Raw genomic sequence first — 57,671 nt, forward strand, 5'->3', positions numbered from 1 at the left:
ACTCTTTCGTGTCCGATTTCCTCGGTGCCTTTCCGGTTCCCGCTCCGGCCTTTCGGCTTTCGCGTTTCCCTTTCCGGCGGTTCCGACTTTATCAGGTCTCATTCGACTCTCTGACCACGGTCACCGCGAACATGCGGAACCGAACCCAGGGATAGGATCTGATGTGAAGGATGCCGCCGGGGCCGGACGCTTGCGTCCCACGGCCTCAGGCAGGAGTACGACTGTACATCGGGCATCGTGCCGGGCGCAAATCGTTTGAGCGCTGCCTCTACGTCCGTCAACCGGGACCACTCATGCGGAACCGGGACTTCCTATGACTTACCCTTCTGAACAGCGCGTCGTCCCGGACAGGTAGTGACGACGGCTATGAATCTCCACCCCCTGGGAGGCTTGCCATGACCAGCGTTTCGTCCCCGCTTGCAGGACGCGCCATTGGGCTCTCTGCTGTACCGGATCCCGTGTTCTCAGGCGCGATGGTCGGGCCTGGCACGGCCATCGATCCCGTGCGTGAGCCTTCGGAGGCCGTCTCTCCCGTGGACGGCATCGTCGTCTCTCTCCACCCCCACGCGTTTGTAGTGGTGGACGACCAGGGTCACGGTGTGCTCACGCACCTGGGCATCGACACGGTCCAGCTCAACGGTGAGGGCTTCGATCTGCTCGTCAACAAGGGCGACACCGTGCAGCGCGGTCAGGCCGTGGTCCGCTGGGACCCGTCCGCCGTCGAGGCGGCCGGCAAGTCCCCGGTGTGCCCCATCGTGGCGCTCGAGGCCACGGCCGAGTCCCTCGGCGACCTCGTCGAGGCCGGCGACGTGAAGGCCGGCGACGCGCTCTTCAGCTGGAAGTGACGTCATCGCCGTCGCTGACGGCAAGCAGGACAACCACCGCGACGGCTGGGCCCGTCGCACTACCGGAGACGGGTGAAATGGAGACAACGCTGCGAGGCGTCGGTGTCAGCCACGGAGTGGCGATCGGCGAGGTTCGGCACATGGGTACCGCTGTGCTCGAGCCGCCGGCCAAGCAGATTCCCGCGGAGGAGGCGGAGCGCGAACAGGGGCGCGCTCGCCAGGCCGTGGAAGCTGTGGCGGCCGACCTGAATGCGCGCGGCAACCTGGCGGGCGGCGAGGCCCAGGCGGTGCTCGAGGCGCAGGCCATGATCGCCCAGGACCCGGAGCTCATGTCCGACGTCGACCGACGCATCACCGTCGGCAGCACGGCCGAGCGCGCTGTCTACGACGCGTTCTCCCACTACCGCGAACTGCTGGCCGGTGCCGGTGAGTACATGGCCGGTCGCGTGGCGGACCTCGACGACGTGCGGAATCGTATCGTCGCGCGTCTGCTGGGCGTCCCGATGCCCGGCGTGCCGGACAGCGACCAGCCGTACGTATTGATCGCGCGAGACCTGGCGCCCGCGGACACCGCGCTCCTCGACCCCGCTCTGGTGCTCGGCTTCGTCACCGAAGAGGGCGGTCCCACGAGCCACAGCGCGATCCTCGCGCGGGCGCTCGGAGTGCCGGCCGTCGTCGCGCTGCCCGGCGCCGGTGAACTCGCCGAGGGCACCGTCGTCGCCGTGGACGGCAGCACCGGTGAGATCTTCGTGGACCCGAGCGAGGAGAAGCGGGCGCAGCTGTCGGCCGCCGCCGCCGAGCGCAAGGCCGCGCTGGCCGCGTCGACCGGCCCGGGTGCGACGTCCGACGGGCACAAGGTGCCGCTCCTCGCCAATGTCGGCGGTCCCGCCGACGTGCCGGCCGCGGTCGAGGCGGGGGCCGAGGGTGTCGGTCTGTTCCGCACCGAGTTCCTGTTCCTGGACGACAGCACGAAGGCGCCGTCCGAGGAGAAGCAGGTCGAGGCGTACCGCAAGGTGCTCGAGGCCTTCCCCGAGGGCCGGGTCGTCGTGCGTGTGCTGGACGCCGGCGCGGACAAGCCGCTCGACTTCCTGACGCCGGGCGATGAGCCGAACCCTGCGCTGGGTGTGCGCGGGCTGCGGACACTGCTCGACCACCCCGAGGTGCTGCGGACGCAGCTGACGGCGCTGGCCAAGGCCGCCGCGGGGCTGCCCGTCTACCTCGAGGTCATGGCCCCGATGGTGGCGGACCGCACCGACGCCAAGGCCTTCGCGGACGCGTGCCGTGAGGCGGGGCTGCAGGCGAAGTTCGGCGCGATGGTCGAGATCCCGTCGGCCGCGCTGCGGGCGCGCTCGATCCTGCAGGAGGTCGAGTTCCTGTCGCTGGGCACCAACGACCTCGCTCAGTACGCCTTCGCCGCCGACCGGCAGGTGGGCGCGGTGTCCCGGCTCCAGGACCCGTGGCAGCCCGCGCTGCTCGACCTGGTGGCGATGTCCGCCGAGGCGGCGAGTGCCGAGGGCAAGAGCTGTGGCGTGTGCGGCGAGGCGGCTTCGGACCCGCTGCTCGCGTGTGTGCTGACCGGTCTGGGTGTCACCTCTCTGTCGATGGGTGCGGCGTCCATTCCGTACGTGCGCGCGACGCTCGCCAAGTACACGCTGGCGCAGTGCGAGCGTGCCGCTTCGGCGGCGCGTGCCGCGGACAGTGCCGAAGAGGCTCGCAAGGCCGCGCAGGCGGTGCTGTCGGGCGAGTGACCCGCTTGCGGGCAGTTCGATCGCGACCCCGAGGGGCGCTCCACCGGTCGGTGGGGCGCCCCTCGGGCGTTCAGTGCGTGTGTCCCCCTTCGGGAGCGTCGGGTTCGAGGTCGGGTGCGGCGCAGTAGTCGACGCCGGACTCCGGGGAGACGAGTTCCCCGGAGATGGCGTCGGTGCAGTAGGCGTCGAAGACCTCGGCCGCGTTGAGAGGCTGGAGGCGGCCGCCGTGCATGCGCCAGCCCTGGACGCGGTCGCGGGTGCCTTCGGCGCTGGAGCGCAGCACCATGCCGACGGCGCGGTGGGTGGCGATGCCGACGGCCAGGACGGTGGCGAACTCCAGGGCCTCTTGGTCGTCGAGCAGGGCGCGGCCGTCGGCTTCGACCTCGATGTGCAGTGCGGCGAGGAGGGTTTCGGGGTGGGCGGGGACGCTGCACACGAGGTGCCGGGTGCCCGGGCGGGAGGTGTCGAGGGCCCGCGTGATCAGTTCGGAGGCTCGGGCGAAGGCGGCGCGTCCGATGTCCTCGCCGCAGGTGGCGCAGGTGCCGGCGCGGGCGAGCTGCACTGTCGCGTACTCCCAGGTGGCCCGGCGGACCGCTTCGTCGACGAGGTCGGGGACGAGGTCGGCGAGGGGCTGGCCCTCGTACGGAACGGTGGGGCCGCCTGAGGCCAGTTCGGCGGTGAAGCGGGTGCGGCTGTCCGGGGTGTCCGGGTCGCGGCCGGTCTCCGCGCAGTACTCCTCGTACTCCTGGGGGTCGAAGAGCGCGATGGTGGTGTGGCTGCCCTGGGCCGCGAGGGTTTTGAGGAGGTCCTCGACCTGCTGGAGGTAGGTCTCGTGGTCGTCGAAGGTGAAGGTGCGGTAGCGGCGCATGGCCGCGAAGTCCTCCTCGTCGGCCAGCAGGCCGATGGTTCCGGCTACTTCGCGGCGCAGTGCGCGTCGCATCGTGTCGTGTCGGGTGTGCGCCATGATGTTCCCCCTGCGAACGGTCGATCAATGCTCACTCACAGTAACGAGGGGCACTGACAACGGCCGCTGAGCTGCGGGAAGGCGCTGGGGTCAGGTGCGCTTGCGGGCCAGGTCGGCGTAGAAGTCGAGGAGTTCGATGCGGTCGACGGAGCCGGGATTGACCGCCTTGTCCAGAGGTGTCCCTTGGAGGAGGCGTTTGACCGGGACCTCGATCCGCTTGCCGGTGAGGGTGTGCGGGACGCCGGGGACCTCGATGACCTCGTCCGGGACGTGGCGCGGTGAGAGCTGCTCGCGGATGGTCCGCTTGATGCGGTCGCGCAGGGTGTCGTCGAGGGTGGCGCCTTCGGCGAGGTGCACGAAGAGGGGCATCCAGTAGCCGCCGTCGGGCTGTTCGACGCCGATGACGAGGGATTCGCGGATTTCCGGGAGCCGTTCGACGGCTTCGTAGATGTCGGCGGACCCCATGCGGACGCCCTGGCGGTTGAGTGTGGAGTCGGAGCGGCCGTGGATGACGACCGAGCCGCGTGAGGTGAGGGTGATCCAGTCGCCGTGGCGCCAGACGCCGGGGTAGGTGTCGAAGTAGCTGTCGTGGTAGCGGGTGCCGTCCGGGTCGTTCCAGAAGTGGATGGGCATGGACGGCATGGGGTTGGTGACGACGAGCTCGCCGACCTCGTCGGTGAGTGGTTTGCCCTGGGGGTCCCAGGACTGCAGGTCCGTGCCGAGGCAGGGCGCCTGGAGCTCCCCGATGTGGACGGGGAGGGTGGGGACTGCGCCGGCGAAACAGGAGCAGACGTCCGTGCCGCCGCTGACCGATGCCGTCCACAGGCCGCCCGGGGTGTTCGCGAACTCGTCGTGCAGCCAGCGGAAGCCGTCGGGCGGGAGCGGGGAGCCGGTCGTGGCGACGCAGGTGACGCGGGAGAGGTCGAAGTCCCTGGCGGGGTGGACGTCGGCCTTGCGGCAGGCCATGACGTACGCGGCGGAGGTGCCGAAGAGGGTGGCTCCGGTGCGCTCGGCGATGCGCCACTGGGCGCCGGTGTCGGGGTGGCCGGGGCTGCCGTCGTACAGGACGATCGTGGTGCCCGTGAGGAGGCCGGAGACGAGGAAGTTCCACATCATCCAGCCGGTCGACGTGTACCAGAAGAAGCGGTCGTCGGGGCCGAGGTCGCAGTGGAGGCCGAGCTGTTTGAGGTGTTCGACGAGGATGCCGCCCTGGGACTGGACGATCGCCTTGGGGAGGCCGGTGGTTCCGGAGGAGTAGAGCACCCACAGGGGGTGGTCGAAGGGCACCGGTTCGAAGGTGGGTGCCGTGTCCCCCGAGGTGAGGGCCGACCATTCCAGGGTGCCTTCGGGGGCTTCGGTGTCGAGCAGCGGGATGTGGACGACGGCGCGGAGGCTCGGCAGTTCGGCGCGGAGCTCGGCGACGGTGTCGCGGCGGTCGTGCTCCTTGCCGCCGTAGCGGTAGCCGTCGACGGTGAAGAGGACGACCGGTTCGACCTGCTGGAAGCGGTCGAGGACGCTGCGGGCGCCGAAGTCGGGGGCGCAGGAGGTCCAGACGGCGCCGACGGCGGCGGTGGCCAGGAGGGCGACGACGGCCTGCGGGATGTTGGGCAGGTAGCCGCTGACGCGGTCTCCGGGGCGTACACCCAGATCGCGCAGTTCCGCGGTGAGGGAGCCGACTTGGCGGCGGAGTTCGGCCCAGGTGACGGGCTGCGGGTGGTGGCTCTCGTCGACGTGGAGGAGGGCGGGGGTGTCCGCGCGCGTGGGGTCCTCGGCGGCGCGGAGTGCGTGCTCGGCGTAGTTGAGGGTCGCTCCGGGGAACCACTCGGCGCCGGGCATGGCGCGGTTGCCCAGCACGCGCGCGTAGGGGGTGGTGAAGCGGACGTCGAACCAGTCGGTGACGGCTTTCCAGAACGTCTCGAGCTCGGTGACCGACCAGTGGTGCAGCGCTTCGTACCCGCCGTCGGCCGGGGCTCCGTAGTGCTCGGCCGCCCAGGCCTGGAACTGGGTGACCTGCGCTTCGGCGATCCTCTCGGGGCTCGGCTGCCAGAGCGGCACAGGGTTCGCTGAGGACGTCATGGGGCGGCTCCCGGACTGTACGCGTCGTATGCGTGTGGGGTGCGCACGTGCTGGGTGTGCGCGTGAACACGGCTGCAAGGGACGATGCCACGTGATCGACTTCCGCACCAGGGTCTGCCGCACACGGGCACCCCGTCGGACATGTGGCGTAGCCCCAGGTGAACGGCAGTTGAACGCGGCCCGCACGCGGCTTCTTCGGTGGCAGGGTGAGCAGCATGAACGGTCGTGACCTGGTGCGTTCGGTGAAGGCGGTCGGCATGGTCGGCACGGCGCAGGGGTTGCGCACGGTGCGCTCCTCGTGGCGCAGGTGGCGGGCGGACGCGACGGGGCTGGCCCCCCGGGGCGCGGAGCGTGCGCGGGTGCCGGGCGTGGTGACGGGAATGGAGCCGGAGCCCGGTGGTGGTGTGGTGCGGTTCGCCCGCTCCGAGCTGCGGGTGCGGGTGACGGTCGGCGGAGCGGTCTTCCTGGGCTGGGACGGGGCGGAGCCGGAGCCGTCGTACGCGTTGGCGTGCCGGAGCCCCGAGCCGGACCCGCGGGCCGTCCTTGAGCCCGACAAGGAGGGCGGCTGGCGGGTCGTGTCGGAGCGGGCGACGGTCGTCGTCTCGCGGCACGGTGCGGTGGAGCTGCGCACGCCGGGTGGTGTGATGCTGCGGCGTGATCTGCCGCCGCGCTGGTGGGAGCCGGCCGAGGGGGGTGCGGCGCGCTGGGTGCAGCGGTCGGAGGTGGCGGCGGACGCGCGGTTCTTCGGTCTGGGCGGGCGGTCCCGCGGGCCACGGCTGCGGAACGGGACGTACCGGCTGTGGAACACCGATCCCGGTGGCTCCTTCGGGCCGGATGACGATCCGCTGTACATCACCATGCCGGTGCAGATGGTGGTGGCGGATGCCGCCACGCATCTGGTCTTCCACGACAACACGTGGGAGGGCGATGTGTCGGTGCGCGAGGGGGTGGAGGGTGACGGGTCCGGTCATGACCGGGCCGGTTCGTGCGAGGTGCGGATGAGTGGCGGGCCGCTGCGGTGCTGGGTGATGGTCGGTACTCCCGCGCGCGTGATGCACGCGTGGGCGTCGCTCACCGGCCCGCCCGCGCTGCCGCCCTCGTGGGCGCTCGGGCATCATCACGCGCGGTGGGGTTTCGGCAGTGAGCAGGAGGTGCGGCGGATCGTCGCCGGCTACCAGGAGCGCGGGCTGCCGTTGGACGCCGTCCATCTGGACATCGACCACTACGAAGACCACCAGGTCTTCACCGTCGACAAGGAGCGCTTCCCCAAACTGCCGCAGCTCGCCGATGAGTTGCGCAGGGGCGGGGTCCGGCTCGTCTCGATCATCGATCCCGCGGTGAAGTCCGAGCGGGGTGTCGAGGTGTACGACAGCGGGGTGGCGGCCGATGCGTTCGTGCGGGATGTCGCGGGGCGGCCGGTGCGCGGTGTCGTGTGGCCCGGAGAGGCGGTGTATCCGGATTTCACCGACCCGCGCGCGCGTGAGTGGTGGGGCACGCTCTACGAAGAGCGCCTGGAGCAGGGGTTCGCGGGCTTCTGGCACGACATGAACGAGCCGGTGTCGTTCGCGGCGTTCGGTGAGACGACCCTCCCCCGGTCGGCGCGGCACTCCCTGGAGGGACGTGGCGGTGACCACAGGGAGGCCCACAACGTGTACGGCCTGGGGATGGCCCGCGCCGGGTACGAGGCGCTGTGTGCGCTGCATCCCGAGGAGCGGCCCTTCTTGTTCTCGCGTTCCGGGTGGGTGGGAATGCAGCGCTACGGAGGGACATGGTCCGGAGATGTGTCCTCGGACTGGCCTGGGCTGCGGGCTTCGTTGGCGCTGGTGCTGGGGCTCGGGTTGTGCGGTGTGCCGTACTCGGGGCCCGATGTGGGTGGTTTTGGTGGCAGTCCGTCGCCGGAGCTGTATCTGCGGTGGTTCCAGTTGGGGGCGTATCTGCCGCTGTTCCGTACGCACGCGGCGATCGGGGCCGGGCGGCGTGAGCCGTGGGAGTTCGGTGCGGAAGTGCTGGGGCACGCGCGCGAGGTGCTCGTCGAGCGCAGGCGGCTGTTGCCGTACTTCGTGACGCTCGCCCATCTCGCGCGGCGTACGGGCGCTCCCTATGTGCGGCCCTTGTGGTGGGGGAACCCCGAGGACAGGGCGTTGCGGGACTGTGAGGACGCGTTCCTGCTCGGGGATTCCCTGCTGGTGGCACCTGTTCTGGAGTGTGGTGCCGTGCGGCGGTCGGTGCCGTTGCCGGCGGGGCGTTGGTACGACACGGCGACCGGCAGGGCCTACGAGGGGCCTGGGAAGGTGCTGGTGGACGCTCCGTTGGCGCGCGTGCCGGTGTTCGCGCGCGCGGGGACGGTGTTGCCCGTGCGGGGGGCCGACGGTGGCCTGGAGCTGGAGGCCTGGGCGCCTGCCGAGGGGCGTACCGGTGGTGGTGTCGTGGTCGTCGACGCGGGTGACGGCTGGGCGGAGCCGGAGCTGGAGCGGTTCACGACGCGGTGGAGCGCGGGGCGGGTGGTCGTGGAGCGGGACGGGGGCGAGGACGGGCCCGCACCGTGGCGTCCGGTGCGGGTACGGGGGCTCGACGGCTGAGGGGCAGCAGGTGACGGGGGTCGGCGGCGGCTGTGGACCGGGAGCCCCGGGTCAGTAGCGGCCCTCGAACCACGCGCGTGCCGCCAGCGTGTGCAGCGGGAAGGCGAGCTCTTCGGGGCGACGCAGCAGGTCCCAGCCCGCCGTCTCGTCGGTCGGCGCGGGGGCCGGCAGGTCGGCGGCGGGCCGTGCGGGGAGCAGGCCGAAGAGCAGGAGGTATCCGTCGGGGGCGCTCATGACGTCGGCCAGGCGGACGTCGCGGCTCTCCGCGCCGATGCCGGTCTCTTCCTTCAGCTCGCGCACGACCGCGTCGCGCCAGTCCTCCCTGTCGTCGATGAAGCCGCCGGGCAGGGCGAGGCCACCGAGCGCGGGGGCGATGGTGCGGGTGACGACGACCAGGCCGGTGCCCTGTGTGTCGTACGCGGGCTGGACGGCGACTGCCACGGGCAGCGGGTTGCGGTAGGCCACTGTGCCGCAGGCGGCGCAGGTGCGGGGCCAGCCGGAGGGCTGGTCTTCGTAGGACGCTCCACAGCTCGAACAGTGGGAGCCCGGAACGGAGTTGGTGGTGTGTGGGGATGCGGACACGCCGCGGACTGTATCCGATCCCCGATGCGTCGGTCTTTCGCGGGTGGCGGAGACCCTGATAGACGCAGGGGCATGACAGGAATTGTCCCCGCTCTGCGGAATCTCGCCGTCGGCGCCGCCGCTCTGCTGGCCGTGGCCGCCGCTCCCTCACCCGCGCAGGCCAAGCCTGAACCGAAGGCTCCGGAGGAGTTCGTCGCGCTGCGCGACGTCGACCCGACGATCATCCAGGAGATGCGTTACTTCACCCCGCACAACTTCGTCGGGGAGCCCATCGACGGCTATCGGAAGCCGATGTGCATCCTCACCGAGCCCGCGGCGGAGGCACTCCACAAGGCGCAGCGCGCGCTCCTTCGCAAGGGCTACTCCCTGAAGGTGTACGACTGTTACCGCCCGCAGCGGGCCGTCGACCACTTCGTGCGCTGGGCCGAGGATCTCACCGACGAGCGCATGAAGGCGGAGTTCTACCCGCATGTCGACAAGTCGCGGCTGTTCGCGGACGGTTACATCGCGGAGAAGTCCGGGCACAGCCGTGGTTCCACGGTGGATCTGACGGTGGTGCGGCTGCCTGCCCTGCCGACCCGTCCGTACGTCCCCGGGGAGCCCCTGACGCCCTGCTTCGGTCCGCGGAGCGAGCGCTTCCCCGACAACTCGGTGGACATGGGGACGGGGTTCGACTGCTTCGACACGCTGTCGCACACGGACGATCCGCGGATCAAGGGGAAGCAGCGGGCCAACCGCGATCTGCTGCGCAACACCCTGGGCAAGCAGGGCTTCGTCAATCTCCCTGAAGAGTGGTGGCACTTCACTTACAAGCCCGAGGCGTTCCCCGACACCTACTTCGACTTCCCCGTCTCGCGGCGGTCGCTGCAAGGGACGTAGCGTCGGCGGGTACCCCGTGGCACACTTCTGACGTTCCGTCAGATCCAGTGCCTGGAGGAGCCTTGTCGCGTACGCGCACACCCGTAGTGCCCAACTGGTTCGCCGGGGAGGGTGAGGACTTTCGCCTTCTGGGCACGCGTTGCTCCGCCTGCGCCTGTGTCTTCTTCCCTCGCGAGGACGGGTTCTGCCGCAATCCCGGCTGCGGGGGCGGGGAGCTGGCCGAGGTGCCGCTGGCGCGCCGGGGGCGCGTCTGGTCGTACACCGACGGCCGCTACCGGCCGCCCGCGCCCTATGTCTCCGACCCGGAACTTCCCTGGGAGCCCTACACGTTGATCGCTGTGGAGCTGGCGGCCGAGCGCATGGTGGTGCTCGGGCAGTCGGCTCCTGGAGTCTCCGTCGCCGACCTGGAGGTCGGCATGGAGGTCGAGGTCGTCCCCGGGGTGCTGCACGAGGACGGCGGGACGACGTGGACGACCTGGCACTGGCGGCCCGTGGGGGTGGGCGCATGACCGGAGAGGTGGCGGTGCTCGGCGCGGGCATGCATCCCTGGGGCAAATGGGGGCGCGGGTTCGTCGAGTACGGAGTGGCGGCGGCGCGTGCGGCGCTCGCGGACGCCGGGGTCGACTGGCGGGACGTGGGTTCCGTCGTCGGGGCGGACACGGTCCGCGGCGGCTATCCCGGTTACGTGGCGGGGGCCACGTTCGCCAAGGCGCTCGGCTGGCAGGGCGCGCGCGTGGCGAGTGTGTACGCGGCGTGCGCGTCCGGCGCCCAGGCCATCAACGCGGCGCGTACTCAGATCCTGGCGGGCATGGCCGACGTGGTTCTGGTGGTCGGCGCCGACGCGGCTCCCAAGGGTTTCTTCCGGCCCGCCGGCGGGGACCGGCCGGACGACCCCGACTGGCTGCGGTTCCGGGTCCTCGGGGCGACGAACCCCGCCTACTTCGGCCTCTACGCACGCCGCAGGATGGCCGTGCACGGCGACACGCTGGAGGACTTCGCGCAGGTCAAGGTGAAGAACGCGGCGGCGGGCGCCCTCAATGCGAACGCGCGCTACCGCAAGGCCGTCACCGCCGAGGAAGTCGCCGCCTCCGCCGTCGTGGCCGACCCGCTGCGGCTGCTCGACATCTGTGCCACATCGGACGGCGCCGCGGCCCTGGTGCTGTCCAGCATGCAGTTCGCGCGGCGGCACGGGGCGGCGGATCCGGTGCGCATCCGCGCGGTGTCCACGGTCACGCCGACGTATCCGACGACGGTGCTCGATCTGCCGGACATCGCCACGGACTCGGCGGCGGTCGTGCGCCCCGCCGACGGGACGTTCCGCGCGTCCATCGCCCGGACCGCGTACGAAGAAGCGGGCATAGGCCCCGAGGACATATCGCTGGCGGAGGTCTACGACCTGTCCACCGCCCTGGAGCTGCAGTGGTACGAGGACCTGGGGCTGTGCGGCGAGGGCGAGGGCGCCAAGCTGTTGCGCGACGGGGTGACGGCGCCGGGCGGGCGCGTGCCCGTGAACACCAGCGGAGGGCTCGCCTCCTTCGGGGAGGCGGTGCCCGCGCAGGCCATCGCCCAGGTCTGTGAGGTGACCTGGCAGTTGCGAGGGGCCGCGGGGGCGCGGCAGGTCGAGGGGGCGCGTGTGGGGGTGACCGCGAACCAGGGGCTGTTCGGGCACGGGTCCTCGGTGGTGGCGGTGCGCTGATCCACGGGTGCCGTGGAGGAAGCGCACACGCCGGTTAACCGTTGCCGTCCGCGACCTTGACGCTCCATCACCATCGGTGAACACTTCCGGGTGTCAGTCGGCGTCGCCGCACTTCGGCTCCACGCGCTCAGAGCGTCTGCGCGCGCGAAGGGCCAGCACAAAGGGCCTGTTCACCGGGTCATCCCCCATGGGCGATTCGACTGCGACGGCACGCTCGCCATGGGCGCCGGGCGGGGTTCGGGAGGCCTCTGCCGCCGGCTGCGTCAGCCGGGCGTATCCAGGCAGCGGTCGTGAGTACGCACCCTGCACGGAGGACCGGGGCGCACCGCCCCGGACCAGGGCCTAGGAGCCGCCATGTACTCGAACGGGGACATCTTCGTCGGTGAGGTCATCGGCACCGCGATTCTGATTCTTCTCGGCGCCGGCGTGTGCGCCGCCGTCACGCTCAGCCATTCGAAGGCGAAGGCCTCCGGGTGGGTCGTCATCGCCTTCGGATGGGGCTTCGGCGTGCTCGCCGGGGCGTACACCGCGGGGCCGCTCTCCGGCGGTCACCTCAATCCGGCCGTCACGCTCGGCATCGCGATCGACACCGGCAAGTGGGACAAGGCCTGGATCTACGTCCTCGGGCAGATGGTGGGCGCGATGGTCGGCGCCGTCCTCGCCTATCTCGTGTACCTCGCGCAGTTCAACGCCAACGTCACGCGAAGCGTCAAGGACAAGGTGTCCAGCGCGCACGAACCGACGCCGACGCTCGGCATCTTCTCCACCATCCCGGAGATCCGGAACCCCGTCGCGAACATCATCACCGAGGTCATCGCGACCGTCGCCCTGGTGCTGCCCATCCTGGCCTTCGGGCTCACCGAGGGGCTCGGCGAATCCGGCACGCAGACGCTGATCGTGGCCTTCCTGGTCGTCGGCATCGGCCTCTCCCTCGGTGGCCCCACGGGCTACGCCATCAACCCGGCGCGCGACCTCGGCCCGCGCATCGTGCACACCTTCCTGCCGATCCCGAACAAGGGAACGTCCGACTGGAGTTACGCCTGGGTTCCCGTGGCCGGACCGCTGATCGGCGGCGCCCTCGCGGGCCTCATCTACAACGCAGCCTTCTGAGTCGTCTCACCAAGGGTCATCAAGGGGTAGCCATGCCGGACAGCTCCGAGAAATTCGTCGCCGCCATCGACCAGGGCACCACTTCGAGCCGCTGCATCATCTTCGACCAGGACGGCGCGATCGTCGCCGTGGACCAGCGGGAACACCGCCAGATCTTCCCCAAGCCCGGCTGGGTGGAGCACGACGCCACGGAGATCTGGTCCAAGGTGCAGGCGGTGGTCGCGGGAGCCATCGCCAAGGCCGGGCTCCGCGCCGACCAGCTGAGCGCGCTCGGCATCACCAACCAGCGCGAGACGACGGTCCTGTGGGACCGCGCCACCGGCAAGCCCGTGCACAACGCGATCGTGTGGCAGGACACCCGCACTTCCGCGCTCTGCAACGACCTGGGCGGCGCGGACGGCCAGGACCGCTTCCGCGAGCAGACGGGGCTGCCCCTGGCGAGCTACTTCTCCGGGCCCAAGGCCGCCTGGCTACTCGACAACGTGCCGGGGCTCAGGGCCCGCGCCGAGCGGGGCGAGATCGCCTTCGGCACCATCGACTCCTGGCTGATCTGGAACCTCACGGGCGGCACCGACGGCGGCCGGCACGTCACCGACGTCACCAACGCGGGCCGCACCATGCTGATGAACCTCCAGACGCTCCAGTGGGACAGCTCGATCCTGTCCGCGATGAACATCCCCGAAGCGGTCCTGCCGGAGATCAGGTCGTCCGCCGAGGTCTACGGCACGGCCGTGGGCCAGCTCTCCGGAGTGCCCGTCGCCTCCGCCCTCGGCGACCAGCAGGCGGCCGTGTTCGGGCAGGCCTGCTACGACACGGGGACGGCCAAGAACACCTACGGGACGGGCAGCTTCCTGCTGCTCAACACCGGTGACAGGCCCGTCCCCTCGAAGAACGGGCTGCTCACCACGATGGGCTACAAGATCGGCTCCGAAGCGCCGGTGTACTGCCTGGAGGGGTCCATCGCGATCACCGGTGCGCTGGTGCAGTGGTTCCGCGACCAGCTCGGCATCATCCGCAGCGCCGACGAGATCGAACCGCTCGCGGCGAGCGTGGACGACAACGGCGGGGCGTACATCGTGCCCGCGTTCTCCGGCCTGTACGCGCCCTACTGGCGCTCCGACGCGCGCGGTGTCGTCACCGGGCTCACCCGGTACGTCACCAAGGCGCATCTGGCGCGTGCGGTCCTGGAGGCGACCAGCTGGCAGACCCGCGAGGTCGTCGACGCCATGTACCAGGATTCCGGAGTGCGGATCACCACCCTCAAGGTGGACGGCGGCATGACCAAGAACAACCTGCTGATGCAGCACCAGGCGGACGTCCTGGGCGTGCCCGTGATCCGCCCCAAGGTCTCCGAGACCACCTGTCTGGGGGCGGCGTACGCGGCCGGGCTCGCGACCGGTGTGTGGAACGACCTCGACGAGCTCAAGGCGCACTGGCAGCAGGACGTGGAGTGGACGCCGCGGATGGACGCCGCATCGCGGGACCGCGAGTTCCACAACTGGCACAAGGCGGTGGAGCGGAGCTTCGGCTGGCTGGAGGACGGCGAGGGCTGAGCCGGGCAGAGCCGCGGCCCGTACCCCGGTCGGCGGGGGTACGGGCCGCTGAGTGCGGTCGTCGGCGGCTAGGTGGTCGCGTGTTCGCGGGAGGCCGCGGCCGCCGCCATCGCGTGTTCGACGACGTCGATGAGGACCTCCTTGACGGACTCGCGGTCGCGCGCGTCGCAGAGCACGACGGGCACTTCGGGGTCGAGGTCGAGCGCCTGGCGCACGGTGTCCGTGGGGTAGCGCGAGGCGCCTTCGAAGCAGTTGACGCCGACGACGAAGGGTATGGAGCGCCGTTCGAAGTAGTCGATGGCGGCGAAGCAGTCCTCCAGGCGGCGGGTGTCGGCGAGGACCACAGCGCCCAGCGCCCCGGTGGCCAGCTCGTCCCAGAGGAACCAGAAGCGGTCCTGCCCAGGGGTGCCGAAGAGGTACAGGACGAGGTCCTCGCGCAGGGTGATGCGGCCGAAGTCCATGGCCACGGTGGTGGTGTGCTTGCCCGCGACGCCGCGAGTGTCGTCGACGGGGCGCCCTGCCTCGCTGAGGGTCTCCTCGGTGCGCAGCGGCCTGATCTCGCTGACCGCGCCGACCAGGGTCGTCTTGCCGACGCCGAAGCCGCCCGCCACCAGGATCTTCAGCGTGACCGGCTCGACGGGGGCCTTGCCGCGCTCACTGCGCCTGAAGATCATCGCTCACTTCTCCTGCATCGGTGGTGTCGCGCGGGGCCGGTCCGTATCCGCCGCCGCCGGGGGTTTCGATCACGAGTACGTCGCCGGGGCCCAGGTCGGCCGAGTCGCTGCCCGCGAGCTCCACGACGGTGCCGTCCGCGCGTTCCACGCGGTTGGCGCCGAGTGCGCCGGTGTCACCGCCCGCCATGCCGTACGGCGCGATCCTGCGGTGCTGCGACAGGGTGGAGACCGTCATCGGCTCACGGAAGCGGATGCGGCGTACGGCTCCGTCCCCGCCGCGCCATCTCCCGTCGCCCCCGCTCCCCCGTCGTACGGCGAACTCCTCGAGGAGGACGGGCAGCCGCCACTCCAGTACCTCGGGGTCGGTGAGCCGGGAGTTGGTCATGTGGGTCTGCACGACGGGCGCCCCGTCGAAGCCGTCGCCCGCTCCGGAGCCGGAGGCCACCGTCTCGTAGTACTGGTGGTGGTCATTGCCGAACGTGACGTTGTTCATCGTGCCGGAACCCTCGGCCTGCACGCCCAGGGCGGCGTAGAGCGCCCCCGTGATGGCCTGGGAGGTCTCCACGTTCCCCGCGACGACGGCCGCGGGCGGCTCGGGGGCGAGCAGTGAGCCCGGGGGCACGATGACGCGCAGGGGGCGCAGGCAGCCGTCGTTGAGCGGGATGTCGTCGGCGACGAGGGTGCGGAAGACGTACAGGACGGCGGCGTTGACCACCGCGAAGGGGGCGTTGAAGTTGGTGGCGAGCTGCGGCGACGTACCACTGAAGTCGATGGTCGCGGAGCGTTCCGCGCGGTCCACGGTGACGCGGACGTGGATCGTGGCGCCGGAGTCGGTTTGATAGGCGAACTCGCCCTCTTCCAGGACGTCGATCACGCGGCGTACCGATTCCTCGGCGTTGTCCTGGACGTGCTTCATGTACGCCTGGACCACGTCGAGGCCGAAGTCGTCGATCATCCGGAGGACTTCGTCGACGCCCTTCTGGTTGGCGGCGATCTGGGCACGCAGGTCGGCGAGGTTCGTGTCCGGGTTGCGTGAGGGATAGGGGGCGTCGGTGAGCAGGCGGCGGGTCTCGGCCTCACGGAAACGGCCGTCTTCTACAAGAAGCCAGTTGTCGAAGAGGATGCCCTCCTCGTCGATGGTGCGGCTGTCGGCCGGCATGGATCCGGGGGCGATGCCGCCGATCTCGGCGTGGTGCCCGCGCGAGGCGACGTAGAAGAGGATCCGCTCCTCGGTCCGGTCCCTGGTCCGCTCTCTGGTCCGCTCCTCGGAAGAGCCGTCCGTCTCCGAAGTGCCGTGCTCCCCCGGCCTGTCGAACACCGGCGTGATCACCGTGACGTCGGGGAGGTGCGTGCCGCCGTGGTACGGGTCGTTGACGGCGTAGGTGTCCCCGGGGCGCATGCCGGTGCCGCGGCGCGCGATCACCTCCTTCACGCTGGTACCCATCGAACCCAGGTGGACGGGGATGTGCGGCGCGTTGGCGACGAGGTTGCCGTCCGGGTCGAACAGCGCGCAGGAGAAGTCGAGACGCTCCTTGATGTTCACCGACTGGGCGGTGGACTCCAGGCGGGCGCCCATCTGTTCGGCGATGGACATGAAGAGGTTGTTGAACACTTCAAGGAGCACGGGGTCGGCCGCGGTGCTCGCGGTGGAACTCTCCGGCGCGGTGACGCGTTCCATGAGCAGGTGGCCCGCTTCCGTGGTCGACGCCCGCCAGCCGTCGTCCACGACGGTGGTGGCACCGGCCTCCGTGATGATCGCCGGCCCTGTGACGGTCCGGCCCGGCGGCAGCTCCTCGCGGCGGTGCAGGGGTACGTCGCGTCGGCTGCCGCCGGTGTGGAGGCTGACCCGCTGCGGGGTGCCCGGCCCGACGGCGGCGGCCGCGAGGGTGGAGAGGTCGGGTGGTTCGGTGTCTCCGGTGGCCTCCACAGAGAGGGCCTCCACGACGACGGGCCGGTCCAGGGTGAAGGAGTAGGTGGCGCGGTGGCGGTCCTCGAAGTCCCGGGTCATGGTGTCCGGGTCCGTGAGTTCCACGGTCAGGGCGGTGTCCGTGCCGTCGTAGCGGAGTTGGGCGCGGCGCGTGACGCGGACGCGGTCGGCCGGCACGTCCTCGGCGAGGAGTTCGTCGCGGGCCGCGCTCTCCAGGTCGTCCGCCGTCTTGCGGACGTGCGGCATCGAAGACGCCTCCAGGGGCAGCTCCACGGACTGCTCCCGCATCGCCGTGGTGTCGGCGAGGCCGATGCCCAGGGCGGAGAGCACACCGGCCATGGGGGGTACGAGGACGGTGCGGATGCCCAGTGAGTCGGCGACCATGCACGCGTGCTGGCCGCCCGCGCCGCCGAATGTGGTCAGGGCGTAGCGCGTGACGTCGTGGCCCTTCTGGACGGAGATGCGCTTGACGGCGCCGGCGATGTTGGCCACCGCGATCCGCAGGTAGCCCTCGGCGACCTGCTCGGGTGTGCGGTCGTCGCCCGTCGCAGCGCGGATCTCCTCGGCCAGGGCGGTGAAGCGGTCGCGCACGAGGTCGCCGTCGAGGGGCTGGTCCCCGTCCGGCCCGAACACCGCCGGGAAGTGGGCGGGTTGGATGCGGCCGAGGGCGACGTTGGCGTCGGTGACGGTGAGCGGCCCGCCGCCGCGGTAGCTCGCCGGGCCGGGATCGGCGCCCGCCGAGTCGGGGCCGACGCGGTAGCGGCTGCCGTCGAAGTGGAGCACCGAACCGCCGCCCGCGGCGACGGTGTGGATGTCGAGCATGGGGGTGCGCAGCCGGACCCCGGCGATCCGCGTGGTGAAGACCCGCTCGTACTCGCCGGCGTAGTGCGACACGTCCGTCGACGTGCCGCCCATGTCGAAGCCGATGACGCGGTCGAAGCCCGCGAGGCGCGACATGCGCGCCATGCCGACGATGCCGCCCGCGGGACCGGACAGGATCGCGTCCTTGCCGCGGAACCGGCCCGCTTCCGTGAGGCCGCCGTTCGACTGCATGAACATCAGCCGCACGTCGTGGAGTTCGTCGGCGACGTGCTGGACGTAGCGGCGCAGAACCGGCGACAGATACGCATCGACGACCGCGGTGTCGCCCCGCGGTACGAGCTTCATGAGGGGGCTGACCTCGCTGGAGAGCGAGACCTGCGGGAAGCCGGTGCGGACGGCGAGCTCGCCGACGGCCTGCTCGTGGGAGGGGTACAGGTGGCTGTGCATGCAGACGACCGCCACGGAGCGGATCCCGTCGTCGTACGCGGCGCGCAGGGGGCCCGTCAGGCCCTCCAGGTCGGGTGGGCGCAGCACGTCGCCGTCGGCGGTGACGCGTTCGTCGACCTCGATGACGCGGTCGTACAGGAGTTCAGGGAGGACGATCTCGCGGGCGAAGATCCGTGGGCGGTTCTGGTAGGCGATGCGGAGGGCGTCGCGGAAACCCCGGGTGATGACGAGGGCGGTGGGCTCTCCCTTGCGCTCCAGGAGGGCGTTGGTGGCGACGGTGGTGCCCATGCGGACGGCGTCGACGGGCGCGGCGTCGTCGCCGTCGCCCGTCTTCGCGTCGGCGAGCAGTTCCCGGATGCCCGCGACCGCCGCGTCCCGGTAGCGCGCCGGGTTGTCGGAGAGGAGTTTGTGCGTGCGGAGGCTGCCGTCCGGGCGCCTCGCGACGATGTCGGTGAAGGTGCCGCCCCTGTCGACCCAGAACTGCCAGCCAGTCACGTTCTCACTCCCGCTTCCGCGCTGTTCAGAGCGCCCGGAGGCCGCTGATCACGTCGCGCAGAATACTCTCGTCCGGAAGCTCGGCAGGGGGCACGGGACGGGTCACGTGCACCAGTTCGTCCTCGACGAGATCGCCGATGAGGACACGGACCACGCCGACGGGCAGGTCGAGTTCGGCCGCCAGTTCGGCGACCGACTGGGGCGTGTCACGGCAGAGCTCGACGATGTCCACATGCTCCGGAGACAGCGTCTGGTCGGCCTCGTGGACGCCGGACGCCCGATCCTCGGTGATGACGACCGCGATCAGGTCGAGCCGGTGCTGCCCGGGGCTCGTGGTGCGGCCGCGTGTCATGGCGTACGGACGCACTACGGGACCGGCGTCGTCGTCGAACCAGCGGGGCGCCTCCTGCGCCTTCGGTAACTTCCGCGTGGCCTCTGTTGTTCTCTGCGTCCCTCGACCGTCTTCGCTCATGACCTCCCACTACCCCCCGGCGGGCAGATCCGTGCGCGGCGCCGTACCCAGATGCACACCGACCCGCTTGACCAGCAGCGTCATCTCGTACGCCACCAGGCCGACGTCGGAGTCCGCGTCCGCGAGGACGGCGAGGCAGCTGCCGTCGCCCGCGGCCGTGACGAAGAGGAAGGCGTCGTCGAGCTCGACGACGGTCTGCCTGACCCTGCCCGCCTCGAAGTGCCTGCCGACCCCCTTGGCGAGGCTGTGGAACCCGGAGGCGACGGCGGCGAGGTGCTCGCTGTCCTCCCGGGTCAGGTTCTTCGACACACCGGTCGGCAGGCCGTCTCCGGAGAGCACGAGCGCCTTGCGGATGCTGGCGACGCGCTGCACCAGGTCGTCGAGGAGCCAGTTCAGCTCCCCCCTCCCGCCGGTCGTGGTGGTGCGTGCGTCGGCATTCGGTGCGGTCATCGACCGTCCCCCTCGGATGTCGTTCCTGGTGCTGTGCCGTTCGGGGCGTCGTCGCCCGCGGCGTTCTCGTCGCGGCCGCGCTGCCAGCCCCGCTGGAGCGAGGCCATGCGGCTGCGTACCTCGTCCGCGTCGCGCTCCTCGGGCCGGGTCTCGGCGCGTCGGGGGCGGCGGTCGGGTCCGTCCTTCAACTGCGGGGCGAGGCTGGCCTGCCGGACGCGGCGGGGCAGTCCGCCCGGAGCGGTCGTGTCGGGGTCGGGCGCCGCCGCGGGCCGGAGCCCGGTGCCGTCCCAGGGGGCGCGGTCCGGGGTGGCGCGGTCCTGCGGGGCGGTGTCCGGGGTGGCGGTGCGGCGGCCGCGCCGGGGAAGATCCGTCGACACGTCGTCGACGGCCGTGACGTCGTGGTGCGGCGGCGACAGGTCGGGCCAGGCGGGCTGCGACCGCGGGCGCCGTGGGGCCTCGTCCTCGGCGGCCGGGGCCAGGGGCCTGCTCTCCGGCTGCCTGCCTTCCGGGAAACGGCGGCTGTCCTGCGGCCTGGTGTCCGGGAATCGGCCGGCCTGCGGTTCGCCGTCGGGGAACCGGCCGTCCTGCGGCCTGCCGTCCGGGAAGCGGCTGTCCTGCGGACCGGTGTCCGGGTACCGGCTGTCCTGCGGCCTGGCGTGCGTCACCGGGCGGCCGTTCGAGCGGACCAGTTTCGGGGTCCTGCGGCGCGGCAGCGGGACGGGCCCTCCGGAGTGGGCGTCCTCGCCGGCGTCGTCCTGGGAGGCTCCGGCGGGAGCGGCGCCCCTGCGGGTCGGTTCCCCGCGGCTCGCCTCGCGGTCGTCGCGAGCCTGCTGGTGCTGTTCGCCGGGCGTGCCCGCCACCCGGCGGCGCGGCCGGAAGAGGCCGCCGCGCTCGCTCTCCTCGTCGCCGAGGGCGCCGGGGAAGGCGTCGAGGTCGGCCAGGCCGACGGGCGCCTCCAGCTCGACGGGGCCGTCCAGAACGGAGGCGGGCAGACCCGGCAGCTGCACGGGCACCTGGGCGAGCGCCGCCGCGCGGTCGGCCCTCTTGTCGGGGCCCGCCATGGCCTCCCTGGTCTGCGCCCGGTCGAACCGGAAGCCCGCGCCACTCGTGTCGGGCACGTCGTCGGTGAGCAGCGACTCGGGGATGAAGACGACAGCGGTCGTGCCGCCGTACGGAGAGGGCTGCAACGACACGCGGACGCGCTGGCGCTGTGCGAGCCGGCTGACCACGAACAGGCCGAGCCGGTCGGTGTCGGACAGCTCGAACTCGGGGGTCTCCGCGAGCCGCAGATTGGCGTCCAGGAGCGCGTCGGCCGTCATGCCGAGGCCCCGGTCGTGGATCTCCAGGGTGAAGCCGTTGGCGACGTGCTCGCCGAGCACCTGCACCGCGGTGTGCGGCGGCGAGAACACCGTGGCGTTCTCGAGGAGTTCGGCCATGAGGTGCGTGAGGTCGGCGACCGCGGGCCCGGTGACCGCGATGCGGGGCAGGCGGCGCACCTCGATGCGTTCGTAGTCCTCGACCTCGGCGACGGCGGCGCGGACGACGTCCATGAGCTGGACCGGCTTGCGCCACTGACGCGACGGGGCGGCGCCGGAGAGGATCACGAGACCCTCGGCGTGCCGCCGCATGCGGGTGGTCAGGTGGTCGAGGCGGAACAGGTCGGCGAGCTCGTCGGTGTCCTCGGTCCTGCGCTCCATGGTGTCGAGCAGGGTGAGCTGCTTGTGCAGCAGGACCTGGCTGCGGCGGGCGAGGTTGACGAAGACCTCGGAGACGCCGCGGCGCAGGTCGGCCTGTTTGACGGTGGCCTCGACGGCGGCGCGCTGCAGCGTGTTGAGGGCCTGCCCGACCTGGCCGATCTCGTCCTTGCCGTACTCGAGGCGGGGCGCCTCGGTCTCCACGTCGACCTGCTCGCCCGCCGCCAGGCGACGCAGTACGCCGGGCAGCCGGACGCCGGACGCCTCGTGGGCCTCCAGCCGCAGCCGGCGCAGGTCGCGGATGAGGCTGCGGCCGATGCGTACGGACAGGAAGAGCGAGACCAGCAGCGCCAGCAGGCCGAGTACGCCGGCCGCGATGACCCGGACGATCACGCCGACGGCGGCCGGCTCGACGCGGTCCTGGAAGCGGTCGGTCGCTTCGTTGTTGCTCTCGGAGAGCTGCTTGAGGACGCGGCCCGCGGCCTGGTCCCAGTGGCTGGACGTGACCGCGCGCTGCTTGTCGGGCCCGGACTCGATGATGTCCTGCTCGGCCTTGCGCAGTTGAGTGGTCTCGGTGCCGTTCCAGTAGCGCTCGTAGCGGGCGCGGTCGTCCTCGGGGAGTTGCGCGAAGTTCACCTCGAAGAGGAGGGAGCGCTGGGCGCGGAGCTCGGTTGCCTGCCGGATCTCGGCCTTGGTGATCCGCCCGGCGACGAGCGCCGAACCGATCAACGCATCCTCACGGGAGAGCAGTTCACGCGCGCGGGTGGCGCCGACGAGCGCCCGGCCCTGCTGGTCGTACTTCATGTCGTCGAGACCGGAGAAGCCGTTGAGCGTGCTGAGCAGGTCGAAGTAGGGGTCGATCAGCTTCGTGTACATCTTCAGGGCGCCGGCCCTGGTGATCGTGCCCTCTTCGACGCTCCTGCGCAGCGGCTCGATGCCGTCGAAGGCTTCGACGAGCTCGTCGAGCCGTTGCCGCGAGTCTCCGCTGACGCCGTCACGGACGTCCGGGTCCTGGGCGTTGGCCCGGATCTTGTCGACCATGTCGTCGGTCGCGGTGCGGCTGCGGCGGAGCGCGGCGAGCGCGTCCGAGGCCCTGGGGTCGGCGAGGTAGACGAGGGTCTGTCGGCGCTCCAGCTGGATCACGCGCGCCGTGTCCTCGACCGGGTAGGCGAGCTTGTCGACGACGTTCACCGTGTCGATGAGGCTCAGCGCCTGGCGACCGGTGACGACGGTGGCGAAGCCCCAGATCGCGGTGAGGGAGAGCAGCGGCACGAGCAGCAGCGCCACGATCTTCCGGCGGATGGACTTCCCGCGAAAGCGCATGGCCTCCCCCAGATCGGCCCCCTGAGGCCGTTGCACGGGCCAGGGGCACACATGTGCGTCAACAAACGGCGCGAGCCTACTACTGACTCACGGGCAACTCGAAGGTGCATCCGAACGCTTTTCAGCCGTGACGCGAAAGGGACGTCCCTAGTTGTCCCTCCATTACGGGAGATTGCGCCCCAGCATGTGGCACCTGCCCGGAGGCTTCATCCGCCTTTGCTTGCACGCCAGTTGGCCGGATCTCTTCGCTCCGCGGAACCCGAGCGGGAATCTTTCGGATCTCTCGTTCGTCCATGAGGGAGAGAGCCGCGGATCGAGGAGAGGTCACCGGCGCGCCACCGGTACGCCACGGGGGCAGGCGACATGAAGCGCGGCAAAACGGGCAGCCAGTGGTGAGTCGGTGTCCCGTGAACGACCGCGAGCAGCGGGGGGAGTGACGAGATGATGGGCACGGCAGAGCGCCAGAGGAAGTCCGGGGGCGGTGCGGACGGGGCCGGTCCGCAGGAGGACGGGGCCGCTCAGCGGGAGGACGGGGCCGCTCAGCGGGAGTGGGAGCGTCCGGCCGAGCGGCCGCCGTTGTGGGTCGAGGAGCCTGCCCGCAGAAGGCGGCTGCCCGATCCGGTGCGGACGGCCGCGGTGCGAGCCGTGATCATAGTGGCGGTCACCCTCGTGCAGGCGATGGTCGCCGTCCTCGCCGCCCTGGCGGGCTCCTGGCTCTCCTTCCCCATGGTGCTGAGCAGCGTGGCCAGCACGGTCGTGGCCACCTGGGGCGTGCTCGACGTGTGGGTGACCCGCCAGGTGTGGAACCAACGGCACGGCGTCGTGTCGATGCCGAGCAGTACGGCACGGCGGCTGCGGCGCGAGCGGCGCCGGGCCCGCCGCCAGGCACGGGCCGCGGCGCGCGGGAAGGAACGCATACAGGGGTACGACCGCGTGCAGGGGTACGAGCGAATACACGGGCGTGACCGCGTACAAGGACGCGGTGGGTCGGGGCAGTTGTCGCATTCCTGAGCGTGGGCTTCTGAGTGCGAGTTCCTGAGTGCGGGTTCCTGAGCGTGAGCTCCTGAGGGTGAGCTCGTGAGTGTGAGCGGTCGCCCGTAGCGCCCTGAGGGCGCCGCCTCAGACCGCCGCGAGCCGCGCCGCCCGCTCGGCCGCCCACTCCGCCGCCAAGGCCCTGCGCGCCTTCATGAAGGAACGGGCGCGGTCCACCGCGAGGACCGCCGTGGTCCTGCCCCTGCGCTCGTACACGGCGAGGAACCCGATTCCGTCGCCCTCCCCCAGCCCCTCCGGTGAGCCCTCGACGATGCGCACGGTGTCGCCCTCGCCCCGGCGCCCGGCGAACTGCACGCGGGAGCCGTACTGATCCGACCAGAAGTACGGCAGGGAGCACACCGACTCCACGGTGTGCCCGGCGAGCAAGTTGCGCACCGCGACGCGGGGTTGCTCCGTCGCGCTCGTCCAGTGCTCGGCGCGGAGGCCGCCCACCCTGGCGACATCCCCGACCGCGACGACCTGCGGCAGCGCGGTGACGCAGCCGTCGTCGCACAGGACGCCGTCGTCGACGGCGAGAGGTGAGCCCGCGAGCCAGCCGGTGTTGGGGGTCGCCCCGATGCCGACGACGACCACGTCGGCGGGCAGCAGCCTGCCGTCGGACAACTCCACAGCGGCGACAGCGTCCCCAGCGGCCTCCGCCCTCCCCGCACCCGCGCTCCCCACACCCTCACTCCCCACACCCGGCGGCACACCCCTCGACGAGCCCCGCAGCGCCGCCACCCCGACCCCCGTCAGCAGGCCGGCCCCACCGCGCGCGTGCAGCCCCGCGCACACCGATGCCATCTCCGGTCCGAGCTGGGCCAGCAGCGGCAGCAGCGCGGCTTCGACGACGGTGACGTCATGGCCGAGCGCCACGCACGAGGACGCGGTCTCGGCGCCGATGAAACCGCCGCCGATCACCACCACCCGACGCGGCCCACGGTTCAGCTCCGCCCTCAACTCGCGGGCGTCGTCGAGGGTTCGAAGGGTGTGGACGCCCGTGAGCGGGGGCCCAGGGAGGCGCCGCGCCGATGCCCCGGTGGCGATGACGACGCCGTCGCCGGCCAGGGTGCGGCCGTCGTCGAGGACGACCGTGCGGCCGCGCACGTCGAGGGCCCGTGCGCGTGTGCCGAGGATCCACTCGGCTGCGAGTTCCGCCGTCTCCTCCTCGTCAGCGAGGGCGAGTTGGTGCCGGTCCGTGTCTCCGGTGAGGAAGCCCTTGGACAAGGGCGGCCGGTCGTACGGCGGGTGCGGTTCGTCCCCGACGAGGACCAGCCGGCCGTCGAACCCCTGGGCACGCAACTCCCGCGCGGCGTACAGGCCGGCGAGCGAGGCGCCCACCACGATGACGGTCCTCATGCCGCGGAGCCCTGATCAGCGGCTCCCGCGTCGGCGGCTTCCGCGTCGGTGGCCGCGAGGCGCACGTGGACGACGCCGTCCTCGACGTACACCTGATGCGTGCGCACGGGGCGGCGCGCAGGCAGGCAGACGGGCCGGCCGGTGCGAAGATCGAAGGACGCGGCGTGCAGCGGGCATTCGACGAGACAGCCCTCCAGCCAGCCCTCCGACAGGGACGCGTCCTGATGGCTGCACGTGTCGTCGATGGCGAAGAGCTCGCCGTCGGCGTTGAACACCGCGACGGGCGGCGTGGTGTCGAGGCGGACGGATTCGCCCGCGGGGAGGTCTTCAAGGCGGCATACGGGGATCATGGGGCCCCCTCCGGGTCGTTCCCGCTGTCATTTCCGATGTCATGCGGCGCGGTCCTCGGCCCTTGGGGAGCCAAGACCCTTCGGTAACATGCTGTTTCGTATGGCGCACGAGAAAGCGCCATGCGCAACAGAATCCGGGTGGGGCGCCCATCGCGTCAAGGGCTTCCCGAAGACGCGGCTTCAACAGGCCGCAAGGTGGTGAGGGTTCAGGTATGACGGGCGACCGGAAACAGGCTGATCAGGGCAGGGAACCGCGCGGTGAGCCGCGGGAGAGGCAGACGAAGGGCGCGGCCGGATCCGTCCAGTCCGTGGACCGCGCGGTGAGCGTTCTGGAGATCCTCGCGCGGCACGGGGAGGCCGGAGTCACCGAGATCGCCGACGAGTTGGGCGTCCACAAGTCGACGGCCTTCCGGCTCCTCGGCGTGCTGGAGAACCGCGGCCTGGTCGGCCAGGCCAAGGACCGCGGGAAGTACTTCCTGGGCGCCGGCGTACTCCGCCTCGCGGGGGCGGCGGCAGTGCGCATGGACATCTCGCAGGAGGGCGGCCCGGTCTGCCGCGAGCTCGCGGACGAGCTGGGCGAGACGGTGAACATCGCGGTCCTCGACGACGACGCCGCGGTCAACATCATGCAGGCCAGGGGCCCGGCCTCGGTGACCGCGCAGAACTGGCTCGGCCGGCGCACCCCGCTGCACGCCACGTCCAGCGGGAAGGTGCTCCTCGCCCATCTGCCGACGACGCTGCGCGAGGGTCTACTGGCCCGCACCTTGCCCCGGCTGACCGAGCACACGGTGACCGGGACGGTGGCGTTGCGCCGGGAGTTGGAGGCCGTTACCGGGCAGGGGTTCGCCGTCGCCGTGGAGGAGTTGGAGGTGGGCCTCGCCGCGGTCGCGGCGCCGGTGCGCGCGCACGACGGCAAGGTGATCGGGGCGCTCAGCGCGTCCGGGCCGGTCTACCGGCTGACCGAGGAGCGGCTGACCGAGCTCGCCAAGCGCACCGTCGCCGCCGCCGTCGAGCTCTCCCGCCGCATGGGGTACGGCTTCTGACGGTCGGCGCGAGGGCGGGGCCGGAAAGTTCCGGCCCCGCCCTCGCGCTGTCCGCGCCCCGGGCTCCCCGCCGTTTCGTGAAGGCTTGACTCCACCCTCTTGACGGCCTCTTGATGGCGTTCCCAGTATGTCTCTCATAGCGCAACCGAACGTGCAGTACGCAACAACACCGCCACGCCGTGCGCAACAGCAGAGGAGTCTGGCCGTGCCCCACGAGGTCCGTGCCGTCGTCGCCCCGAAGAAGGGCGCACCCGTCGAGGTGCAGACGATCGTCGTGCCAGATCCCGGTCCCGGAGAGGTCCTCGTCTCCGTGCAGGCCTGCGGGGTCTGCCACACGGATCTGCACTACCGGGAAGGCGCGATCAACGACGACTTCCCGTTCCTGCTCGGCCACGAGGCGGCCGGCACCGTGGAGGCGGTCGGCGCGGACGTCGCCGATCTCGTCCCCGGCGACTGCGTCGTGCTCGCCTGGCGCGCGCCCTGCGGGGCCTGCCGCTCCTGCCGCCGCGGCCGCCCCTGGTACTGCTTCGACTCGCGCAACGCCGCGCAGCCCATGACCCTCCTGGACGGCACCCCGCTGAGCGCAGCCCTCGGCATCGGCGCCTTCGCAGAGAAGACCCTGGTCGCCGCGGGCCAAGCCGTGAAGGTCGACCCGGCGGCCCGCCCCGAGGCCGTGGCCCTGATCGGCTGCGGAGTGATGGCGGGGTACGGGGCCGCGGTGCACACCGGCGGTGTGGGCCGCGGGGACACCGTCGCCGTCATCGGCTGCGGCGGCGTCGGGAACGCCGCGATCGCCGGGGCGTCGCTGGCCGGGGCGCGCCGCGTCATCGCCGTCGACATCGACGAGGGCAAGCTGGACGGTGCGACGCGGTTCGGCGCCACGCACACCGTCAACTCACGCGGCACGGACGCGGTCGAGGCGGTGCGCGAGCTGACCGGCGGCCATGGCGTCGACGTCGCGATCGACGCGGTCGGCACCCCGTCGACGTACAAACAGGCCTTCTACATGCGTGACCACGCGGGCGTGCTCGTCCAGGTCGGCGTGCCCGAGCCGGAGACGACCGTCGAGCTGCCGCTGATCGACGTCTTCTCGCGCGGTGGCGCCCTCAAGTCGTCCTGGTACGGCGACTGCCTGCCCACCCGGGACTTCCCGATCCTCGTCGACCAGTACCTCAGCCGCCGTCTCGACCTGCGCGGATTCGTCTCCGAGACCATCCGGCTCGACGAGGTGGAAGAGGCGTTCACGCGGATGCGCCGGGGCGAGGTGCTGCGATCGGTGGTGATCCTGTGAGCGCCGCCCGGCCCCGCGGACCCCGCGTGGTCGTCATCGGCGCCGGCATCGTCGGCTGCTCGCTGGCCGACGAGCTGACCGCCCGCGGCTGGACCGACGTCACCGTCCTCGACCAGGGGCCGCTGCCCGCGCCCGGCGGCTCCACCTCGCACGCGCCGGGCCTGGTCTTCCGGACGGGCCCCTCCAAGACGATGACCGCGTTCGCCACGTACACCGTGGAGAAGTTCACCGCCCTGGAGGTGGACGGCCTGCCCTGCTTCAACCCCGTGGGCGGCCTGGAGCTCGCCACCACGCCCGAGCGCTGGACCGACCTGCACCGCAAGGCCGGATGGGCCGCATCCTGGGGCGTGCGTGCCGAGCTCGTCGGCGCCGCCCGCTGCAAGGAGCTGTGGCCGCTCGTCGACGAGACGCAGGTGTACGGCGGCCTGTACACGCCCGACGACGGTCTGGCCCGCGCCGTGCCCGCCTGCCGTGCGCAGCTGGAACGGGCACGCGCGCGTGGAGCACGTTTTCTCGACCGGCACACCGTGACGGGCATCGAGCGGGACGGCGGCCGCGTCACCGGCGTCACCACCGACCGCGGCACCTTCCCCGCCGACCACGTCGTCTCGGCGGCCGGGTTCTGGGGGCCGGTCATCGGGCGCATGGCCGGCGTCGACGTGCCCCTGCTGCCGCTCGCCCACCAGTACGTGAAGACCACGCCCCTGCCCGAGCTCGCGGGGCTCAACGATCCGCGCACCGAGGCGTCGCGGCCGATCCTGCGCCACCAGCACCGGGACCTGTACTTCCGTGAGCACACCGACCGCGTCGGCATCGGGTCGTACGCCCATCGGCCGCTGCCCGTCGACCCGTTCGCGGTCCCGGCCTACGACGACGCGGAGGACATGCCCTCCTCGTACCCCTTCACCGAGGAGGATTTCGCGCCCAGTTGGGAGGACTGCCGCCAGCTGCTCCCGGCCCTGAAGAGGGCGGAGATCGCGGAGGGCTTCAACGGCGTCTTCTCCTTCACGCCCGACGGCATGCCGGTGCTCGGTGAGTCCCGTGAGCTGCGGGGCTTCTGGCTGGCCGAGGCCGTCTGGGTCACGCACTCGGCGGGTGTCGCCAGGGCGGTCGCCGAGTGGATGGTCGACGGACGGCCCTCGCTCGACCTGCACGACTGCGAGCTGACGCGCTTCGAGGACGCGCAGCGCTCCCCCGCGTACGTGGCCGAGCGCGGGGCACAGCAGTTCGTCGAGGTCTACGACGTCATCCACCCGCTCCAGCCGCCGGACCGGCCGCGGCCCCTACGGGTCAGCCCCTTCCACGTCCGGCAGCAGGAGCTGGGCGCGGTCTCCCTGGAGGGCGGCGGCTGGGAACGTCCGCACTGGTACGAGGCCAACGCTTCGTTGACGGAAGGCATCGAGGTGCCCGGGCGGGACGCGTGGGCGGCCCGTCACTGGTCCCCCGTCGCGGCGGCCGAGGCGCGCGCCACCCGTGAGCGGGTCGCCCTCTACGACATGACGCCGCTGCGCCGCCTCGAGGTCACCGGCAGCGGTGCCCTCGCCTTCCTCCAGCGCATGACGTCCAACAACCTGGCCAAGAGGCCCGGTTCGGTCACGTACACCCTCCTGCTCGACGAGGCCGGGGGCATCCGCTCCGATCTGACGGTGGCGCGGCTCGCCCCCGACCGGTTCCAGGTGGGCGGCAACTCCCCCGCCGACCTCGACTGGCTGCTCCGCCACGCGCCCGACGACGTGCATCTCAGGGACATCACCTCGGGGACGTGCTGCGTCGGTGTCTGGGGGCCGCTGGCCCGCGCGCTCGTCCAGCCGCTCACGCGGGACGACTTCTCGCACGAGGCGTTCGGCTATTTCAAGGCCAAGGAGACGTACATCGGACACGTGCCGGTCACCGCCATGCGCTTGTCGTACGTCGGTGAGCTGGGCTGGGAGCTGTACACCAGCGCGGATCTCGGGCTCCGCCTCTGGGACACGCTGTGGGAGGCGGGCCGCGCGCACGGCGTGATCGCGGCGGGGCGGTCCGCCTTCAACAGCCTGCGCCTGGAGAAGGGGTACCGCGCGTGGGGCCAGGACATGACCACCGAACACAACCCCTACGAGGCGGGCGTCGGCTTCGCGGTCCGGATGAACAAGGGCGACTTCGTGGGGCGTTCGGCGCTCGAAGGGCTCGGGCCGCCCACGCGCAAACTCACCGCCCTCCTCCTCGACGACCCCACAGCGGTCGTCCTCGGCAAAGAGCCCGTCTACGTAGAGGGCGTTCCGGCCGGATACGTCACCAGTGCCTCCTACGGGTACACCCTGGGCCGCTGCGTCGCCTACGCCTGGCTGCCGCCCCTGGAGACCGGTTCCGGCGTCGACATCGAGTACTTCGGAGAGAAGGTTCCCGCGACGCTCGCCGAGGAGCCCCTGTTCGACCCGGAGATGACCCGCATCCGCCGCTGACCCATCAGCCGCCGACCGCCAGGAGGCACCGGTGTCCCCCACCCATGACGTGATCGTGATCGGCCTCGGCGGCATGGGCAGCGCCGCCGCCCACCATCTCTCCGCGCGCGGCGCCCGCGTCCTCGGCCTGGAGAAGTTCGGCCCGGTGCATCGACGCGGCTCCAGCCACGGCGGTTCGCGCATCACCCGCCAGTCGTACTTCGAGGACCCCGCGTACGTACCGCTGCTGCTGCGCGCCTACGAGCTCTACGACCGCCTCGAACGCGACACCGGGCGCGACATCGCCACCCTGTGCGGCGGCGTGATGCTCGGGCGGGCCGACAGCCGCACGGTGACCGGCTCGCTGCGCTCCGCCGAGCAGTGGGGCCTGCCCCACGAGATGCTCGACGCGAAGGAGATCCGCCGCCGCTTCCCGACGCTCGCCCCGGGCGACGACGAGGTGGCCCTGTACGAGGCGCGGGCCGGTCTCGTCCGGCCCGAGAACACGGTGGCCGCACATCTCCAGCTGGCCACACGGCACGGCGCCGACCTGCACTTCGAGGAGCCGATGACGCGGTGGGAGCCGTACAAGGACGGAGTGCGCGTCCACACCGCGGAGGACACCTACACGGCAGGACACCTGGTGGTGTGCCCGGGCGCGTGGGCGCCTCAACTGCTGACCGACCTGGGTGTGCCGTTCACCATCGAACGGCAGGTCATGTACTGGTTCCAGCCCTCCGGAGGAGTCGGCCCCTTCCTCCCTGAGAACCATCCGATCTACATCTGGGAGGACGGGGAAGGCGTCCAGGTCTACGGTTTCCCCGCCATCGACGGACCCGCCCTGGGAGCCAAGGTGGCCTTCTTCCGCAAGGGCACGCCCTGTACTCCGGAGACCATCGACCGGTCGGTCCACGACGACGAGATCGTCGCCATGGCCGAGCAGGTGGGGCGGCTGATCCCGAGCCTCCCCGGCGGCTTCGTCAAGGCTGCCACCTGCATGTACTCCAACACCCCCGACGAGCACTTCGTGATCGCCCGCCATCCGGCGCACCCGGAGTCGGTCACCGTCGCGGCCGGCTTCTCCGGACACGGCTTCAAGTTCGTGCCGGTGGTCGGCGAGATCCTCGCCGACCTGGCCATCGAGGGCACCACCGGGCACCCCATCGAGCTCTTCGACCCCAGCCGCCTCGCCGCCACGCCTGCCTGAGAAGCACCGTTGAGGAGTACGAGAACCGTGACGACGACCCCGTTGCCGCCGAGCCTCACCGCGACCCTCCCCGGCCGCTACTACACCGACCCGGAGATCTTCCGGCAGGAGCAGGAACGCGTCTTCGAAGCGCTCTGGTTCTGCGCGGTACGCTCCGCCGACCTCGACAGGCCCGGCGCCTTCCGCACCGTCCAAGTGGGGCGTGAGAGCGTCCTTGTCACCCGCACGCGCACCGGCGAACTGCGGGCCTTCCTCAACGTCTGCCGCCACCGCGGTGCCCGGTTGTGCACCGAGGAGTCCGGCCAGGTGCGCCGCGCCCTCCAATGCCCGTACCACGCCTGGACGTACGACCTGGACGGCAGGCTGATCGCCGCGCCCGGCCTGACGAAGATGCCGGACGTGGACCGCGCCGCGTACGGCTTGGTGACGGTCGCCCTGCGGGAGTGGCTCGGCTACGCGTGGGTGTGCCTGGCCGACGAGCCGCCCTCCTTCGAGGAGACCGTCATGGGCGCCGCGGTCGAACGCCTCGGTGACAAGGCCTCCATCGAGCGCTACGGCACCGAGCGGCTCGCGCTCGGCAAACGTGTCACGTACGACGTGCGCGCCAACTGGAAGCTGATCGTCGAGAACTTCATGGAGTGCTACCACTGCGCGACGATCCACCCGGAACTCACCGACGTGCTGCCGGAGTTCACGGAGGGCTTCGCCGCGCAGTACTACGTGGGGCACGGTGCCGCGTTCGGCGAGGAGGTCGGCGGCTTCACCGTCGACGGCAGCGCCGGCTTCGGCCGTCTCCCCGAGGTGCCGGAGGACCAGGACCGGCGCTACTACGCGATCACCGTGAAGCCGACCGTCTTCGTCAACCTCGTCCCCGACCACGTCATCCTGCACCGCATGTTCCCGCTGGCCGAGGACCGCACGGTCGTCGAGTGCGACTGGCTGTACGCACCCGACGTCGTCGCGTCCGGTGCCGACCTGAGGCACTCCGTGGAGCTCTTCCACCGGGTCAACACGCAGGACTTCGCGGCCTGCGAGCGCACCCAGCCCGCGATGGCGTCACGCGCCTACCGCGAGGGCGGGGTGCTGGTGCCGACCGAGCACCACATCGGGCTCTTCCACGAGTGGCTGACGAAACAGCTCGCTACGGAGTGAGTTCACTACGGAGTGACGGGGTCCGGCTGTGCGGCGGGCCGCTTGTACATCCGCGTCGCCGTGATCTCCCCGTGCACCGTCTCGCCGTCGGGGTCCTGCTGCGGCAGCCCCGGACGCAGGTGCTCCTCGACGCTGATGTACTTCAGGCCCGCCCGCAGGTCCGCGTCGTTCCGCAACCGGATGACCAGCGGGAACTCCGCGAGCGCCGTCGTGTCGAACAGTCCGGTCGTGTAGAGCAGCTGCACGCCGAGCGCGTCGGAGACGGCCCGCTGGAGCTCCAGGAGGTACGTCGCGTTGGCGCGGCCGATGGGGTTGTCCAGGAACAGCGTGCCGGCGTGCCGATGCTTGTCGCGGCCCCGGTCGTTGCTGCGCAGGGCGGCCATCGTGCAGTACAGGGCGATGGCCGCGGTCAGCAGCTGGCCGCCGGAGAACACGTCGCCCATCTGCCCGACGGGGACGCGCTCGGCGCGCAGCACGGCGTCCGGCTTGAGGATCTCGACGGCGACACCGCGCGGCTCCAGCGCGGCCTGGACACCGCGCAGCAGCAGGGACATGCCGTCGCGGCGCAGGTCCGAGTTCTTCTTCACGGCGGCGCGGGTGGCCTCGTCGATGACCTCGCCGAGCCGCTCCACGAGCGTGGCCTGGTCGGGCTCGTCGAAGCGGACCCGCAGGAACTCCTGCCCGGACCACTCCCCCAGGCCCTCGGGCAGCCGGGAGAGGCGCTGGGCGGAGCGCAGGGTGGCGAGCGCGGACTCGACGAGGCCGCGCAGGCGGTCGACGATGCTGTCGCGGTTGCGCTCCAGCTGCTCCAGCTCGTCGGTGAGGACGCGGAGCCTGGGCGCGAAGGCGTCGGCCCACTTCTTCGCGTGCTCGGGCAGCGCGGACGCGGGCAGCTCGCGGATCTGCTGGCGGGCGGGGGTGCGCACCTGCTCGTACCGCGTCGAGTTCGCATGCCGTACGAGGATGTCGCTCGCCTCGCGGACCGCGGACTCGGCCGTCGACAGGTCGGCGGCGCAGCCGCGCAGGGAGCGGCGGGCCTCCGCGGCGGCCTGGCGGGCTTCTTCCAGAGAGCCGGGGTAGGCCTCGGGGGCTTCCTCGGTCTCTTCTTCGTGGTGCTCGCGGAGGAGGTCTCGGAGCAGGGCTGCGGTCTCGTCGAAGCCGCCGGCCGCGTCCTCGGTGGCGCGGTGGGTGTGGAGCAGGGCGGCGTGCGCCTCCTTGGCGCGGCTCAGCGCCTCGGTGTGCGCGGCCAGCTCGCCGGTGGCGGTGCGCAGGAGGGTCTGGGCCTGCTCGGCGTCGCCGGGCACGAGCTCTTCGGGGAGCTCGGTGTGGGCTTCGCCGTCCTCGGGGGCGTGCCGCTCGGCCTCGCCGCGCAGCCGGCCGAGCTGCTCGCTCGCGGTGGACGCGCGGGCCTCGATGAGCTGGACCTGGGCCTCGGCGCGCGCGGCGGCGGCCTGCCGGGACGGGCCGTCGGAGCCGTCGGTGCCTTCGAGGAGCAGGGCTGCGCGGGTGCGGACCTTGTTGCTGAGCCGGTCGAGCTCGGCGAGCGCGGCGCTCTCGTCGCTCTCGGCGCGGGCCTGCTCGGCCCGCAGATCGGCGCCGACGCCCACCTTCTCGTAGAGCTGGGACGCCGCGCGGTAGGCCTCGCGCAGGGCGGGCAGGGACGCCTTCGGGGCTTCGCTCTCCGCCGGTACGTCCTCGGGGGCGCCGGCGATCTCGGCGCGCTCGGCGCGCAGCGCGCGGGCGGTGCGGCGGGCGTCGTCGGCGGCGCGCTGAGCGGCGCGGCGGTCCTCGTCGGCGGCGCGGGCGCGGTCCAGACAGGTCTGGGCACGGGCTTCGTACTCGACGGCGTCGTCGGCCAGTTCGCGCAGCTTGGCCTGCCAGCCGGCCCGCTCGCGGAGCCGGAAGGCGAGGCCCGCGAGGGCGTCGGCGGAGCGCCGGGCGCGCTGGGCGGCCTCTTGGCGCTCGTCACGCACGCGTGCCGCCTCGCTCGCGGCCTCTTCGGCCTCGGCGCGCGCGGTGCGGGCCTCGGTCAGCTCGGCCTCCGCCTCCTCGGCGAAGGTGCGCGCCTCGGCGGCCGCGGTGGCGAGCTCGGCGAGCCGGCCGCTGGGGCAGCCGGCGCGCCAGGAGGCGAGGCGGGCGGCGAGCTCACGGTCCTTGCCGAGCCGGCCGGCGAGCGTCCGGATCTCGTCGTCCCGCTGTGCGGCCCGCGCGCGGAGCGCCTGCCGCTCCTCGTCGGCCGCGTGCTCGTCGTGCATGGCCGGGTTCGGCGGTACGAGGAAGACGCTGCCGGCGGTGCTGTCCGCCGCCTGGTCGCTCGGCGTGGGGGCGAGGAGGGCGGCGGCGGTGCCGACGGCGACGGCGGAGCGGGGCAGCAGCGCGGCGTCGGCGAGGGCTTCGCGGGCGCGGGCGTGGGTGTCGGGGTCGGTGATGACCACGCCGTCGACCAGCTCGGGCCGGGCGGCGAGCACGCGCGCGTGGTCGGCGGGGTCGACGGCCTGGGCGAGATAGCGCCAGCCGGGCAGTGCGGGGATGCCGTGCTCGCCGAGGAACTCGACGGTGGCGAGGACGTCGGGGCCGGGCGGCAGCAGGCCGCCGTCGCCGAGGGCGCCGAGGATGCGGGAGTCGTCGGCGGCCGCGGTGCGCAGCTCGAACAGCTGTCGCTCGGCGGAGGCGACGCCTTCTTCGAGGAGGGCCTTCAGGTCGTCCGCGGAACGGTCGAGCTCCTCTACGGAGAGGGCGCCGTCGGTGTGGGTTTCCGTGTCGGTGGCGGCCTGATCGGCTCCGCGGCGGGGCTGCGGCACCGCGGTGGCCCCGGTCGGCAGGCTCAGCAGCTCGGCGAGCCGGGGGTCCCGAGCGATGGACTCGGCGGCGCGGCGCTCCGCGTCGTGGGCGGCCTCGGCGGCGGCCGCGGCGTCCGAGGCGCGGGCGGCGGTCAGCTCGGCCCGGGCCTCCGCGGCGGCGGTCTCCTTGGCGTGGTCGGCGGCGCGGCGAGCGGCCTCTCGGGCGGTGTCCCAGGCGGCGACGGTGGTCTTCTCGGCGTCGCTCGCGGCGAGGGCGGCGCGGGCCGGGTCGGCGTCGGGGGCGGTGTCGTCGAGCCAGCCCGCGCGGACGGCCTCGGCGGTCTCCTGCTCGACCTCGGCGAGGCGCTGCTTCAGGTGGCCCGCCTCGCTGCGGGCGCGCTGGGCCTCGGTTGCGGCGGCGGTGGCGTCGCGGTGCGCGGTCTCGCCGGTCTCCTGGAGGCCGGCGGAGCGCTCCTCTTCTTCGTTCGCGACGTTCTCCGCGCCTTCGGCGGCGGTGTGCAGGGCGCGGACGAGGTCGGACGCGGCCTTGGCGCGGGCGGCGAGCGCGGGTGCCGCGTCGCGCTCGGCCTCGCGGATCGCGACGGCCACGCGCGCGGAGCGGTCGGCGGCCGCGCGGTGCCGCAGGACGGCTTCGGCGGCCTGCCAGGCGGCGTGCAGGGTGCGCGCGTCGGCGAGCTCGCGGCGCTGGGCGGCGGCGGCCTTCTCGGCGACGGTGAGCGCCAGGGAGGCGTGCCGGTAGGCCAGCTCGGCGGAGATCAGGGCGCTCTTGCCGCGGGCCCGCTCGGCCTCGGTGACGGTGTGGGCGGCCGCGGTGACCTGCTCGGCCAGTTCGGCGGCGCGGCCCCGCTCCTCGGTGGCGCGCGCGGCGAGCCTGCGCGCCAGCGTCCGGGTGCGGCGCTCGGCGCCCGCGTGCACGTCACGCGCGCGTGCCCGGGTGTCGGCGGCGTCGACGATGCGGCCGAGGAGGTCGACGGAGCCGGCGGTGAAGTCCCGTTCGGCCATGAGTTCGGCGCGGCGGCCGAGTTTGTTGCCGAAGCCGTGGACGAGGTCGGCGAGGCCGTCCGTGTCGCGCGTGTCGGTGACGGCGCGCAGCAGCAGGTCGGTGAAGTCGGAGTCCTTCTTGACGGCGAAGAGGCCGGCGGCCTCGCCTTCGTCGGCGTTCATCTCGCGCTGGTAGCGGAAGAGTTCGGGGTCGAGGCCGAGGTCGCCGAGGTGTTCGTTCCAGCGGTCGTGGATCTCTTCCCAGTGCACTTCGAGGTGCGGGTACGCCTTGCCGGCCTCGGTCAGCGCGTCGCGGAAGCCCTTCATGGTGCGCCGCCGCCCCTGGGCGCCCGAAGCGCCCTCCACCGACGCACGTACGGCGGTGGACTCGGCGACGGGCAGCGAGTCCAGGCTCATGCCGGGCCCGGGCCGGAAGGAGTACCAGGCCTCGGCGAACTTCCGCGGGTCGTTGGAGACCTGCCGCCCGCGCCATTCGCTGACCTTGCCGACGACCACGCACTCGCCGGTGAGGGTGTGCTGCCACTCCAGGGCGACGTGACCGCAGTCGTCGGCGAGCAGGAACTTGCGCAGCACGCCGGAGCTGGCGCCGCCAAGGGTGTTCCTGTGGCCCGGCAGCATCACCGAGAAGATCAGCTTGAGCAGGACGGACTTGCCGCCGCCGTTCTCCAGGAAGAGCACGCCCGCGGGCGCGGGGCGGCGCGGGGGGCCGACCGGCTCGTCCTCGAAGAACTCCGCCTGGGCGGGCGCGGGGTCGGGCACCTCTGCGCCGACTCCGCGCAGGTCGAGCACGGTGTCGGCGTAGCGCGCACCGGCCGGACCGATGGAGTAGAGGCGGATCCGGGACAGCTCGTACATGGCGGCGGACTCTCGTCGTAAGTCGTGCGGAACGGCAGGAAGTTAAGGGGGCGGGGCGGCGGGGCTCAGGAGTGGAAGGGCAGCCCCGCGTCGGCGGCCAGCTCCAGGTCGTCGGTGTCCTCGGGAGGCAGGAGCGTCGCCGAGCCGTCCGTGACCGGCACGACACCGAGCTCGAGGAGCTCCGCCATGGCCGCGCTGCCCGCCATGTCGCGGACCTGGAGCTGGTAGCGGGCCGTGGTGCGGTACGTCCCTCCGGAGTCGTCTCCCGTGCGCTGGAGGAAGCCGGAGTCGGTGAGGAAGGCGACGGCCTTGCCGATGATGCCGGTGGTGGAACCGGCGAGGCGGCGGGCGTCCTTGGTGGCGCCGGTCGAGCTGCGGCGCGCCCAGATCCGCCAGGCGGCTTCGAGGCCAGGGGCGTCGGTGGCGGGGTCGGTGTTCTCGCCGTGCTCCTCGGCGCGCTCCTCCAGGCGCCGACAGGCCTGTCGTACGAACGCGTCGACGCCGTTGACCGTGACGCGGCCGATGTAGCCGTCGTCGGCGAGGTCTTCGGGGCGCGGGAACGCCATGGCGGCGACGGCGAGATGGGCGAGGCCGTGCAGGAAGCGGTCGGAGGCGTCCGTCGCCGCGCGGCGGGCGTAGTCGCCCATGCGGACGGCGAAGACGGAGTCCTCGGCGGCGGTCACGGCCATCCCCGCGCGCGGGGAGACCTCCAGGACGACGAGCCCGAGTCCGGTGGCGACGGCGTCGGCGAGCCTCGCGAAGGGCGGGTCCTCGCGGTAGCGCCGGAGCAGTTCGGCGTACTCCTGGTCGCGGGCGGGCTGGAGCTTGGGCTGAAGCCCGAAGGCGACGAGCCGCGCGGCATCGGCGGCGTCGGCCGGGGTGACGGCCGCGGGGACCGCGGGCGCCGCCGTGAGTTCCGGCTCGCCCCACGCGGCGTGCTCAGCGGGGTGCTCGGTCACGGCGTGTGCTCCTTGTGGGGGTGGGGTGGGAAGTGGGGGTGGGGTGCGTGGTCGGGGTTGGGTGCGCGGTGGGGGTGGGGCGTGTGTTCGGGGCGGGGTGCGGAGTACGGGTGGTGTGTGCGGTGGGGGTGCCGCGCGCCGGATCCGGGGGCAAGCGCGCGATCGGCGTGCCGCACGCGCGGTCCGGGGCACGACGCAAGTCCCGGGCGCCGCATGCCGGTCCGGGGCGGGGCGCAAGCTCCGTTTGGCGCATGCCGGGTCCGGGGCCAGGCACCAGTTCGGCGTGCCGCATGCGGCGTTCGATGCGGGGCGCCAGTTCCGGGTGCCGTATGCCGGGCCCGGGGCGGTGGACGCGAGTGGTGGTCATGGTCAGGCCGCCTCCGTCCGGGCGGCCGCCATGCCCGCGGCGTCCAGGAGGGCGGTGCCGACGATGAGGTCGGCGCCGCCGAACTCCTCGTCGTCCAGTTCGGTGCCGTCGTCCACGGCGAAGAGGAGCTTCTCCTCGCCCTGGCGGTAGGCGGTGCCGACGGGCGGGCTGGCCGCGTGGACGGCCAGCAGGGCGACGAGGTAGGGCAGTTCGGGATCGCGGCGACGCGCGTCGGCGAGGAGGCCGGAGAGCCGTCGCGGCGCGTCGGCGGGCAGGTCGAGCAGCTCCATGGCACTGGAGAGCTGCTCCTCGCTGAAGCGGCTGTCGTCCGGGGTGGCGATGAGGTCGGGCTCGGGCATCTCCGCGCCGAGGTGCTCGCGCTCCATGGGCGGCGTCAGCAGTATGTCGACGAGGTCGCCGACGCGGACGGACACCGGGGTGCGCAATCCGGTGCCGCGCGCGAAGAAGGCGTCCGTCACGCGGCTCGCCTGCTCCGCCGGGAGCGGCAGGAGGGGGGCGACCAACTGACCGTACAGGTCGAGGCCCGCGCGGGCGGTGGGGGTGGCGAAGGCCTGCCTGTCCTGCTCGGCACGGAACAGCGGGCCGGCCTCCAGGAGGCGGGACTGCAGCTGGGTGTGGCGGCGGATGCAGTCCTTGACGATGTCGACCAGCTCGGCGGCGCGGCGCTTCTGCTCGGGGTCCTCGGACTCGTCGCGGGCCTTGCGGATGTTGGTCAGGATGGCGTTCTCGTGGCGGTAGCGGTCGGCGACGTGGTCGAGCGCCTCCGCGATCATGTCGGGGACGGCGCGGAGCCAGTCCACCGCGCGGACGTTGCGCCGGGTGGCGTCGAGGGCCTTGCGCAGGGTTTCCGAGTACTGCACGGTGCGGTAGCGGGCCTGCTCGGCGGCGAGCTGGGCGTCGGCGAGCCTGCCGCGGCTGATGAGGACCTCCAGCTTCACCTCGGCGGCGATCTGGGCGCTGGTGACGTCGGTGTCCAGGGCTCCCACCAGGACGTTGACCGCTTCGTCGGTCGTGCGGAGGTAGACACCGCCGCCGTAGCCGGACACCTCTTCGAGGAGCTTGAAGTCGTAGTCCCTGCGGACATATGTCCCGTCAGGGGCGAAAGTGCCGTACACGGCGCGGAAGCCGCGGTCGACGCTCCCGACGTTGATCAGATTCTCCAGGACCCAGCGGGCCACGCGCTCGTGCTCGGCGGCCGGGCGGCGCGGGGCCTGGGCGGCGACGCGCGGGAGCAGCCTGGCGACGATCTGCTCGTGGTCGGCGCCGGTGTCGAAGTCCATGTTCAGCGTGACGAGGTCGATGGCGGAGAGGGCCACTTCCGCCATCGCGTACACCGAGTACTCGCCCGCGAGGTTGGCCTTGCGCACGTCGAGGTCGTGCAGCGGAGCCGTGCAGGCGAGGGCGCGCAGGCGGCGCGCCAGGCCCTCGTCGGCGGCCGGGCCCGGAGCGGGCCGCGGCCCCGCGCTGAGCTGGGGCGGAGCAGTGTCCGTAACGGCAGGCGAAGTCACGGTGCACAGACTAGGTCCTCGGTCTGACAACGGTCGAAACGGCGCAGACCCGGCAGCGCTCAGTCATGGCCCCGCCCACCCCGTTCACCGTCGGCCGCGCACACCCCGCCCACGCCGTCACCGTCGGCCGCGCACACCCCGCTCACCCTAAGTGTCGCGCCGCCCGTACGCGTCGCCGAGCCGTCGGCGCGAGTCGTCGAGGTACTCGGCGAGCAGCGTCTCGGCGTCGTCACGACGGCCTTCCTGGAGCGCTTCCAGGATCTGCCGGTTGCGTGCGATGTACGGCTCGTGGAGCCGCTGGGGGTCGCCCATCACGTGGAAGGCCAGGCGGAGTTCGGCGAAGACGCTGCGCATCAGCTCGTCGGTCCTCGCACTGCCGGCGAGGGCGACGAGTTCCCGGTGGAAGTCGATGTTGGCGGTGGAGACGCCTTTCCAGTCGCCCGCGCGCGCGGCCCGCAGGCCGTCCGCCACGGCGTCGGCGAGCCCGTCCACGGCGTACGGCGGCTCACCGAGTCCGCGTACGACGGCGCATTCGACGAGCGAGCGGGTGCGGTAGATGTCCGCTACGTCCTCATCGGTCAGCACGCGTACGAAAACGCCGCGGTTGAGCTGGTGCTCCAACAGCCGCTCGTGGGTGAGCAGCCGGAACGCTTCTCGCAGGGTGTTGCGGGAGACGCCGAGCGCGCTGCCGATGCTGTCCTCGGAGAGCCGGGTTCCGGGTGGGAAGAAGCCCGCGGCGATGCGGCTCCTGAGGATGTCGGAGACTCGCTCGGCCGTGCTGGTGCGCCCCAGGAGCGCGCGGTCGTCGGCCAGTCCGTTCACGTCGGTCATCCCCTCCGCCATGCCCGGATTCAATCGCAGACAGCAGAACGAAACAACATGGGTATTGAGGGATCGTTCAACGATCCTCTACCTTGTCGGGCACCGCTCCCTTCGAGCGCACCGAAGGACCGCACGCTCCAGCACCCTCCGTCCCTCTTCTGCGAGGTGCCCATGAGCACGACCCCACCACCCGGCACGGCCACGGCCGCCATACGCTCCGACAAGGAGGAACTCCCCGACGACAATGGCGCGTTCGGCTGGTTGCGCGCGCTCGGCCCGCGCGGCCGCCGCGCCTTCGGAGGCGCCTTCGGGGGCTACGCCCTCGACTCGTACGACTACTTCACACTGCCGCTGAGCATGGTGGCGCTCGCCGCGTACTTCGGCCTCGACAGCGGCCAGACCGGGCTCTTCACCACCGTCACGCTGGTCGTCTCCGCCGTGGGCGGCGCCGTCGCGGGTGTGATCGCCGACCGGATCGGCCGCGTCAAGGCGCTGATGATCACGGTCATCACGTACGCGGTCTTCACCGTCGCCTGCGGTTTCGCCCCCAACTACGAGACCCTGCTGGTTTTCCGCGCTCTCCAGGGGCTCGGTTTCGGCGGCGAGTGGGCGGTCGGCGCGATCCTCGTCGCCGAGTACACCACCGCCAAGCACCGCGGCCGCACCCTGGGCGCGATCCAGAGCTCGTGGGCCGTGGGCTGGGGACTCGCGGTGATCGTCTACACCCTGGTGTTCCAGTTCCTGGACGACGACGTCGCCTGGCGTGTGATGTTCTGGACCGGCGCCCTGCCCGCGCTGCTCGTGATCTACGTCCGCCGCAACGTGCACGACGCCCCCGAGGCCGCCGAGGAGCGGCGCAGGAGCACCGACAAGGGGTCGTTCACGGCCATTTTCAAGCCGGGACTGCTGCGCACCACGTGCTTCGCGGTGCTCCTGTCCACGGGCGTGCAGGGCGGCTACTACACGCTGGCCACCTGGGTGCCCACCTATCTGAAGAGCGACCGGGGCCTCACCGTCGTCGGCACCGGCGGCTATCTGACCTTCCTGATCTCCGGCGCCTTCGCCGGCTATCTGACCGGCGGCTATCTGACCGACAAGCTCGGCCGGAAACGGAACATCACGCTCTTCGCGTTCCTCTCCGCGGCCAGCATCCTCGCCTACACGAACATCCCCGACGGCGCCAACGGCCTTCTCCTTGTACTCGGTTTCCCGCTGGGCTTCTGCATGTCGGCGATCTTCAGCGGCTTCGGTTCGTTCCTCAGCGAGCTCTATCCGGCCGCCGTGCGCGGTACGGGGCAGGGCTTCACGTACAACACAGGGCGTGCGGTCGGCGCCGTCTTCCCCACCATGGTCGGCTTCCTCGCCGACAGCTGGGGCGTCGGCGGAGCGCTGGTCTTCGGAGCGGTGGGCTACGGCCTCGCCGTCGTCGCGCTGCTCGGCCTCCCCGAGACGCGTGGAAGGGAGCTCCTGTGAACGGCGACACGCGCGTCATCCGCAGCGCCAAGGAGGCCCGCGCGGCGTTCCGCTCGGGCGAGTCGAGCCCCACCGCCGGCTGGGCCGCGGGCTTCACCCAGGCCAACCTCATCTCCGTCCCCGCCGACTGGGCGTACGAGATGCTGCTGTTCTGCCAGCGCAACCCGAAGCCCTGCCCGGTCCTCGACGTCACGGACGCGGGCTCCTGGGTCACCCCGCTCGCCCCGGGCGCCGACCTCCGTACCGACCTGCCGCTCTACCGGGTCTGGGAGCACGGCGAGTTGACCGAGGAGCCCACGGACGTCGTCGGCCGCTGGCGCGACGACCTGGTGACCTTCCTCATCGGCTGCAGCTTCACCTTCGAGTGGGCGCTCGCCGACGCCGGTGTGCCGCTGCGCCACATCGAGCAGGGCCGCAACGTCCCGATGTACGTGACCGCACGCCCCTGCCGCCCCGCAGGGCGCCTGCACGGCCCCATGGTGGTGTCGATGCGTCCCGTGCCGCCGCGGCGGCTGGCCGACGCCATCAGGGAGAGCGCCCTGATGCCCGCGGTGCACGGCAGTCCGGTGCACTGCGGGGACCCCGGCGGCCTCGGCATCGAGCACCTGGACCGCCCCGACTTCGGCGACGCGGTGACCACCGAACCGGACGACATACCGGTGTTCTGGGCGTGCGGGGTGACCCCGCAGGCCGCCGTGATGGCCTCCAGGCCGCCCTTCGCGATCACGCACGCGCCGGGCCGGATGTTCATCACCGACGCCAGGGACGAGCAGTACCGCGTGGTCTGACCGTCGCGGACAGCGGGTTTCGGGTATACGGACAGCAGCCTTCCAGAACACGGGCTTCTAGAGCACGGGAGAGCCACGAGGATGAGCACGGCCCTGATCGATCTGAACGCGGACCTCGGCGAGGGCTTCGGCCGCTGGCGCCTCACCGACGACGAGGAGCTGCTGTCCGTCGTCACCAGTGCCAACGTGGCCTGCGGCTTCCACGCCGGGGACGCGGTCACCATGCGCCGGGTCTGCGTCCGCGCCGCCGAGCGCGGCGTGCGGATCGGCGCCCAGGTCTCGTACCGCGACCTGGCGGGGTTCGGGCGGCGCGCCATGGACGTACCCGCCGACGAGCTGGCGGCCGAAGTGGCGTACCAGATCGGCGCCTTGCAGGTGTTCGCGCGCGCGGCGGGCACGCGCGTGTCGTACGTGAAGCCGCACGGCGCGCTCTACAACCGCGTCGTCCACGACGCGTACCAGGCTCGCGCGGTCGTCGACGGCGTACTCCTCGCGGATGACTCGCTGCCGCTCCTGGGGCTGCCCGGATCACGTCTCCTGGAGACGGCGGAAGGGGCCGGCCTGCCGACCGTGACCGAGGCGTTCGCGGACCGCGCCTACACCGACGAGGGCACTCTGGTGCCCCGCACCAGTGAAGGAGCGGTCATCACTGAGGAGGACACCGTCGTCGCCCGGTCGGTCGGTATGGCCCGCCTGGGCGTCGTCACGTCCCAGGGGGGCCGCGAGATCGCGGTCCGTGCGCGTTCCCTGTGCCTGCACGGCGACACTCCGGGGGCGGCGGGCCTGGCGCGCCGGGTGAGGGCGGAGCTGGAGTCCGCGGGCGTGCGGGTGGAGGCCTTCGCGTGAGAGTCCTGCCGGTCGGTGACCGGGCCCTGCTCGTCGAACTCGCCGACGGCACCGCGGCCCAGGCCCTCCACGCCGAGCTGCTGCGCCGTCGCGCGTCGGGCTCCTTGCGGGTACGGGAGATCGTCCCCGCGGCCCGCACGGTGCTCCTCGACGGCCTCGACGAACCCGGCCGTCTCGGGGCGGAGCTGCCCGGCTGGGAGATTCCGCCGCTGCCCGCGCGCGCGGGGGCCCTCCTGGAGATCCCGGTGCGCTACGACGGACCGGATCTCGCGGACGTGGCGGCGCACTGGGGGGTGCCCGTCGCCGAGGTGGCGCGGATCCACTCGGCCGCCGAATTCCGCGTCGCCTTCTGCGGGTTCGCACCCGGCTTCGGCTATCTGACCGGACTGCCCGGGCGCTACGAAGTGCCGCGCCGGGCCACGCCCCGCACCTCCGTGCCCCGGGGCAGCGTCGCGCTGGCCGGCCCGTACACAGGCGTCTATCCCCGCGCGTCGCCCGGCGGCTGGCAACTGATCGGCTCCACGGACGCCGTGCTGTGGGACCACGCGCGCGTGCCCGCCGCGCTGCTCTCCCCCGGCGTACGGGTCCGCTTCGTGCCGTTCGGCCCGCCTGCGGGGTCGTCGACCGCCGCGGCGGCGGGGGCGCGATGACCGACCGTGCCATGTCCGTCGTACGGGCCGGGGCGCTGACCACCGTGCAGGACCTCGGACGTCCCGGGCACGCCCATCTCGGGGTGCCACGCTCCGGAGCCCTCGATCCGCCCGCGGCCCGCCTGGTCAACCGCCTGGTGGGCAACGCGCCGGAGGCCGCCGTCCTGGAGACCACCCTCACCGGCTGTGCCGTGCGCCCGCGCCGGCCCGTGACGGTCGCCGTCGGCGGTGCGCCGTGCCCGGTGACCGTGGACGGCCGGCCCGCGCCCTGGGGAGCGCCGGTGCGGGTGCCCGCCGGGGCACTCCTCGACGTCGGAACCGCCGTCTCCGGAGTACGTTGCTATCTCGCGTTCGACGGCGGGGTGGCCGTCGACCCCGTGCTCGGCAGCCGCTCCACCGACCTGCTCTCCGGACTCGGTCCGCCCCCGCTCGCGGACGGGACCGTGTTGCCGCTGGGGCGCCCCGTCACTTCGTACGCACGCGTGGACACCGTCCCGCAGCCCGCACCGCCCCAAGAGCTGGTGCTGCGGGTGACGTCCGGGCCGCGCGCCGACTGGTGCACGCCCGCGGCACTGAGCACGCTCACCACGCGCGCGTACCGGGTGTCGTCGGCGAGCAACCGCATCGGTCTGCGCACCGAGGGCCCTGCCCTGGAGCGGGCGCTCCAGGGCGAACTGCCCAGCGAGGGCATGGTGCTCGGCGCCATCCAGGTGCCGCCGGACGGCAGGCCTGTCGTCTTTCTCGCCGACCATCCGACCACCGGGGGCTACCCGGTGGTCGCGGTCGTGCGGGAGGCCGACCTCGCCGCGGCGGCCCAGGCGCGGCCGGGCACGCCGGTGCGTTTCGTCCCGGTCGGCCGGGGCCGGTGCTGACCCGGCGCCCCGGTTCCGCAGCGCGGGCGTTCCCCGTCGCGGGCGTTCTACAGCGCGGGCGCGTCAGGCCCGATCCTGCTCCGTACCGCGGTCTGTACGTCGTCCTCCTCGGCGGGGTCCGAGGCGAGCCTCCGGAGTCTGTTGACCACGCGGGCGTCACCGGTCTCGGCGTGCCGCGCGGCGACTTCACGGGTGGACTCCTCGCAGTCCCACAGGCACTCGACGGCGAAGCCGGCCGCGAAGGTGGGATCGGTGGCGGCGAGCGCGCGGGCGGCGCGGCCGCGGAGGTGGGAGGAGGCGGTCTCTCTGTAGACGTGCCTCAGCACGGGGGCGGCACAGGCGATGCCGAGGCGTCCCGCGCCGTCGACGAGGGTCCATAGGGTGGGGGCGTCCGGGCCCTCGCCGCGGACCGCCTCGCGCAGTGCGGCGAGGACCGGCTTGCTGTCCTGCGCGCCGCCTCGGCAGGCGAGCATCCGCCCGGCGGCGGCGCCCAGGTCGTCGGGGCGGTAGGCCCAGCGTCGGGCGCGCTCGACGGCGGCGACGTTCCGCATCCGTTCGAAGGCGCCGGTCGCGGCGTCCACGACGACCTGGGAGGGGCTTTCCGCCGCGTACTCGATGAGGTCGAACACCGCGGGGTCGTGGGCGTCGGCCAGATAGCGCAGGGCGGTGCCGCGCGCGCCGTCGGATCCTTCGCGGGCGGCCTCGATGATCTCGGGCCGGTCCTCGGGCCCGGCGACGGCGGCCAGGCAGCGGGCCGCGGGGACGTAGAGCACGGAGCCCCGCTCCAGGCCTTCCTGTGCCCAGTCGAAGATGGCCCGGACGCTCCACTCGGGGCGTGGTCCCGAGGGCCGCATCTGGCGCTGCCAGCGGTCGAAGGAGCCCTGTTCCCGCGCGGCGCGCACGCGGGCGCCGATGTCCGGGCGGGGGTCCTCCTCCCAGAGGCGCCAGGGCCGCGGTTCATAGGCGTCGCGGACGGCGGCGGACAGATCGGCCTCGCCCTCGGCGTCGGGGGCGAATCTGGCGAGCACGGGGGCCGCGAGGGCGCGCAGGCCCGCGTCGTCGTCCCGCAGCGCCAGCTCGTCGAGGGCCCAGGCCCAGTTGGAGCCGGCCGCCGCGTACCTCCGGAGGAGTTCGAGGGCGTCCTGCCTGCCGTACGAGGCGAGGTGCCCGAGCACGGCCAGGGCGAGTCCTGTGCGCGAGTCGTCCGTGTTCAGGACGTCCTCGGCGTCGAAGAGGTGGCGCTCGATCTCACCGAGCCCGCCGTGCAGGTCGAGGTAGAGCCGGGCGTAGTACAGCGAACGGTTCTCCACCTGCCAGTCGTGGCGGGGATCGTTCAGCACGCAGTGGTCGAGGGCGGCGAGCGCCTCGGATCGTGGGGCGGTGAGCGCGTGCAGGGTGCCGTCGCCGCGGCCCCTCTGCAGCAGGCCGAGCAGCGTACCGCTGGGCGCTATGACCGGATCGAACATGGGAAACAGCCTCACATCAAGCGTCGACGCAACCGGGAATCACGCATTACCTGGCCGTGCGCCAACACGTCGGGCCGCCCGCCGTCTCTTGCTTGTCGAAGACCATCTTCCTCTGCCTCTCATCCATGGCCCAGGGGTCCCGGACGGGAGGTCCGGGGGCGGGCCGCTCACGGACCACGCGGTGCGGCACCAACTGCCCCGCCGTCGCGTCCGTGAATCACGTCGTCATGATGACCCGGCGGTAAGCTCCGCCGCGACCACATTTCCAGCGCCCCCGTTGTTGCTGGTCAGGTACCCCGCTCAGGCGGCCCCGAACAGCTGAAGCAGTTCCGCCTTCCCGAACATGCGAGCAGTGTCGACAGCCGACGGAGTTCCCGCGGCCGGATCCGCGCCTCCGTCCAGAAGGGCCCGGATCACCGCCTCCTCGCCCTTGAAGACGGCCCCGGCGAGCGGCGTCTGCCCCCGGTCGTTGGCACGGTTGGTGTCGGCGCCGCGCTCCACGAGGGTCCGGACCGCCTCGGCGTGGCCGTGGTAGGCGGCCAGCATGACGAGCGTGTCGCCGCTGTCGTTCGTGAGGTTCGCCGGGACGCCCGCCTCCACATAGGCGGCGAGCGCCGCGGCATCCCCCTGGCGGGCCAGATCGAAGATCTTGGTCGCCAGCTCCACGACCTCGGGGTCGGGAACTTCGCTCATGGGGGCGTCCGCCTTTCTGGCTCTCTGGTCTCTGAACTCTCCGAGTGCGCCTGCATGTGCAGCCGTACGAGTGAATCGACAGGGTACTGCCCCCGCGGGCACATGACCCGGCCTGCCCGAGGCAAAGATCACGGCGAGAGCGGGAGCCCGTCAGGACCCGTTCCCGTACGGCCCGACCGGGCTCCGCCATTCAGGGGAAATCCCGGAAAAACCACCCATTTGCACCTTTAATCGCATGGATACATGCTGTGAACCTGGAAGAACTCATGGTGACTGTCCCCACGAAACCAGGAGAACCGTCATGATCCTTTCCATCTCGGGCGTCGTGCTGCTCGGCATCATCGTCTTCCTCTTCTTCCGCAAGGACGGACTGAAGGCGTCCCACGCACTGGTCTGCGCCCTCTTCGGCTTCTTCCTGGCGGGCACCGCCATCGCCCCGAGCATCAAGGCCGGCAGCGCGAGCCTGGCGAGCCTCCTCGGCGGGATCAAGTTCTGACGTCCCCGCTGTCCGCACGCACCTTCAGGAGACTGACGTGGCCAGGCGCCCACTGCCCCGCATTCTGAGCAACGGCACCGCATCCATCGCCCGGAGCCGGGAGCTGGCACGGTCGGCGGCCGACAGCGCCACCGATGTACTCCATCCGCTGATCACGATCACCCGTGGACTGCGCCGACTGGCCGGTGCCGGGCGGCGCAAGTGGGCCGACACACCGAAGGACAAGCGGGGGCCGCTGCTGTTCCTGGTGGCCTCCGTGGTCCTGGTCGTGGCGCTCGTCCCCTACGGGCCGCTGCTCGCCCTCATCTCCTTGATGGCGGCCTCCGCCTGGACGGGCCGCGAGCGGACCCCGCCGGCGCCCACCGGCCCGGACGAGGCGCAGGTGCAGCGGCTGCAGTCCTTCTACGAAGCGCTCGTCCCGTACTTCTCGGTCCCCGAGGACCCTGCCCCGCTCTTCGCGCACGGCGGCGAATGGGACAAGGCCTTCCCCGAGTACGAGTTCGACGGCACCGGGCGGATCTCCCGGCTCGTCGTGCACTACCCCGCGTACTTCACGGACGGCGAGGCCGAGTCCCGCGCGCGGATCGAGCAGTTGCTGCACGCCAAGGCGGGCCGCGGCCGTGAGTACCACTTCGCGTGGGACGAGGAGGCCAACCAGCTCGTCGTCACGGTGCTGCCCCCGCTGCCCACCGACATCGCCGCCCAGCGCTTCGTCACCGCCCCCGGGGAGACCGTCCTCGGCTTCACGGACGAGACCGGCGTCCAGCGCACCCTGCCGCTGGCCGAGGGCGAGGGACAGCGCGACGTGCCCCCCGTCGTGTGGCGCACCGGCATCCGCTCCACGGAGCCCCACCTCCTGGTCGCGGGCCAGCCGGGCAGCGGCACGACGACCCTGCTGCGCTCGATCGCCCTCCAGGCGCTCCAGTACGGCGACGTCCTCGTCGTCGAAGGCAGCGGCACCGGTGACTACGCCTGTCTGACCGGCCGCGACGGTGTCCTCGGCATCGAGTGCGGGCTCTCCGGAGCGCTCGCGAGCCTCGAATGGGCGGCGCACGAGACCGAGCGCAGGCTCATCGCCGCCAACCGCGCCCGGCAGGCGGGCCACCCGCCGCCGGAGGACACCAAGCGCCCCCTGTGGATCCTCCTCGACCACCCGAGCGCGCTCGGCCACCTCGCGGCGGCCGACGGGCGCACGGACCCCCAGTCGCTGCTGCAGGTCCCCCTGCGGCACGGCAGGGCGGCCAACGTGACGGTCGTGGTGGCGGACCAACTGGACAGCCTGGACGCGCTGAGCGACGCCGTGCACCAGCACACCCGCGCGCGCGTGGTGCTCGGCTACGCCACGCCCGACCAGCTGGAGGACGTCCTCGGGGCGCCGCCCCACACGACACCCACGTCGGACGTCCCGCCCGGCCGTGGCTACGCCCGGCTCGGCACCGGGCAGGTGCACCGCCTCCAGGTGCCCGCAACCCCGGACCCGTACGACGACGCGACCAGCGAGGCGCACCGGCGGGCGGTCATGGAGCTGCTGCCGGAGCGCAGCACCCCGCCGGACGAGGCGGACGCCGCCCCGGACCCCGCCCCGCCAGCCGCACCCGCACCCGCACCCGCACCCGCCCTCCCCCCTGCCCCCGAGGCCGCAGAGGCACAGCCGGTCCCCCGCCAGGAGCTCACTACGTAGAGGGCCATCCAGAAAGCGGGATCCCAGAAGGGGGGGGCATCCAGAGAGAGGGCATCCAGAAGGGGGGCCTCCAGAAGGGCCCCAACGGCTCAGGCCACGAAGGGATGCGCCGCCTGCGTGCCCGCCCCCGCCCCCGTTTCCACCAGCCGCGCCGCCGCCGCGAGCCGCGCCGCCGCCTCGTCGGCCACCGCGCCCCCCACGGTGAACGGCAGCCGCACATACCCCTCGAAGGCCCCGTCCACTCCGAAGCGGGGCCCTGACGGCACCCGTACGCCCACGCGCTCGCCCACCTCGGCGAGGCGCGACCCCGAGACGCCCCCGGTGCGCACCCACAGGGTCAGCCCGCCGCTCGGCACCTCGAACTCCCAGCCGGGGAGCTCGCGCCGCACGGCGGCGACCAGCGCGTCGCGGTTCTCCCTGGCCTGCTCCCTGCGCACGTTCACGGCCGACTCCCAGCCGCCGGTGTTCAGGAGCCAGTTCACGGCGAGCTGTTCGAGGACCGGGGTGCCGAGGTCGGCGTAGGCGCGGGCCGCGACGAGGCTGCGGATCACGTCGGGGGCGGCCCGCACCCAGCCGATGCGCATGCCCGCCCAGAAGGCCTTGCTCGCCGAGCCGACCGTGATGACGGTGGAGCCCGCAGGGTCGAAGCCGCAGACGGGGCGCGGCATGGTGAGGTCCGGGTCGAGCCCGAGTTCGCTCATCGTCTCGTCGACGACGAGGACCGTGCCGGCCGAGCGGGCCGCCTCGACGAGCTGCCTGCGCTGGTCCTCGCCGGCGAGCGCGCCGGTGGGGTTGTGGAAGTCGGCGACGACGTACGCGAGCCGGGGCGCCGCGTCGCGCAGCACCTGCCGCCAGCGGTCCATGTCCCAGCCCTGGAGACCTTCGGCCATGGCGACGGGGACGAGGCGGGCGCCCGCCTCGCGCATCAGCTGGAGGATGTTGGCGTACGACGGGGACTCCACGGCGATGCGTTCGCCGCGGCCCGCGAAGAGGTGGCAGATCGCGTCGATGGCGCCCATCGCGCCGGTGGTCACCATGATCTGTTCGGGCATGGTGGGGATGCCGCGCGCCGTGTAGCGCTCGGCGAGCATCTGGCGCAGCGCGGGCAGCCCGGCGGGGTAGTCGCCGTGCGTGTGGGCGTACGGCGGGAGTGCTTCGAGGGCGCCCTGGACGGACCGCGTGAGCCAGGGCTCGGGCGCGGGCAGCGCGGCACAGCCCAGGTCGATCATGGAGCCGAGCGCCTCGGGCGGCAGTGGTTCGAGGCCGCGTGCGGGCAGCGGGTTGCCGGCCGGGACGGCGGTCCAGCTGCCCGCTCCCCTGCGGGACTCCAGGAACCCCTCGGTGCGCAGCGCCTCATAGGCGGCGGCCACCGTGGTGCGGCTCACGGCGAGGGCCACGGCGAGCTCGCGCTCGGCGGGCAGGCGGGCGGCGACGGGCACGCGGCCTTCGAGCACGAGCAGCCTGATGCCGTCGGCGAGGGCGCGATAGGCGGGCGGCCGGCGTGTGCTGGTGCCCGCGGGGCGGTCCTGCTGGGAGGCGAGAAGGCGGGCGAGCTGCGTCGACCCCATCGCCGAAGTCCACTGAGCCATGATTCCCAGTCCACCTTCCCCGAATTGGCCATGGTTGCGGTCCGGTTCCAAGCCACAGGGTGTCATGCGTCGGGCCACCAGCACTACACGGGGAGCGTTCCTTGTCCGGTACGAAGCCACACCTCACGCGGCGGCTGATCAAGCTGTACGCCGGGCTCTCCCTGTACGGCGCGAGCTCCGCGCTGATGGTCGCGGCCGGCCTGGGGCCCGAGCCCTGGAACGTCCTCAATCAGGGCCTGTCCGAACTGACCGGCCTGACCATCGGCGCGGTGTCGATCGTCGTGGGCGCCGCGGTGCTGCTGCTGTGGATCCCCCTGCGGCAGCGTCCCGGCCTGGGCACGGTCTCGAACGTGTTCGTGTGCGGTCTGGCGATGGACGCCACTCTGGCGCTCCTGCCGGACGTGGACACGCTCGCCGTCCGCGTTCCGCTGCTCGCGGTCGGCATCCTCCTCAACGGAGTGGCGACCGGGCTGTACATCACGGCCGCCTTCGGGCCCGGCCCCCGGGACGGCCTGATGACGGGCCTGCACGCGCGCACCGGCCGCTCGATCCGGCTGATCCGCACCTCGATCGAGGTGACGGTCGTCGCGACGGGCTTCGCTCTCGGCGGCACGGTCGGTGTGGGCACGGTCCTCTACGCGCTGTCGATCGGCCCGCTCGCCCAGTTCTTCCTGCGCCGCTTCGCCGCCCCCGCACCCGCCGCGCCGACCACCGCACCGGCCACCGCGTCGACCGTCGTGGCCTCCGGCGGCCCCCCGGAGCAGGCGATACTGCACCCGTGACCACGCGCGTACGCCACCCCTACCTCGATCACCCGGGACCGCTCGCCCTCGCCCACCGCGGCGGTGCGGCGGACGGCCTGGAGAACACCGCGGCGGCCTTCCGGCGCGCCGTCGACCTCGGCTACCGCTACATCGAGACCGATGTGCACGCCACCGCCGACGGCCGGCTCGTCGCCTTCCACGACACGACGCTGGACCGGGTGACGGACGCGGCGGGGCGCATCGTCGACCTCCCCTGGAGCGAGGTGCGCCACGCGCGTGTGGCGGGCAGCGAGCCGGTGCCCCTCTTCGAAGAGCTCCTGGAGTCGTTCCCCGAGGTGCGCTGGAACGTGGACGTGAAGGCGGAGCCCGCGCTCCTGCCCCTGCTCGACCTGATCCGCCGCACCGGCTCCTGGGACCGCGTCTGCGTCGGCTCGTTCTCCGAGGCCCGCGTGGCCAGGGCCCAGCGCCTGGCGGGCCCGCGTCTCGCCACCTCACTGGGGACGCGGGGCGTGGCGGCGCTGCGGATGGTGTCCTACGGAGTGCCCGCCGCGCTGCGCCGGTCCGCGGTCTGCGCCCAGGTGCCCGAGACCCACGGCAGGATCCGGGTCGTCGACCACCGCTTCGTGCGCGCAGCCCACGCGCGTGGGCTGCAGGTTCACGTGTGGACCGTCAACGACGCCGAGCGTATGACGGCCCTGCTCGACCTCGGAGTGGATGGCATAGTTTCCGATCACATCGAGACGCTGCGCGGGGTGCTCGAAGCCCGGGGAACCTGGGTCTGACCTCCCCGGAGACCGCGTCGCACCACGGGGAACAGCGAGGTCACGGGTGGGCACCGACACCGTGAAGGCAGCGGCGGCCGACGACGCCGCCATCGAACGACGACGCGAACAGCGGGGCTGGTACTTCTACGACTGGGCGTGCTCGGTCTATTCGACGAGTGTCCTGACCGTGTTCCTGGGGCCCTACCTCACGGAGATCGCCAAGGCGGCCGCCGACCCGGAGGGGTACGTGCACCCGCTCGGCATCCCGGTCCGGGCGGGCTCCTTCTTCGCGTACACGGTGTCGGCGTCCGTGCTCGTGTCGGTCTTCGTCATGCCGATGGCCGCCGCGGCCGCCGATCGCACCGGTCGCAAGAAGCCTCTCCTGGCCGTGGCCGCGTATCTGGGGGCGGCCGCCACGGCGGGCATGTCCTTCCTGGACGGCGAGCGCTATCTCCTCGGCGGACTCCTGCTGATCGTGGCCAACGCCTCGCTCGCCGTCTCGATGGTGCTCTACAACTCCTACCTGCCGCAGATCGCGCCCCCTGAGGAGCGCGACGCGGTCTCCTCACGCGGCTGGGCCTTCGGCTACGCGGCGGGCGCCCTCGTCCTGGTGGCGAACCTCGTCCTGTTCCTCGCCCACGACAGCTTCGGTGTCTCCGAGTCGACCGCGGTCCGCATCTGTCTGGCGTCGGCGGGCGTGTGGTGGGGCGCCTTCACCCTCGTACCCCTGAAGCGGCTGCGGGACCGGCGGACGCCGCAGGCCGAGGCGGGGGCGCCGTCCTGGGGCGGCTGGCAGCAGCTGCGCTCGACCGTGCGGGACATGCGCCGTCATCCCCACACGCTCGCCTTCCTGCTCGCCTATCTCGTCTACAACGACGGGGTCCAGACGGTGATCTCGCAGGCGTCGGTCTTCGGCTCGGAGGAGCTCGGCCTCGACCAGTCCACGCTGATCGTCGCGGTCCTGCTGGTGCAGCTGCTCGCCGTCGCCGGTGCGCTCGCCATGGGCCGACTCGCCCGGACGTACGGCGCCAAGCGCACCATCCTCGGATCGCTGGTGGCCTGGACGGTGACGATCGGGGCCGGGTACTTCCTGCCCGCCGGCGCACCGGCGTGGTTCTTCGTGCTGGCCGCCGGGATCGGCCTGGTGCTCGGCGGCACGCAGGCGCTGTCCCGTTCACTCTTCTCGCATCTGGTGCCGCGCGGGAAGGAGGCCGAGTACTTCTCCGCCTACGAGATCAGCGACCGCGGCATGGCCTGGCTCGGACCGTTGATCTTCGGCCTCACGTACCAGCTCACGGGAAGCTATCGGGACGCGATCGGCTCGCTCGTGGCGTTCTTTTTGCTCGGTTTCGTCCTGCTCGCACGGGTTCCGGTACGGCGGGCGGTGCGCGACGCGGGGAATCCCGTTCCCCGGCGGATTTAGCAACTGGAGGCAAAGGCCGGTAGTGTACGCCTTTGGCCTGCCAGGCGGACCGTTACTGCGAGCTGAAGAATCAGAAACGCTGGGTGACATCTGCTACTAGATGTGACAAACCGGGCGCTGGTGGGTACAACAAGGGGCGGCATACGACGGCGACGCATGACCCAGAACGGGAATCTTTACCGCCGACCGGACGTTGACCGGATGACGACGACAGCGACACCTGTCCTGTGGGCGACAAAGCCCGGGAGGCACGATTCATGAGTGAGCGAGCTCTTCGCGGCACGCGCCTCGTGGTGACAAGCTACGAGACCGACCGCGGCATCGACCTGGCCCCGCGCCAGGCCGTGGAGTACGCATGCCAGAACGGACATCGTTTCGAGATGCCGTTCTCGGTCGAGGCGGAGATCCCGCCGGAGTGGGAGTGCAAGGTCTGCGGGGCCCAGGCACTCCTCGTGGACGGCGACGGACCTGAGGAGAAGAAGGGCAAGCCGGCGCGTACGCACTGGGACATGCTCATGGAGCGCCGCACCCGAGAGGAGCTCGAAGAGGTCCTCGAGGAGCGTCTCGCGGTTCTCCGGTCCGGTGCCATGAACATCGCGGTGCACCCGCGAGACAGCCGCAAGTCCGCCTGACGGCGGTCACCGCGGCACACCGCACAAGCACGACGCACAAACGCACAACGCATCAAAAGGGCCGGGGCCACTGCTGAGCAGTGGCCCCGGCCCTTTTTGCACGTCTCCGCACTCGGCTTCGAGCGTCTCCGCGCTCAGCGCGGCAGCTGCGGGTCGTCCGGACGCGGGCTCCGCGTCGGCTGCTCGTCGTCCCTGATGACCTCGCCCTGCACGACCTTGCCGTCGGGCCGGTGCATCCGGGCCTGCTGGAAGGCGTCGCCCAGGCCGCCCGGCGTCGCCTCGCGCACCTTGCGCTCGAAGGTCCGCTCCGCATACCGCCCGAGGGCCTTCTGCACCGGCGGGACCAGCAGGATCAGACCCAGGGCATCCGAGATGAGCCCCGGCAGGATGATCAGCAGGCCGCCCAGCATCGTGAGGGCGCTGCCCCCGCCGGTCTCCGGAGGGGGCGTCACACCGCTCTGCTGCTGTTGCACCGCCTCACTGAGCTTGCGGAACGCCCGGCGCCCCGCGCGCTTGATCACCGCGGAGCCGAGCACGAGGCCGCCCAGCAAGAGCAGGAAAACCACGAACCCGCTCGTGGCTCCCGCCACGACGGTGAGCAGCCAGATTTCCAGGACCAGCCACGCGGCGATGCCGAGCGGCAGGAACCTCAGGGGCCCGGAGCGCCGGGGCCGGGCAGGTCGGATGGGAGGCGGTGCGCCGGTCGTCATGCTCCCAGTGTGCCTGGGCCCGCCTCAGTCCGGCATAAGGGGGATGATCAAGAAGGGCGGTGGCAGGGCCGCACGGCACAGCCCTCAGAGCCGCACGGCACGGCGCTCAGGGCTGCTTGCGGCCGATGACCTTGCCGACGCGCTCGCCCACGCCCCAGGCGGTGACCCGCCACAGCGCCTCGACGACGATGTTCTGACTCATCTTGCTGTCCCCGAGCTCACGCTCGACGAAGGTGATGGGCACCTCGACGACGTGATAGCCCGCCTTCACCGCGCGGCGCGCGAGGTCGACCTGGAAGCAGTACCCCTGCGACTCGACCTCGCCGAGGCCGAGGCCTTCCAGGGTCTCGCGGCGGAAGGCGCGGTAGCCGCCGGTCACGTCGCGGATGGGCACGTCGAGCAGGAGGCGTGAGTAGGTGCTGCCGCCGCGCGAGATGAACTCGCGGTGCTTGGGCCAGTTGACGACCCGGCCGCCCGGGACCCAGCGCGAGCCGAGGACGAGGTCGGCGCCCCTCAGCGCGGTGAGCAGCCGGGGCAGCTCCTCCGGCTGGTGGGAGCCGTCGGCGTCCATCTCGACGAGGACTCCGTAGTCGTTCTCCAGGCCCCAGCGGAAGCCCGCGAGGTAGGCCGCGCCGAGCCCTTCCTTGCCCTTGCGGTGCAGCACGTGGACCTGCTCGTCGTCGGCCGCGAGCTCATCGGCGATCTTGCCGGTGCCGTCGGGGCTGTTGTCGTCGGCGACCAGGATGTGCGCGTCCGGTACGGAGGCCCGCACCCGGCCGACGATGGCCTGGATGTTCTCCGCCTCGTTGTAGGTCGGAATGATCACCAAGGCCGTGCCGAGCGAGCCGAACCGCCTCCCCTGGTCCCCCGCTTCGGAGACCCCGCCGCCGTCGTTCACTACTGCCCCTTCGTTCGTACGCAGAGGACCACCATAGTGGCCGCGGCCTGCGACGCAGCGACGGCACGGAGGTCGGGGCGCGAGCACCCGCCGCCCGGGAGGAAAGTACTGCGGATCGGGGCCCGGCGCCCTTCGGGCCGGCCTGGGACCCGCTGGCTGCGGATCGACCGAGAGCCGTTGTCTACTGAGCGTCCGGGCCCCACCCGGGTCACACCTGCCGATCGGCTGATACGTTCCCTCGCCTCCGCGTCGCGGGCGCTGGACCTGGCTCCCAGTGGTGATGCGCCGGTGCGGCACACCACCTGTGACCCAGCGGCGTTCGACGACTGCGTGGAGGTTCGCCGGTCGGACGTCCTGTGGTGGACCCGGCCGAACCTACCGGCCCACGGCGGCTGTCTGTCAATACCCCGCTGAGCTGCGGCTACTTCACGGACCGCCAGGTCAGTGCCGAGGATTCCCAGGTCGTGCGAGGCGGTGGAGGGCCGTGATCGGCGCCGCGCACCGCCGGGACATCACTCTTCCGGCCGCACGAACACGGGCCGTCCGGCCACCACCGTGCGCAGGCACACGGGGAGCTCGGCGCCCGGCGACAGGTCGGGCAGGCCGGGCGTGCCGGAGCGGGGGTCGGTCGACCAGCGGGCCACCCGGTCGTCCGGGGCCTGCACCACCAGCTCGGAGGTGCGCCACACGGCGTAGTCCGCGGGGGCGCCCGGCACCAGGGTGCCCGCGTCGTCGCGGCCGACGGCCCGCCAGCCGCCCCGGGTGTGGGCGGTGAACGCGGCGCGCACGGAGACGCGGTGCTCGGGCGTGCGGTGGAAGGCGGCGGCGCGCACGGTGCCCCACGGGTCGAGCGGCGTGACGGGGCTGTCGGAGCCGAACGCCAGCGGCACGCCGGTGCGCAGCAGGGCCGCGAAGGGGTTGAGGGTGCGCGCCCGGTCGGCGCCGAGGCGCTGGGCGTACATGCCGTCCTCGCCGCCCCAGAGCGCGTCGAAGGCGGGCTGGACGGACGCGGTGAGGCCGAACTCGGCGAAGCCCGCGATCGTCTCGGGCGTGAGCATCTCGGCGTGCTCGACGCGGTGCCGGGCGGCCCGCACGCGGGCGAGACCGACCTTCTCGGCGGCCGCGCGCATCCCGTCGACCACGGAGGCCACCGCGGCGTCCCCGATGGCGTGGAAGCCCGCCTGGAGGCCCGCCTCGGTGCAGGCCACGACGTGGGCGGCGATGTCGCCGGCTTCGAGGTAGGCGGTGCCGGTGTGGGCGGCGTCCCCGGCGGTGTCGGCGTACGGCTCGTGCAGGCAGGCGGTGTGCGAGCCGAGGGCACCGTCGACGAAGAGGTCACCGGCGGCGCCGGCCGCGCCGAGCTCCCGGGCACGCCGGACGTCGCGCTCGGCCCAGTAGCCG

The 57,671-nt window shown here is 72.3% G+C and carries 45 protein-coding genes (1 of these 45 running past the window's edge); 25 read left to right on the forward strand and 20 right to left on the reverse strand.

Annotation, left to right across the window (positions count from 1 at the left end; all coding sequences use genetic code 11):
- Positions 1–395: 395 nt before the first annotated feature.
- Entirely contained in the window at positions 396–845 is a 450-nt protein-coding gene (locus tag ACZ56E_RS39635) for a PTS sugar transporter subunit IIA (RefSeq protein ID WP_468613061.1), read from the forward strand.
- A gap of 77 nt (positions 846–922) precedes the next feature.
- Positions 923–2,593, forward strand: a complete 1,671-nt coding sequence (ptsP, locus tag ACZ56E_RS39640; protein WP_471221843.1) for a phosphoenolpyruvate--protein phosphotransferase — start codon at positions 923–925, stop codon at positions 2,591–2,593.
- 70 nt (positions 2,594–2,663) lie between these two features.
- Here the strand turns inward: ptsP and ACZ56E_RS39645 are convergent, their stop codons facing one another.
- Both ACZ56E_RS39645 and ACZ56E_RS39650 read right to left on the reverse strand, forming a co-directional pair.
- Positions 2,664–3,557 carry a hypothetical protein gene (locus tag ACZ56E_RS39645; RefSeq protein WP_471221844.1) on the reverse strand — a complete coding sequence of 298 codons (894 nt, stop codon included), beginning with the start codon at positions 3,555–3,557 and terminating at the stop codon, positions 2,664–2,666.
- Between the two features lie 90 nt (positions 3,558–3,647).
- Positions 3,648–5,633: an acetoacetate--CoA ligase gene (locus ACZ56E_RS39650; protein WP_471221845.1), complete on the reverse strand. Its 1,986-nt coding sequence runs from the start codon at positions 5,631–5,633 to the stop codon at positions 3,648–3,650.
- 215 nt (positions 5,634–5,848) lie between these two features.
- Between ACZ56E_RS39650 and ACZ56E_RS39655 the strand changes: the two genes are divergently transcribed.
- Positions 5,849–8,212, forward strand: coding sequence for a glycoside hydrolase family 31 protein (locus ACZ56E_RS39655; RefSeq protein ID WP_471221846.1), 2,364 nt, complete (start codon positions 5,849–5,851; stop codon positions 8,210–8,212).
- 51 nt (positions 8,213–8,263) lie between these two features.
- Here ACZ56E_RS39655 and ACZ56E_RS39660 read toward each other — a convergent pair whose 3' ends face one another.
- Positions 8,264–8,794 (reverse strand): NUDIX domain-containing protein, encoded by a 531-nt coding sequence (locus ACZ56E_RS39660; protein ID WP_468613052.1) that lies wholly within the window; start codon positions 8,792–8,794, stop codon positions 8,264–8,266.
- Positions 8,795–8,866: 72 nt separating this feature from the next.
- Here ACZ56E_RS39660 and ACZ56E_RS39665 point away from each other — a divergent pair, with 72 nt between their 5' ends.
- From ACZ56E_RS39665 to glpK, 5 genes are all read left to right on the forward strand, one after another.
- Entirely contained in the window at positions 8,867–9,673 is an 807-nt protein-coding gene (locus ACZ56E_RS39665) for a M15 family metallopeptidase (protein ID WP_471221847.1), read from the forward strand.
- 62 nt (positions 9,674–9,735) lie between these two features.
- Positions 9,736–10,182 carry a Zn-ribbon domain-containing OB-fold protein gene (locus tag ACZ56E_RS39670; protein WP_471221848.1) on the forward strand — a complete coding sequence of 149 codons (447 nt, stop codon included), beginning with the start codon at positions 9,736–9,738 and terminating at the stop codon, positions 10,180–10,182.
- Positions 10,179–11,369, forward strand: coding sequence for a lipid-transfer protein (locus tag ACZ56E_RS39675; RefSeq protein WP_471221849.1), 1,191 nt, complete (start codon positions 10,179–10,181; stop codon positions 11,367–11,369). The genes ACZ56E_RS39670 and ACZ56E_RS39675 overlap by 4 nt, the downstream gene beginning before the upstream one ends.
- 354 nt (positions 11,370–11,723) lie before the next feature.
- The gene (locus tag ACZ56E_RS39680; RefSeq protein ID WP_471221850.1) at positions 11,724–12,479 is read left to right on the forward strand and encodes an MIP/aquaporin family protein; all 756 of its coding nucleotides are present in this window, start codon (positions 11,724–11,726) and stop codon (positions 12,477–12,479) included.
- Positions 12,480–12,511: 32 nt separating this feature from the next.
- A complete protein-coding gene (gene glpK, locus ACZ56E_RS39685) occupies positions 12,512–14,032 on the forward strand; it encodes a glycerol kinase GlpK (RefSeq protein ID WP_471221851.1) in 1,521 nt (506 codons plus the stop codon).
- A 68-nt stretch (positions 14,033–14,100) separates the two neighbouring features.
- Here glpK and ACZ56E_RS39690 read toward each other — a convergent pair whose 3' ends face one another.
- From ACZ56E_RS39690 to ACZ56E_RS39710, 5 genes are read right to left on the reverse strand one after another with little or no spacing between them, the layout of a single operon-like run.
- The gene (locus ACZ56E_RS39690; protein WP_362994934.1) at positions 14,101–14,706 is read right to left on the reverse strand and encodes a GTP-binding protein; all 606 of its coding nucleotides are present in this window, start codon (positions 14,704–14,706) and stop codon (positions 14,101–14,103) included.
- Positions 14,687–18,397 (reverse strand): hydantoinase B/oxoprolinase family protein, encoded by a 3,711-nt coding sequence (locus ACZ56E_RS39695; RefSeq protein ID WP_471221852.1) that lies wholly within the window; start codon positions 18,395–18,397, stop codon positions 14,687–14,689. The genes ACZ56E_RS39690 and ACZ56E_RS39695 overlap by 20 nt, the downstream gene beginning before the upstream one ends.
- Positions 18,398–18,422: 25 nt before the next feature.
- Positions 18,423–18,869: a DUF742 domain-containing protein gene (locus tag ACZ56E_RS39700; RefSeq protein WP_398312411.1), complete on the reverse strand. Its 447-nt coding sequence runs from the start codon at positions 18,867–18,869 to the stop codon at positions 18,423–18,425.
- A 9-nt stretch (positions 18,870–18,878) separates the two neighbouring features.
- Entirely contained in the window at positions 18,879–19,319 is a 441-nt protein-coding gene (locus ACZ56E_RS39705) for a roadblock/LC7 domain-containing protein (protein WP_150165449.1), read from the reverse strand.
- Entirely contained in the window at positions 19,316–22,336 is a 3,021-nt protein-coding gene (locus ACZ56E_RS39710) for a nitrate- and nitrite sensing domain-containing protein (protein WP_471221853.1), read from the reverse strand. The genes ACZ56E_RS39705 and ACZ56E_RS39710 overlap by 4 nt, the downstream gene beginning before the upstream one ends.
- A 444-nt stretch (positions 22,337–22,780) precedes the next feature.
- Between ACZ56E_RS39710 and ACZ56E_RS39715 the strand changes: the two genes are divergently transcribed.
- A complete protein-coding gene (locus tag ACZ56E_RS39715) occupies positions 22,781–23,347 on the forward strand; it encodes a hypothetical protein (protein ID WP_471221905.1) in 567 nt (188 codons plus the stop codon).
- Between the two features lie 108 nt (positions 23,348–23,455).
- On the opposite strand, the gene ACZ56E_RS39720 is transcribed toward ACZ56E_RS39715, so the two are convergent.
- Positions 23,456–24,727 carry an NAD(P)/FAD-dependent oxidoreductase gene (locus tag ACZ56E_RS39720; protein ID WP_471221854.1) on the reverse strand — a complete coding sequence of 424 codons (1,272 nt, stop codon included), beginning with the start codon at positions 24,725–24,727 and terminating at the stop codon, positions 23,456–23,458.
- Positions 24,724–25,077 carry a bifunctional 3-phenylpropionate/cinnamic acid dioxygenase ferredoxin subunit gene (locus tag ACZ56E_RS39725; protein WP_471221855.1) on the reverse strand — a complete coding sequence of 118 codons (354 nt, stop codon included), beginning with the start codon at positions 25,075–25,077 and terminating at the stop codon, positions 24,724–24,726. Before ACZ56E_RS39725 ends, ACZ56E_RS39720 begins: the two co-directional genes overlap by 4 nt.
- 212 nt (positions 25,078–25,289) lie before the next feature.
- Between ACZ56E_RS39725 and ACZ56E_RS39730 the strand changes: the two genes are divergently transcribed.
- From ACZ56E_RS39730 to ACZ56E_RS39750, 5 genes are all read left to right on the forward strand, one after another.
- Positions 25,290–26,120, forward strand: coding sequence for an IclR family transcriptional regulator (locus tag ACZ56E_RS39730; protein WP_468613031.1), 831 nt, complete (start codon positions 25,290–25,292; stop codon positions 26,118–26,120).
- A 205-nt stretch (positions 26,121–26,325) separates the two neighbouring features.
- Positions 26,326–27,411 (forward strand): S-(hydroxymethyl)mycothiol dehydrogenase, encoded by a 1,086-nt coding sequence (locus ACZ56E_RS39735; protein WP_471221856.1) that lies wholly within the window; start codon positions 26,326–26,328, stop codon positions 27,409–27,411.
- Complete coding sequence (locus ACZ56E_RS39740) at positions 27,408–29,852, forward strand: GcvT family protein (RefSeq protein ID WP_471221857.1); 2,445 nt, start codon at positions 27,408–27,410, stop codon at positions 29,850–29,852. Before ACZ56E_RS39735 ends, ACZ56E_RS39740 begins: the two co-directional genes overlap by 4 nt.
- Positions 29,853–29,883: 31 nt before the next feature.
- On the forward strand, positions 29,884–31,038 hold the full coding sequence (gene solA / locus ACZ56E_RS39745) for an N-methyl-L-tryptophan oxidase (RefSeq protein WP_471221858.1): 1,155 nt from the start codon (positions 29,884–29,886) through the stop codon (positions 31,036–31,038).
- Positions 31,039–31,065: 27 nt separating this feature from the next.
- The gene (locus ACZ56E_RS39750; RefSeq protein WP_471221859.1) at positions 31,066–32,190 is read left to right on the forward strand and encodes an aromatic ring-hydroxylating oxygenase subunit alpha; all 1,125 of its coding nucleotides are present in this window, start codon (positions 31,066–31,068) and stop codon (positions 32,188–32,190) included.
- A gap of 5 nt (positions 32,191–32,195) precedes the next feature.
- Here ACZ56E_RS39750 and ACZ56E_RS39755 read toward each other — a convergent pair whose 3' ends face one another.
- The 4 genes from ACZ56E_RS39755 to ACZ56E_RS39770 all read right to left on the reverse strand — a co-directional run bounded on the left by ACZ56E_RS39755 (position 32,196) and on the right by ACZ56E_RS39770 (position 40,546).
- The gene (locus tag ACZ56E_RS39755) at positions 32,196–36,848 is read right to left on the reverse strand and encodes a coiled-coil domain-containing protein (protein WP_471221860.1); all 4,653 of its coding nucleotides are present in this window, start codon (positions 36,846–36,848) and stop codon (positions 32,196–32,198) included.
- Between the two features lie 65 nt (positions 36,849–36,913).
- Positions 36,914–37,807: a hypothetical protein gene (locus ACZ56E_RS39760; RefSeq protein ID WP_471221861.1), complete on the reverse strand. Its 894-nt coding sequence runs from the start codon at positions 37,805–37,807 to the stop codon at positions 36,914–36,916.
- A 369-nt stretch (positions 37,808–38,176) separates the two neighbouring features.
- Positions 38,177–39,703: a hypothetical protein gene (locus tag ACZ56E_RS39765; RefSeq protein ID WP_471221862.1), complete on the reverse strand. Its 1,527-nt coding sequence runs from the start codon at positions 39,701–39,703 to the stop codon at positions 38,177–38,179.
- Positions 39,704–39,850: 147 nt separating this feature from the next.
- Complete coding sequence (locus ACZ56E_RS39770) at positions 39,851–40,546, reverse strand: GntR family transcriptional regulator (protein WP_471221863.1); 696 nt, start codon at positions 40,544–40,546, stop codon at positions 39,851–39,853.
- Positions 40,547–40,696: 150 nt separating this feature from the next.
- On the opposite strand from ACZ56E_RS39770, the gene ACZ56E_RS39775 reads away from it, so the two are divergent.
- The 5 genes from ACZ56E_RS39775 (at position 40,697) to ACZ56E_RS39795 (ending at position 45,154) form a co-directional block, all read left to right on the forward strand.
- Positions 40,697–41,998: an MFS transporter gene (locus tag ACZ56E_RS39775; protein WP_471221864.1), complete on the forward strand. Its 1,302-nt coding sequence runs from the start codon at positions 40,697–40,699 to the stop codon at positions 41,996–41,998.
- On the forward strand, positions 41,995–42,786 hold the full coding sequence (locus ACZ56E_RS39780) for a putative hydro-lyase (protein WP_471221865.1): 792 nt from the start codon (positions 41,995–41,997) through the stop codon (positions 42,784–42,786). Before ACZ56E_RS39775 ends, ACZ56E_RS39780 begins: the two co-directional genes overlap by 4 nt.
- Positions 42,787–42,867: 81 nt before the next feature.
- On the forward strand, positions 42,868–43,632 hold the full coding sequence (locus tag ACZ56E_RS39785) for a LamB/YcsF family protein (protein WP_471221866.1): 765 nt from the start codon (positions 42,868–42,870) through the stop codon (positions 43,630–43,632).
- Positions 43,629–44,282: a 5-oxoprolinase subunit B family protein gene (locus ACZ56E_RS39790; RefSeq protein WP_471221867.1), complete on the forward strand. Its 654-nt coding sequence runs from the start codon at positions 43,629–43,631 to the stop codon at positions 44,280–44,282. The genes ACZ56E_RS39785 and ACZ56E_RS39790 overlap by 4 nt, the downstream gene beginning before the upstream one ends.
- Positions 44,279–45,154 carry a 5-oxoprolinase subunit C family protein gene (locus tag ACZ56E_RS39795; protein WP_471221868.1) on the forward strand — a complete coding sequence of 292 codons (876 nt, stop codon included), beginning with the start codon at positions 44,279–44,281 and terminating at the stop codon, positions 45,152–45,154. The genes ACZ56E_RS39790 and ACZ56E_RS39795 overlap by 4 nt, the downstream gene beginning before the upstream one ends.
- 47 nt (positions 45,155–45,201) lie before the next feature.
- On the opposite strand, the gene ACZ56E_RS39800 is transcribed toward ACZ56E_RS39795, so the two are convergent.
- Positions 45,202–46,620, reverse strand: coding sequence for a HEAT repeat domain-containing protein (locus ACZ56E_RS39800; protein WP_468613010.1), 1,419 nt, complete (start codon positions 46,618–46,620; stop codon positions 45,202–45,204).
- A 300-nt stretch (positions 46,621–46,920) separates the two neighbouring features.
- Entirely contained in the window at positions 46,921–47,313 is a 393-nt protein-coding gene (locus ACZ56E_RS39805) for an ankyrin repeat domain-containing protein (protein ID WP_468613009.1), read from the reverse strand.
- A 301-nt stretch (positions 47,314–47,614) separates the two neighbouring features.
- Here ACZ56E_RS39805 and ACZ56E_RS39810 point away from each other — a divergent pair, with 301 nt between their 5' ends.
- Complete coding sequence (locus ACZ56E_RS39810; RefSeq protein ID WP_362994889.1) at positions 47,615–47,809, forward strand: hypothetical protein; 195 nt, start codon at positions 47,615–47,617, stop codon at positions 47,807–47,809.
- 37 nt (positions 47,810–47,846) lie between these two features.
- On the forward strand, positions 47,847–49,490 hold the full coding sequence (locus ACZ56E_RS39815) for a hypothetical protein (RefSeq protein ID WP_471221869.1): 1,644 nt from the start codon (positions 47,847–47,849) through the stop codon (positions 49,488–49,490).
- Between the two features lie 89 nt (positions 49,491–49,579).
- Here the strand turns inward: ACZ56E_RS39815 and ACZ56E_RS39820 are convergent, their stop codons facing one another.
- Entirely contained in the window at positions 49,580–51,079 is a 1,500-nt protein-coding gene (locus tag ACZ56E_RS39820; protein ID WP_471221870.1) for an SCO1417 family PLP biosynthesis transcription factor, read from the reverse strand.
- A gap of 101 nt (positions 51,080–51,180) precedes the next feature.
- On the opposite strand from ACZ56E_RS39820, the gene yczE reads away from it, so the two are divergent.
- The 4 genes from yczE (at position 51,181) to ACZ56E_RS39840 (ending at position 54,662) form a co-directional block, all read left to right on the forward strand.
- Positions 51,181–51,861 (forward strand): membrane protein YczE, encoded by a 681-nt coding sequence (gene yczE, locus ACZ56E_RS39825; protein WP_471221871.1) that lies wholly within the window; start codon positions 51,181–51,183, stop codon positions 51,859–51,861.
- Complete coding sequence (locus ACZ56E_RS39830) at positions 51,858–52,625, forward strand: glycerophosphodiester phosphodiesterase (protein ID WP_398312340.1); 768 nt, start codon at positions 51,858–51,860, stop codon at positions 52,623–52,625. The genes yczE and ACZ56E_RS39830 overlap by 4 nt, the downstream gene beginning before the upstream one ends.
- A 46-nt stretch (positions 52,626–52,671) precedes the next feature.
- Entirely contained in the window at positions 52,672–54,030 is a 1,359-nt protein-coding gene (locus tag ACZ56E_RS39835) for an MFS transporter (RefSeq protein ID WP_471221872.1), read from the forward strand.
- Positions 54,031–54,287: 257 nt separating this feature from the next.
- Positions 54,288–54,662, forward strand: coding sequence for an RNA polymerase-binding protein RbpA (locus ACZ56E_RS39840; protein WP_030360404.1), 375 nt, complete (start codon positions 54,288–54,290; stop codon positions 54,660–54,662).
- A gap of 134 nt (positions 54,663–54,796) precedes the next feature.
- On the opposite strand, the gene fxsA is transcribed toward ACZ56E_RS39840, so the two are convergent.
- From fxsA to ACZ56E_RS39855, 3 genes are all read right to left on the reverse strand, one after another.
- Positions 54,797–55,372, reverse strand: coding sequence for an FxsA family membrane protein (gene fxsA, locus ACZ56E_RS39845; protein ID WP_471221873.1), 576 nt, complete (start codon positions 55,370–55,372; stop codon positions 54,797–54,799).
- 106 nt (positions 55,373–55,478) lie between these two features.
- Positions 55,479–56,270 carry a polyprenol monophosphomannose synthase gene (locus tag ACZ56E_RS39850; RefSeq protein WP_471221874.1) on the reverse strand — a complete coding sequence of 264 codons (792 nt, stop codon included), beginning with the start codon at positions 56,268–56,270 and terminating at the stop codon, positions 55,479–55,481.
- A 512-nt stretch (positions 56,271–56,782) separates the two neighbouring features.
- Positions 56,783–57,671 carry the 3' portion of an amidohydrolase gene (locus tag ACZ56E_RS39855; protein ID WP_471221875.1) on the reverse strand. Its footprint extends 791 nt past the window's final position, so 889 of the gene's 1,680 nt are visible here — the last part of the coding sequence; its start codon lies beyond the right edge, outside the window; the stop codon is at positions 56,783–56,785.

Source organism: Streptomyces sp. NPDC039480, assembly GCF_055597165.1.

Coding starts and splice junctions, on each gene's coding strand:
- ACZ56E_RS39635 (WP_468613061.1), top strand. CDS start 396: ATGACCAGCGTTTCGTCCCCGCTTGCAGGACGCGCCATTGGGCTCTCT.
- ptsP (WP_471221843.1), top strand. CDS start 923: ATGGAGACAACGCTGCGAGGCGTCGGTGTCAGCCACGGAGTGGCGATC.
- ACZ56E_RS39645 (WP_471221844.1), bottom strand. CDS start 3,557: ATGGCGCACACCCGACACGACACGATGCGACGCGCACTGCGCCGCGAA.
- ACZ56E_RS39650 (WP_471221845.1), bottom strand. CDS start 5,633: ATGACGTCCTCAGCGAACCCTGTGCCGCTCTGGCAGCCGAGCCCCGAG.
- ACZ56E_RS39655 (WP_471221846.1), top strand. CDS start 5,849: ATGAACGGTCGTGACCTGGTGCGTTCGGTGAAGGCGGTCGGCATGGTC.
- ACZ56E_RS39665 (WP_471221847.1), top strand. CDS start 8,867: ATGACAGGAATTGTCCCCGCTCTGCGGAATCTCGCCGTCGGCGCCGCC.
- ACZ56E_RS39675 (WP_471221849.1), top strand. CDS start 10,179: ATGACCGGAGAGGTGGCGGTGCTCGGCGCGGGCATGCATCCCTGGGGC.
- ACZ56E_RS39680 (WP_471221850.1), top strand. CDS start 11,724: ATGTACTCGAACGGGGACATCTTCGTCGGTGAGGTCATCGGCACCGCG.
- glpK (WP_471221851.1), top strand. CDS start 12,512: ATGCCGGACAGCTCCGAGAAATTCGTCGCCGCCATCGACCAGGGCACC.
- ACZ56E_RS39690 (WP_362994934.1), bottom strand. CDS start 14,706: ATGATCTTCAGGCGCAGTGAGCGCGGCAAGGCCCCCGTCGAGCCGGTC.
- ACZ56E_RS39700 (WP_398312411.1), bottom strand. CDS start 18,869: ATGAGCGAAGACGGTCGAGGGACGCAGAGAACAACAGAGGCCACGCGG.
- ACZ56E_RS39705 (WP_150165449.1), bottom strand. CDS start 19,319: ATGACCGCACCGAATGCCGACGCACGCACCACCACGACCGGCGGGAGG.
- ACZ56E_RS39710 (WP_471221853.1), bottom strand. CDS start 22,336: ATGCGCTTTCGCGGGAAGTCCATCCGCCGGAAGATCGTGGCGCTGCTG.
- ACZ56E_RS39715 (WP_471221905.1), top strand. CDS start 22,781: ATGGGCACGGCAGAGCGCCAGAGGAAGTCCGGGGGCGGTGCGGACGGG.
- ACZ56E_RS39720 (WP_471221854.1), bottom strand. CDS start 24,727: ATGAGGACCGTCATCGTGGTGGGCGCCTCGCTCGCCGGCCTGTACGCC.
- ACZ56E_RS39725 (WP_471221855.1), bottom strand. CDS start 25,077: ATGATCCCCGTATGCCGCCTTGAAGACCTCCCCGCGGGCGAATCCGTC.
- ACZ56E_RS39730 (WP_468613031.1), top strand. CDS start 25,290: ATGACGGGCGACCGGAAACAGGCTGATCAGGGCAGGGAACCGCGCGGT.
- ACZ56E_RS39755 (WP_471221860.1), bottom strand. CDS start 36,848: ATGTACGAGCTGTCCCGGATCCGCCTCTACTCCATCGGTCCGGCCGGT.
- ACZ56E_RS39770 (WP_471221863.1), bottom strand. CDS start 40,546: ATGGCGGAGGGGATGACCGACGTGAACGGACTGGCCGACGACCGCGCG.
- ACZ56E_RS39775 (WP_471221864.1), top strand. CDS start 40,697: ATGAGCACGACCCCACCACCCGGCACGGCCACGGCCGCCATACGCTCC.
- ACZ56E_RS39785 (WP_471221866.1), top strand. CDS start 42,868: ATGAGCACGGCCCTGATCGATCTGAACGCGGACCTCGGCGAGGGCTTC.
- ACZ56E_RS39795 (WP_471221868.1), top strand. CDS start 44,279: ATGACCGACCGTGCCATGTCCGTCGTACGGGCCGGGGCGCTGACCACC.
- ACZ56E_RS39800 (WP_468613010.1), bottom strand. CDS start 46,620: ATGTTCGATCCGGTCATAGCGCCCAGCGGTACGCTGCTCGGCCTGCTG.
- ACZ56E_RS39805 (WP_468613009.1), bottom strand. CDS start 47,313: ATGAGCGAAGTTCCCGACCCCGAGGTCGTGGAGCTGGCGACCAAGATC.
- ACZ56E_RS39810 (WP_362994889.1), top strand. CDS start 47,615: ATGATCCTTTCCATCTCGGGCGTCGTGCTGCTCGGCATCATCGTCTTC.
- ACZ56E_RS39820 (WP_471221870.1), bottom strand. CDS start 51,079: ATGGCTCAGTGGACTTCGGCGATGGGGTCGACGCAGCTCGCCCGCCTT.
- ACZ56E_RS39840 (WP_030360404.1), top strand. CDS start 54,288: ATGAGTGAGCGAGCTCTTCGCGGCACGCGCCTCGTGGTGACAAGCTAC.
- fxsA (WP_471221873.1), bottom strand. CDS start 55,372: ATGACGACCGGCGCACCGCCTCCCATCCGACCTGCCCGGCCCCGGCGC.